58 protein-coding genes and 1 tRNA gene (2 of these 59 only partly in view) are annotated in these 57671 nt (G+C 46.7%); 44 read left to right on the top strand and 15 right to left on the bottom strand.

The genetic code is table 11. The features are described 5' to 3' along the window. The 8 genes from TPET_RS03200 to TPET_RS03165 form a co-directional block, all read left to right on the top strand. Positions 1–602: the final stretch of an alpha-N-arabinofuranosidase gene (locus tag TPET_RS03200; protein WP_011943241.1), read on the top strand. The gene continues 853 nt to the left of window position 1, outside the view; only the last 602 of its 1455 coding nucleotides appear in the window; the start codon falls outside the window, past its left edge; its stop codon occupies positions 600–602. Between the two features lie 28 nt (positions 603–630). Then, on the top strand, positions 631–1701 hold the full coding sequence (locus TPET_RS03195) for an aldose epimerase family protein (RefSeq protein WP_011943240.1): 1071 nt from the start codon (positions 631–633) through the stop codon (positions 1699–1701). Between the two features lie 76 nt (positions 1702–1777). Next, entirely contained in the window at positions 1778–2416 is a 639-nt protein-coding gene (locus TPET_RS03190) for an L-ribulose-5-phosphate 4-epimerase (RefSeq protein WP_011943239.1), read from the top strand. Positions 2417–2428: 12 nt separating this feature from the next. Next, complete coding sequence (locus TPET_RS03185; RefSeq protein WP_011943238.1) at positions 2429–3949, top strand: FGGY-family carbohydrate kinase; 1521 nt, start codon at positions 2429–2431, stop codon at positions 3947–3949. A gap of 3 nt (positions 3950–3952) precedes the next feature. Continuing rightward, positions 3953–5164, top strand: coding sequence for a sn-glycerol-1-phosphate dehydrogenase (locus TPET_RS03180; RefSeq protein ID WP_011943237.1), 1212 nt, complete (start codon positions 3953–3955; stop codon positions 5162–5164). A gap of 67 nt (positions 5165–5231) precedes the next feature. Then, the gene (locus TPET_RS03175; RefSeq protein ID WP_004082997.1) at positions 5232–5684 is read left to right on the top strand and encodes a PadR family transcriptional regulator; all 453 of its coding nucleotides are present in this window, start codon (positions 5232–5234) and stop codon (positions 5682–5684) included. Then, positions 5681–7414, top strand: a complete 1734-nt coding sequence (locus TPET_RS03170) for an ABC transporter ATP-binding protein (RefSeq protein WP_011943236.1) — start codon at positions 5681–5683, stop codon at positions 7412–7414. Before TPET_RS03175 ends, TPET_RS03170 begins: the two co-directional genes overlap by 4 nt. Next, positions 7407–9200: an ABC transporter ATP-binding protein gene (locus TPET_RS03165; RefSeq protein WP_011943235.1), complete on the top strand. Its 1794-nt coding sequence runs from the start codon at positions 7407–7409 to the stop codon at positions 9198–9200. Before TPET_RS03170 ends, TPET_RS03165 begins: the two co-directional genes overlap by 8 nt. Positions 9201–9229: 29 nt before the next feature. Here TPET_RS03165 and pfp read toward each other — a convergent pair whose 3' ends face one another. After that, a complete protein-coding gene (gene pfp / locus TPET_RS03160; protein ID WP_011943234.1) occupies positions 9230–10489 on the bottom strand; it encodes a diphosphate--fructose-6-phosphate 1-phosphotransferase in 1260 nt (419 codons plus the stop codon). A gap of 217 nt (positions 10490–10706) precedes the next feature. Between pfp and TPET_RS03155 the strand changes: the two genes are divergently transcribed. Genes TPET_RS03155 through proB form a run of 5 tightly spaced genes read left to right on the top strand, consistent with a single transcriptional unit; the run spans position 10707 to position 15891 of the window. Next, complete coding sequence (locus tag TPET_RS03155; protein ID WP_011943233.1) at positions 10707–11810, top strand: citrate synthase/methylcitrate synthase; 1104 nt, start codon at positions 10707–10709, stop codon at positions 11808–11810. Then, entirely contained in the window at positions 11803–13059 is a 1257-nt protein-coding gene (locus TPET_RS03150; RefSeq protein ID WP_011943232.1) for a 3-isopropylmalate dehydratase large subunit, read from the top strand. The genes TPET_RS03155 and TPET_RS03150 overlap by 8 nt, the downstream gene beginning before the upstream one ends. Positions 13060–13072: 13 nt before the next feature. Further along, positions 13073–13573, top strand: a complete 501-nt coding sequence (locus TPET_RS03145; protein WP_011943231.1) for a 3-isopropylmalate dehydratase small subunit — start codon at positions 13073–13075, stop codon at positions 13571–13573. 12 nt (positions 13574–13585) lie between these two features. Next, positions 13586–14833: a glutamate-5-semialdehyde dehydrogenase gene (locus TPET_RS03140; protein WP_011943230.1), complete on the top strand. Its 1248-nt coding sequence runs from the start codon at positions 13586–13588 to the stop codon at positions 14831–14833. 2 nt (positions 14834–14835) lie between these two features. Then, on the top strand, positions 14836–15891 hold the full coding sequence (gene proB / locus TPET_RS03135) for a glutamate 5-kinase (RefSeq protein ID WP_011943229.1): 1056 nt from the start codon (positions 14836–14838) through the stop codon (positions 15889–15891). Between the two features lie 25 nt (positions 15892–15916). On the opposite strand, the gene fsa is transcribed toward proB, so the two are convergent. Both fsa and TPET_RS03125 read right to left on the bottom strand, forming a co-directional pair. Beyond that, positions 15917–16573 (bottom strand): fructose-6-phosphate aldolase, encoded by a 657-nt coding sequence (gene fsa, locus TPET_RS03130; protein WP_011943228.1) that lies wholly within the window; start codon positions 16571–16573, stop codon positions 15917–15919. Between the two features lie 98 nt (positions 16574–16671). Then, positions 16672–17619, bottom strand: coding sequence for a carbohydrate kinase family protein (locus TPET_RS03125; protein WP_011943227.1), 948 nt, complete (start codon positions 17617–17619; stop codon positions 16672–16674). Between the two features lie 108 nt (positions 17620–17727). Between TPET_RS03125 and TPET_RS03120 the strand changes: the two genes are divergently transcribed. Genes TPET_RS03120 through TPET_RS03095 form a run of 7 tightly spaced genes read left to right on the top strand, consistent with a single transcriptional unit; the run spans position 17728 to position 24432 of the window. Further along, positions 17728–18501 carry an SDR family NAD(P)-dependent oxidoreductase gene (locus TPET_RS03120; protein WP_011943226.1) on the top strand — a complete coding sequence of 258 codons (774 nt, stop codon included), beginning with the start codon at positions 17728–17730 and terminating at the stop codon, positions 18499–18501. Positions 18502–18513: 12 nt separating this feature from the next. Beyond that, positions 18514–19470: a mannitol dehydrogenase gene (locus tag TPET_RS03115; RefSeq protein WP_011943225.1), complete on the top strand. Its 957-nt coding sequence runs from the start codon at positions 18514–18516 to the stop codon at positions 19468–19470. Positions 19471–19483: 13 nt separating this feature from the next. Beyond that, complete coding sequence (locus TPET_RS03110; protein WP_011943224.1) at positions 19484–20929, top strand: FGGY-family carbohydrate kinase; 1446 nt, start codon at positions 19484–19486, stop codon at positions 20927–20929. A 17-nt stretch (positions 20930–20946) separates the two neighbouring features. After that, complete coding sequence (locus tag TPET_RS09585; RefSeq protein WP_238374315.1) at positions 20947–21186, top strand: beta/alpha barrel domain-containing protein; 240 nt, start codon at positions 20947–20949, stop codon at positions 21184–21186. Then, a complete protein-coding gene (locus TPET_RS03105; RefSeq protein WP_337998346.1) occupies positions 21174–21659 on the top strand; it encodes a class I fructose-bisphosphate aldolase in 486 nt (161 codons plus the stop codon). The genes TPET_RS09585 and TPET_RS03105 overlap by 13 nt, the downstream gene beginning before the upstream one ends. A 14-nt stretch (positions 21660–21673) precedes the next feature. Continuing rightward, positions 21674–23014 (top strand): alpha-L-fucosidase, encoded by a 1341-nt coding sequence (locus TPET_RS03100; RefSeq protein WP_011943223.1) that lies wholly within the window; start codon positions 21674–21676, stop codon positions 23012–23014. Further along, entirely contained in the window at positions 23011–24432 is a 1422-nt protein-coding gene (locus TPET_RS03095; RefSeq protein WP_011943222.1) for an L-fucose/L-arabinose isomerase family protein, read from the top strand. The genes TPET_RS03100 and TPET_RS03095 overlap by 4 nt, the downstream gene beginning before the upstream one ends. 16 nt (positions 24433–24448) lie before the next feature. On the opposite strand, the gene yicI is transcribed toward TPET_RS03095, so the two are convergent. Beyond that, the gene (gene yicI, locus TPET_RS03090; RefSeq protein ID WP_011943221.1) at positions 24449–26743 is read right to left on the bottom strand and encodes an alpha-xylosidase; all 2295 of its coding nucleotides are present in this window, start codon (positions 26741–26743) and stop codon (positions 24449–24451) included. 319 nt (positions 26744–27062) lie between these two features. Here yicI and TPET_RS03085 point away from each other — a divergent pair, with 319 nt between their 5' ends. The 5 genes from TPET_RS03085 (at position 27063) to TPET_RS03065 (ending at position 33695) form a co-directional block, all read left to right on the top strand. Further along, positions 27063–29039: an ABC transporter substrate-binding protein gene (locus tag TPET_RS03085; RefSeq protein WP_011943220.1), complete on the top strand. Its 1977-nt coding sequence runs from the start codon at positions 27063–27065 to the stop codon at positions 29037–29039. Positions 29040–29082: 43 nt separating this feature from the next. Continuing rightward, positions 29083–31101 (top strand): beta-galactosidase, encoded by a 2019-nt coding sequence (locus tag TPET_RS03080; protein WP_011943219.1) that lies wholly within the window; start codon positions 29083–29085, stop codon positions 31099–31101. A gap of 95 nt (positions 31102–31196) precedes the next feature. Further along, on the top strand, positions 31197–31685 hold the full coding sequence (locus TPET_RS03075; RefSeq protein ID WP_011943218.1) for a DUF6512 family protein: 489 nt from the start codon (positions 31197–31199) through the stop codon (positions 31683–31685). A 59-nt stretch (positions 31686–31744) separates the two neighbouring features. Beyond that, entirely contained in the window at positions 31745–32722 is a 978-nt protein-coding gene (locus TPET_RS03070; protein ID WP_011943217.1) for a Gfo/Idh/MocA family protein, read from the top strand. Between the two features lie 13 nt (positions 32723–32735). Continuing rightward, a complete protein-coding gene (locus TPET_RS03065; protein WP_011943216.1) occupies positions 32736–33695 on the top strand; it encodes a potassium channel beta subunit family protein in 960 nt (319 codons plus the stop codon). 25 nt (positions 33696–33720) lie between these two features. Here TPET_RS03065 and TPET_RS03060 read toward each other — a convergent pair whose 3' ends face one another. Next, entirely contained in the window at positions 33721–33900 is a 180-nt protein-coding gene (locus TPET_RS03060) for a YHS domain-containing protein (RefSeq protein WP_004083052.1), read from the bottom strand. A 94-nt stretch (positions 33901–33994) separates the two neighbouring features. On the opposite strand from TPET_RS03060, the gene TPET_RS03055 reads away from it, so the two are divergent. Genes TPET_RS03055 through TPET_RS03040 form a run of 4 tightly spaced genes read left to right on the top strand, consistent with a single transcriptional unit; the run spans position 33995 to position 36930 of the window. Beyond that, positions 33995–34243 carry an SHOCT domain-containing protein gene (locus TPET_RS03055; protein ID WP_011943215.1) on the top strand — a complete coding sequence of 83 codons (249 nt, stop codon included), beginning with the start codon at positions 33995–33997 and terminating at the stop codon, positions 34241–34243. Beyond that, positions 34236–34562, top strand: coding sequence for a carboxymuconolactone decarboxylase family protein (locus TPET_RS03050; protein WP_004083056.1), 327 nt, complete (start codon positions 34236–34238; stop codon positions 34560–34562). Before TPET_RS03055 ends, TPET_RS03050 begins: the two co-directional genes overlap by 8 nt. After that, positions 34519–36699, top strand: a complete 2181-nt coding sequence (locus TPET_RS03045) for a heavy metal translocating P-type ATPase (protein ID WP_048810856.1) — start codon at positions 34519–34521, stop codon at positions 36697–36699. Before TPET_RS03050 ends, TPET_RS03045 begins: the two co-directional genes overlap by 44 nt. 27 nt (positions 36700–36726) lie before the next feature. After that, positions 36727–36930, top strand: a complete 204-nt coding sequence (locus TPET_RS03040) for a heavy-metal-associated domain-containing protein (protein ID WP_011943213.1) — start codon at positions 36727–36729, stop codon at positions 36928–36930. On the opposite strand, the gene TPET_RS03035 is transcribed toward TPET_RS03040, so the two are convergent. Next, entirely contained in the window at positions 36915–37499 is a 585-nt protein-coding gene (locus TPET_RS03035; RefSeq protein WP_011943212.1) for a ThuA domain-containing protein, read from the bottom strand. The two genes, TPET_RS03040 and TPET_RS03035, sit on opposite strands and share 16 nt — an antisense overlap. A 152-nt stretch (positions 37500–37651) precedes the next feature. On the opposite strand from TPET_RS03035, the gene TPET_RS03030 reads away from it, so the two are divergent. The 8 genes from TPET_RS03030 to TPET_RS02995 all read left to right on the top strand — a co-directional run bounded on the left by TPET_RS03030 (position 37652) and on the right by TPET_RS02995 (position 44192). Then, positions 37652–38662: a C4-dicarboxylate TRAP transporter substrate-binding protein gene (locus TPET_RS03030; protein ID WP_011943211.1), complete on the top strand. Its 1011-nt coding sequence runs from the start codon at positions 37652–37654 to the stop codon at positions 38660–38662. A gap of 62 nt (positions 38663–38724) precedes the next feature. Further along, the gene (locus tag TPET_RS03025) at positions 38725–39204 is read left to right on the top strand and encodes a TRAP transporter small permease (RefSeq protein WP_011943210.1); all 480 of its coding nucleotides are present in this window, start codon (positions 38725–38727) and stop codon (positions 39202–39204) included. A 1-nt stretch (position 39205) separates the two neighbouring features. Then, the gene (locus tag TPET_RS03020) at positions 39206–40489 is read left to right on the top strand and encodes a TRAP transporter large permease subunit (RefSeq protein WP_011943209.1); all 1284 of its coding nucleotides are present in this window, start codon (positions 39206–39208) and stop codon (positions 40487–40489) included. 15 nt (positions 40490–40504) lie between these two features. Further along, positions 40505–41260, top strand: a complete 756-nt coding sequence (locus tag TPET_RS03015; protein WP_011943208.1) for an SDR family NAD(P)-dependent oxidoreductase — start codon at positions 40505–40507, stop codon at positions 41258–41260. Positions 41261–41272: 12 nt separating this feature from the next. Next, positions 41273–42115: a MurR/RpiR family transcriptional regulator gene (locus tag TPET_RS03010; protein ID WP_011943207.1), complete on the top strand. Its 843-nt coding sequence runs from the start codon at positions 41273–41275 to the stop codon at positions 42113–42115. Positions 42116–42132: 17 nt separating this feature from the next. After that, complete coding sequence (locus TPET_RS03005; RefSeq protein ID WP_011943206.1) at positions 42133–43116, top strand: phosphoglycerate dehydrogenase; 984 nt, start codon at positions 42133–42135, stop codon at positions 43114–43116. A 39-nt stretch (positions 43117–43155) separates the two neighbouring features. Beyond that, a tRNA-Thr gene (locus tag TPET_RS03000) sits at positions 43156–43232 on the top strand. Positions 43233–43265: 33 nt separating this feature from the next. Then, positions 43266–44192 carry a type II restriction-modification system DNA methyltransferase gene (locus tag TPET_RS02995; RefSeq protein ID WP_008193633.1) on the top strand — a complete coding sequence of 309 codons (927 nt, stop codon included), beginning with the start codon at positions 43266–43268 and terminating at the stop codon, positions 44190–44192. Here TPET_RS02995 and TPET_RS02990 read toward each other — a convergent pair. The 9 genes from TPET_RS02990 to TPET_RS02950 are packed head-to-tail and all read right to left on the bottom strand — an operon-like array spanning position 44183 to position 52806. Continuing rightward, complete coding sequence (locus tag TPET_RS02990) at positions 44183–44857, bottom strand: type II restriction-modification system endonuclease (RefSeq protein WP_004083091.1); 675 nt, start codon at positions 44855–44857, stop codon at positions 44183–44185. The genes TPET_RS02995 and TPET_RS02990 overlap by 10 nt on opposite strands. Next, a complete protein-coding gene (locus tag TPET_RS02985; RefSeq protein WP_011943205.1) occupies positions 44832–46136 on the bottom strand; it encodes an amidohydrolase family protein in 1305 nt (434 codons plus the stop codon). The genes TPET_RS02990 and TPET_RS02985 overlap by 26 nt, the downstream gene beginning before the upstream one ends. Further along, a complete protein-coding gene (gene pyrE, locus TPET_RS02980) occupies positions 46133–46696 on the bottom strand; it encodes an orotate phosphoribosyltransferase (protein WP_011943204.1) in 564 nt (187 codons plus the stop codon). The genes TPET_RS02985 and pyrE overlap by 4 nt, the downstream gene beginning before the upstream one ends. Beyond that, entirely contained in the window at positions 46693–47298 is a 606-nt protein-coding gene (gene pyrF, locus TPET_RS02975; RefSeq protein WP_011943203.1) for an orotidine-5'-phosphate decarboxylase, read from the bottom strand. The genes pyrE and pyrF overlap by 4 nt, the downstream gene beginning before the upstream one ends. After that, entirely contained in the window at positions 47295–48107 is an 813-nt protein-coding gene (locus TPET_RS02970; protein WP_004083101.1) for a dihydroorotate dehydrogenase, read from the bottom strand. Before TPET_RS02970 ends, pyrF begins: the two co-directional genes overlap by 4 nt. Beyond that, positions 48095–48748: an iron-sulfur cluster-binding protein gene (locus TPET_RS02965; RefSeq protein ID WP_010865096.1), complete on the bottom strand. Its 654-nt coding sequence runs from the start codon at positions 48746–48748 to the stop codon at positions 48095–48097. The genes TPET_RS02970 and TPET_RS02965 overlap by 13 nt, the downstream gene beginning before the upstream one ends. Beyond that, complete coding sequence (locus TPET_RS02960; protein WP_011943202.1) at positions 48711–49841, bottom strand: dihydroorotase; 1131 nt, start codon at positions 49839–49841, stop codon at positions 48711–48713. Before TPET_RS02960 ends, TPET_RS02965 begins: the two co-directional genes overlap by 38 nt. Positions 49842–49867: 26 nt before the next feature. After that, on the bottom strand, positions 49868–51106 hold the full coding sequence (estD, locus tag TPET_RS02955) for an esterase EstD (RefSeq protein WP_004083104.1): 1239 nt from the start codon (positions 51104–51106) through the stop codon (positions 49868–49870). Continuing rightward, positions 51103–52806 carry a YgiQ family radical SAM protein gene (locus TPET_RS02950; RefSeq protein ID WP_011943201.1) on the bottom strand — a complete coding sequence of 568 codons (1704 nt, stop codon included), beginning with the start codon at positions 52804–52806 and terminating at the stop codon, positions 51103–51105. The genes estD and TPET_RS02950 overlap by 4 nt, the downstream gene beginning before the upstream one ends. Before the next feature lie 371 nt (positions 52807–53177). On the opposite strand from TPET_RS02950, the gene TPET_RS02945 reads away from it, so the two are divergent. The 7 genes from TPET_RS02945 to aroA all read left to right on the top strand — a co-directional run. Beyond that, positions 53178–53561: a DUF2089 domain-containing protein gene (locus tag TPET_RS02945; protein WP_011943199.1), complete on the top strand. Its 384-nt coding sequence runs from the start codon at positions 53178–53180 to the stop codon at positions 53559–53561. Next, positions 53554–54054 (top strand): SHOCT-like domain-containing protein, encoded by a 501-nt coding sequence (locus TPET_RS02940; RefSeq protein ID WP_011943198.1) that lies wholly within the window; start codon positions 53554–53556, stop codon positions 54052–54054. Before TPET_RS02945 ends, TPET_RS02940 begins: the two co-directional genes overlap by 8 nt. A gap of 6 nt (positions 54055–54060) precedes the next feature. Then, positions 54061–54237 (top strand): hypothetical protein, encoded by a 177-nt coding sequence (locus TPET_RS09525; RefSeq protein WP_164819368.1) that lies wholly within the window; start codon positions 54061–54063, stop codon positions 54235–54237. 12 nt (positions 54238–54249) lie between these two features. After that, on the top strand, positions 54250–55491 hold the full coding sequence (locus TPET_RS02930) for an MFS transporter (protein WP_011943197.1): 1242 nt from the start codon (positions 54250–54252) through the stop codon (positions 55489–55491). 256 nt (positions 55492–55747) lie between these two features. After that, on the top strand, positions 55748–56764 hold the full coding sequence (aroF, locus tag TPET_RS02925) for a 3-deoxy-7-phosphoheptulonate synthase (protein ID WP_004083125.1): 1017 nt from the start codon (positions 55748–55750) through the stop codon (positions 56762–56764). After that, positions 56761–57522 carry a prephenate dehydrogenase gene (locus TPET_RS02920; RefSeq protein ID WP_004083127.1) on the top strand — a complete coding sequence of 254 codons (762 nt, stop codon included), beginning with the start codon at positions 56761–56763 and terminating at the stop codon, positions 57520–57522. The genes aroF and TPET_RS02920 overlap by 4 nt, the downstream gene beginning before the upstream one ends. Beyond that, positions 57519–57671, top strand: partial view of a 3-phosphoshikimate 1-carboxyvinyltransferase gene (gene aroA, locus TPET_RS02915; RefSeq protein ID WP_011943196.1) — the 5' portion only. It continues 1113 nt past the right edge of the window; only the first 153 of its 1266 coding nucleotides appear in the window; its start codon is at positions 57519–57521; the stop codon falls past the right edge of the window. Before TPET_RS02920 ends, aroA begins: the two co-directional genes overlap by 4 nt.

The raw sequence follows: 57671 nt of genomic DNA, 5'->3' as shown, positions 1-57671 counted from the left end.
GGTACAGAGTGTCCGATAACAAGCTCGAAGAACCTTACGATCTCAAAGATGGTATCTTTGCATGTGGAGTGCTTGTACTTCTTCAAAAGATGAGCGACATAGTCCCACTTGCCAATCTCGCACAGCTTGTAAACGCCCTTGGAGCTATACACACCGAGAAAGACGGTCTCATTCTCACACCCGTTTACAAGGCTTTTGAACTCATCGTGAATCATTCCGGAGAAAAGCTTGTCAAGACCCATGTTGAATCGGAGACTTACAACATAGAAGGAGTCATGTTCATCAACAAAATGCCTTTCTCTGTCGAGAACGCACCGTTCCTTGATGCCGCCGCTTCCATCTCAGAAGATGGCAAGAAACTTTTCATCGCTGTTGTAAACTACAGGAAAGAAGACGCTTTGAAGGTTCCAATCAGAGTGGAAGGTCTGGGACAGAAAAAAGCCACCGTTTATACACTCACAGGTCCGGACGTGAACGCGAGAAACACCATGGAAAATCCGAACGTCGTTGATATTACCTCCGAAACCATCACCGTTGACACCGAATTTGAACACACGTTTAAACCATTCTCTTGCAGTGTGATTGAGGTAGAATTGGAGTAAGAAAAACTGTTGCCAGGAGGAGAAAGAAATGGAATATCTGATGAGCCACATTGAAAAGGAGTTCTTCGGAGCAACTTCTGAGGGAATACCTGTATATCAGTACACACTCATAAACAAAAATGGAATGATGGCAAAGATCATCACTTATGGTGCGATAGTGAGAGAATTGTGGGTGCCAGACAGTTCTGGCACCCTTTCTGATGTTGTTTTGGGATTTGACACACTCCAGGAGTACGAAGCAAAGAACTCGAACTTCTTCTTCGGGGCGATAGTGGGAAGATACGCGAACAGAATAGCCGGTGGAAGATTCGAGATCGACGGAGTCACCTATCAGCTTGCCCTGAACGATGGAGATCGTCCAAACGCGCTCCACGGTGGTGTGAAGGGATTCTACACCAGGGTCTTCAAAGCCGTTCCCATAAAAACGCCCACTGGACCTTCCCTTGTTCTGAAGTATTTGAGCCACGATGGCGAAGAAGGCTATCCTGGCAATCTGGATCTCACAGTTATCTACACTCTCACAAACGAAAACGAGCTGAAGGTAGAGTATCGTGCCACAACGGATAAACCCACCGTTGTGAACCTCACACAACATTCCTATTTTAACCTTGCCGGTGATGGTTCAATACTTGATCACGAGCTTATGATAAACGCAGATAACTACACCCCCGTTGATGATAACCTCATACCAACAGGAGAGATTGCACCGGTTGAAGGCACACCGTTCGATTTGAGATCTTTCAAAGTTCTGAGAGACGCCATCGAACCGTTGAAAAGCACTACAACAAAAGGTTTCGATATAAACTACGTTTTAAACGGTGAAGATGGAAAGCTGAAGCTTGCAGCTGTTCTAAGAGACAAGAGATCTCGTCGAAGGATGGAGGTCTACACAACAGAGCCGGGTCTTCAACTCTACACGGGAAACTTCCTCGATGTGAAGGGAAAATGCGGTACATACTACGGACCGTACTCAGGTTTGTGTCTTGAAGCACAGCACTTCCCCGATTCTCCAAATCATGCAAACTTTCCAAGCACCATCTTGAGACCAGGTGAGGAGTACAGACAGGTTACTGTTTATAGATTTTCTGTTGAAGTTTGAAAACAAAAACGGAACTGTGATGCCTTGTTGTGTGGATAATTTTGACTGTACGTTTACCCATAAAGGAGGTAAAAGCATGTACGAAAAAGAAAGGAAAGAGCTATACAATGCCCATCTTCTGTTGGAAAAATACGGTCTTGTCGCTTACACAAGCGGTAACGTGAGTGTGAGAATCGGTGATCATGTTCTGATAAAGCCCTCCGGTGTTCCATACACCGAGCTGAAACCAGAGGACTTCGTCGTGGTGGACCTTGAAGGAAACGTGATCGAGGGAGAGAAGAAACCCTCCGTCGATACAGCCACACATCTGTATCTCTACAAACACCTCGACTGGGCAAAATCCGTGATTCACACTCATTCAACATTCGCCATGGTGTGGGCAATTCTCGAAAAATCAATCCCCGTTCTTTGCACGGCACATGCGGATGTTTTCGGAGAGGAGATTCCTCTTACAGAATACGCTCCTGTAGGATCCGAAGCGATTGGGAAAGCCGTCCTGAAAGTGATTGGAAAATCCGGTGCTGTTCTTCTCAGAAAACACGGTGTTATGATCGTAGGAACCTCCGTGGACGATGCGGTGAAAAAGGCGATTTTCCTTGAGGAGGTAGCAAAGGCAGCGTACTTTGCGACACTTGCAGGAGAGCCCACATCATTACCACCTGACGAGGTGGATCGTCTCTACAATCAGTACCACACCAAGTACGGTCAGAAGTGAGGAGGGGGGAACATGTACCTCATCGGAAGTGATATAGGAACTCAGGGTACGAAATCCGTCATCGTGAACGAAAAAGGAGAAGTACTCGCTGAGGCTTTCAGAGAGTACGAAGTCATAACTCCAAAACCAAACTGGGCAGAGCAGTGGCCTGATGTTTGGGTTAAAGCGGTCTTTGAAACTGTAAAAGAAGTGGTGGAGAAGTCTGGGGTATCAAGGAAAGAGATAGCTGGGATTGCTATTAGCGGGCTCTACGGTGGTTCGGGCATTCCAGTTGACAAAAACATGCAGCCTCTCAGACCCTGTCTCATTTGGATGGACAGAAGAGCGGTGAAAGAGACGGAGTGGGTGAAACAGAATGTTCCCAAAGAAAAACTCTTCGAGATCACGGGAAATTACGTGGATTCGTACTTTGGTTTTACGAAGATCATGTGGATCAGAAACAACGAACCAGAGATCTGGAAAAAGATCTACAAGTTCATCACTCCTAAGGACTACGTGATCTATCAAATGACGAGAGAAGTTGTCATCGACTATTCTTCTGCTGGAAATCTGGGTGGCGTTTTTGACGTCAGAAAGCTCACCTGGTCCAAGGAGATGTGTGATGTTCTCGGAATACCAATTGAGTTTCTCCCCGAAAGAATAGTGAAGTCTTCTGACGTGGTTGGAAGGGTGACAAAAGAAGCTTCGGAATTGTGTGGGCTCCTCGAGGGAACACCCGTTGTAGCCGGGGGAATAGACGCACCAGTTGCCCAGCTTTCTGCCGGTGCACTTGAAGAAGGAGAGCACGTTGCGATGGTGGGTACCTCCACCTGCTGGGGAACGGTCCACGATGGTTCTAAACTGGCTTTCGGTCTTGTGAATTATCCTTACGTGGTTTACGACACTGAAAGGATCTACACATTTGGAGGGTCTGCCACAACAGGGGCTCTCGCCAGGTGGTTTAAAGAACAGTTCGGTGAGAGCGAGACAATCGTTGGCGAAAGAACGGGCATCTCACCATACCAGCTCTTTGACAAAGAGGTAGCAAACATCCCTGCTGGAAGCGAGGGCATCATCGTTCTTCCGTATTTCATGGGTGAGAGATCTCCGATATGGGATCCTACCGCAAGGGGTGTGTTCTTTGGAGTCACTCTCTATCACAAAAGAGCACACCTCTACAGGGCACTGATGGAAGGAGGAGCGTATGCCCTGAGACACAACATGGAAGAAGGCTTGAAAGCCGGTTTGAAACTGAACGACGAGTGCTGGATCGTTGGTGGTGTTTCGAAATCTTCCGTATGGGTTAAAATATTTGCGGATGTCACAGGATTCAAAATGAGACAGGTCGCAAGCCTTGTGGAGGCTCCTTACGGAGATGCGTTCCTTGCAGGACTCGGAACAGGTGTTATAGACAAGCCCGAGAGAATAAAAGAGTGGGTGAAATACAGAGATCCCGTGGAACCAGATCTCGAGAACAAGAAGATTTACGACAGGTACTACGAAGTGTACAGAGAACTCTATGAAAGAACAAAAGACCTGATGGCGAGGTTGTGAAAAATGAAGAATATCCTAGGGAAAACTTTCGAGTGCAGTTGCGGGAAAACTCATGAGGTTCCAGATATAGAAATCCTGGAGGCATCCATAAGAGAAGCACCTGATATTTTTCCAGATGCGTTTTTCATAGCAGACCTGAACACCGCTTCCCTGGTGAATCTACCCGGGAAGCGGTCCTTCGTTTTCAACGAGAGAAGACCCCTTGCGACGATGGAAAACATTGAGAAAGTAATGAAAGCATCTGGAAATTTTCCAGAGATCGTATCGATTGGATCTGGTAGTCTCACAGACATAGCAAGATACGCGGCATATCTTTCAGGAAAGCGTTTCTCGTGTGTTCCCACAGCGCCTTCTGTGGACGCTTACACTTCCACCGTGGCACCTATCTTGGTGAACGGTGTGAAAAAGACATTCAAAGCGATTCCTCCCGGGAAGATTCTTTTAGACATTGAGGTGTTGAGAAATGCACCAATGGATCTTTTGAGGGCTGGTGTAGGAGACATCGTTGCCAAGATTCCCGCGAGAATGGACTGGATTCTCTCACATGTTGTGACGGGTGAGAACATTTGTGATTTCGTCTGGAACGACATGAAAGATCTGTTGAAAGAAATTCTTTTGAAGTCAAAGGACATTCTCAACAGAGAAAGAAGTGCTATCAAAACACTCATAGAGGCCCATCTTGTTTCAGGAATCAACATGGTCATCATGGGAAATTCAAGGCCGGCGTCCGGTGCAGAACACATGGTTTCCCATCTGATAGAGATGTTTCACGAAGAAAAAGGGGAGATGCCTCCTTTCCATGGCTTGACAGTGATGATAGGAGTTTTTGTTTCGATGAAGGCGTACGAGGCACTTGTAGAGAAGAAAGAGATACCTCTAAAAGACTACTCCATTGAGGAAAGAAGGAAAGAACTTCTTGAGCTCTTCGAAGAAAGAAAAGTAGAAGAATTTTTAAAAACATACGCTGAGAAGAAATTCCCAAAAATCGAAGCAGATATAGTCGGAGAACCATTGGAGGATATTTACTGGGAGTTTTTCCCCCATCTCAAAAGAACTCTTGAGACTATAGATGTGAACTCAGTGATCAACAGTTACAGCAAAGACTTTCTGTCAAGAGTTGTACGTCTCGCAAACACCATAAGGGACAGGTTCACCATCTTGGATGTCTTTGATGAGATGAAGATCCTCAAGAATTTTTCCGAAATGGTGTTTTGAGATATTCCAGAAATCCGGTATAATTCTTGTTGAAAATCATAACTCTATAGATATATCTGGTGACAGTATGAGAGATACGAAAGGGCATCTGAAATTTCTGGTTCTTCACATAATTTCTCAACAACCCTCTCATGGGTACTACATAATGAAGAAGATCTCCCAGATAATAGGGGCAGAGCCTCCGAGTCCTGGTGCGCTCTACCCGATACTCTCTTCCCTCAGGAAGCAGAAATACATCGAAACATACAACGAGGGGAAAAGAAAGGTTTACCGTTTGACTGATAAGGGGAGAAAGTACCTGGAAGAACACAAAGAGGAAATCAAGAAGGCACTGGATTTCGCAGAGAGATTCAGAGTCTTTTCTGAAATTTGTGGTCTTTCCTTGAGAAATGTAGTGGATGTGATTTTCAAAAACGCGAAAGATCTCACACCGGAACAAAAGAAGAAATTAAAACACGCCACGGAAGACTTTGAAAGGAACGTATACAACATCATCTACGGAGGGAAAAACTCGAAATGAAAACACTCGCCAGATATTTAAAACCTTACTGGCTATTCGCCGTTCTCGCACCGCTTTTCATGGTTGTAGAAGTGATATGTGATCTTTCACAACCCACTCTTTTGGCACGTATCGTCGACGAAGGAATCGCGCGTGGAGACTTTTCTCTGGTTTTGAAAACAGGGATCCTCATGTTGATAGTGGCACTGATAGGTGCGGTGGGAGGAATAGGCTGCACGGTCTTTGCGAGCTACGCCAGTCAGAACTTTGGAGCCGACTTGAGGCGAGATCTCTTCAGAAAAGTTCTGAGTTTTTCTATTTCCAATGTGAACAGATTCCACACTTCATCTTTGATAACGCGTCTCACCAACGACGTCACGCAGCTTCAAAACTTGGTGATGATGCTTCTCAGGATCGTTGTCAGAGCGCCTCTTCTCTTTGTAGGTGGAATTGTCATGGCGGTGTCTATCAATGCGAAGCTCTCTTCCGTTTTGATCTTTTTGATACCTCCCATCGTTCTTCTCTTTGTGTGGCTCACTAGGAAAGGGAATCCTCTTTTTCGAAAGATTCAAGAGAGCACCGACGAGGTCAACAGAGTCGTGAGAGAAAATCTCCTGGGTGTCAGGGTAGTGAGGGCCTTTCGAAGAGAAGAATACGAGAATGAGAACTTTCGGAAAGCAAACGAGTCTCTGAGAAGATCCATCATCAGTGCCTTTTCACTCATTGTTTTCGCACTGCCCCTTTTCATATTCATCGTGAATATGGGGATGATCGCCGTCCTGTGGTTTGGAGGGGTTCTCGTTAGAAACAACCAGATGGAGATAGGAAGCATCATGGCATACACGAATTACCTCATGCAGATCATGTTCTCTCTCATGATGATCGGAAACATTCTCAATTTCATTGTAAGAGCCAGTGCTTCTGCAAAGAGAGTTCTGGAGGTGCTGAACGAAAAACCTGCAATTGAAGAAGCAGACAATGCCTTAGCACTTCCAAATGTGGAGGGGAGCGTTTCCTTCGAAAATGTCGAATTCAGATACTTCGAAAACACCGATCCTGTCCTCAGCGGAGTGAACTTCTCCGTTGAACCAGGATCACTCATTGCCGTTCTGGGTGAAACAGGGTCCGGAAAGACCACCCTCATGAACCTCATTCCAAGACTCATAGATCCAGAGCGTGGACGTGTGGAAGTCGATGAACTGGACGTTCGGACGGTGAAGCTGAAAGATCTGAGAGGTCGCATATCTGTTGTTCCTCAGGAAACCGTGCTGTTTTCGGGAACCATCAAAGAGAACCTGAAATGGGGAAGAGAAGACGCCACAGATGATGAAATCGTGGAGGCAGCGAAGATCGCTCAGATACACGATTTCATAATCAGTCTGCCCGAAGGATACGATTCTCGCGTTGAAAGAGGAGGAAGGAACTTCTCGGGAGGTCAGAAACAGAGACTTTCCATAGCCCGTGCTCTTGTAAAAAAACCAAAGGTACTGATACTCGACGACTGCACGAGCTCAGTGGATCCCATAACTGAGAAAAGAATACTGGATGGGTTGAAGCAATACACGAAGGGATGTACGACCTTCATCATCACTCAGAAGATCCCAACGGCTCTTCTCGCCGATAAGATCCTGGTCCTTCATGAAGGGAAAGTAGCGGGATTTGGCACCCACAAAGAGTTGCTCGAACACTGCAAACCCTATCGAGAGATATATGAATCCCAGTTTGGAAACGGGGTGATGAACGATGCCTGAGATCAGAAGAAGGCCACACGGACCAATTTTAGAAAAACCCGCACTGAAAAATCCCACGGCCACGTTGAGAAGACTCCTCGGTTATCTGAGACCTCACACTTTCACTTTGATCATGGTCTTTGTTTTCGTCACCGTTTCTTCCATACTTGGTGTTCTCTCACCGTATCTCATAGGAAAAACGATCGATGTTGTCTTCGTTCCAAGAAAATTCGATCTTCTTCCCAGATACATGCTGATTCTCGGAACGATTTACGCGCTTACGTCTCTTCTCTTCTGGCTTCAGGGAAAGATCATGCTAACTCTTTCTCAGGATGTTGTTTTTCGTTTGAGAAAGGAGCTTTTCGAGAAGCTTCAAAGAGTTCCGGTCGGCTTCTTCGACAGAACACCTCACGGAGACATCATAAGCAGAGTCATAAACGATGTGGACAATATAAACAACGTTCTTGGAAACAGTATCATTCAGTTCTTCTCGGGAATTGTGACACTCGCAGGCGCTGTGATCATGATGTTCAGAGTGAATGTGATCCTTTCACTCGTCACACTCTCAATAGTTCCCTTGACCGTTCTCATTACACAGATCGTCTCCAGCCGAACCAGAAAATACTTTTATGAAAATCAAAGAATTCTCGGTCAGCTCAATGGGATCATAGAAGAAGACATCTCCGGCCTCACTGTGATAAAACTCTTCACCCGTGAGGAAAAAGAGATGGAGAAGTTCGACCGGGTGAACGAGAGTCTCAGAAAGGTGGGAACGAAGGCTCAGATCTTTTCAGGTGTTCTCCCCCCTCTGATGAACATGGTCAACAACCTCGGATTTGCCCTGATCAGCGGTTTTGGAGGATGGCTCGCCTTGAAAGACATAATCACAGTGGGTACCATAGCCACCTTCATAGGCTACTCGAGGCAGTTCACAAGACCGTTGAACGAGCTTTCTAACCAGTTCAACATGATCCAGATGGCGCTTGCGAGTGCTGAAAGAATCTTTGAGATTCTCGATCTGGAGGAAGAAAAAGACGATCCTGATGCTGTGGAACTGAGGGAAGTCAGAGGAGAAATCGAGTTCAGGAACGTGTGGTTCTCCTACGACAAGAAAAAGCCCGTTCTCAAAGACATAACCTTTCACATAAAACCGGGTCAGAAGGTTGCACTGGTGGGTCCCACAGGGTCCGGAAAGACGACGATCGTGAATCTGTTGATGAGATTCTACGACGTGGACAGAGGGCAGATCCTCGTGGATGGTATAGATATAAGAAAAATAAAGAGGAGTTCTCTGAGATCCAGCGTAGGCATCGTCCTTCAGGATACTATTTTGTTTTCCACCACCGTGAAAGAAAACCTCAAATACGGAAATCCTGACGCTACCGACGAAGAAATAAAAGAAGCAGCGAAACTGACACATTCCGACCACTTCATAAAACACCTGCCTGAGGGTTACGAAACGGTCCTCACCGACAACGGTGAAGATCTGAGTCAGGGTCAAAGACAGCTTCTTGCCATAACAAGAGCTTTCCTTGCGAATCCAAAGATCCTGATACTGGACGAAGCCACCAGCAACGTTGACACAAAGACGGAGAAAAGCATACAGGCAGCCATGTGGAAACTCATGGAGGGGAAGACCAGCATCATCATAGCTCACAGATTGAACACGATAAAAAACGCAGATCTGATCATCGTTTTAAGAGACGGAGAAATTGTGGAGATGGGAAAACACGATGAGTTGATTCAAAAGCGAGGCTTTTATTACGAGCTCTTCACAAGCCAATACGGTCTCGTTGTAGAAAGATAATGAGCCCCAAGATGGGGCTCATAAAAGTTTTATGGAAGCTCTGTCGTGTGCCAGTATTTCTTTTTGAATTCTTCAGGTTCCATCTTTGCGAGCTTTGCTAGTTTTTCGAGAGTTTCGGGATCTTCGAGATCTTTCTTTTCCAGCCTTATCATGTATTTTCTTGCTACTCTGTAATCTTCCGATCGAACATCCACCACTCTCACCTTTGTCCTTCCGGTCTTTGGATCCATGAAAGCGTCGAAGGGAAGAATCTTGATTCTGCCACCAACCACGCACACCATCCCGCCAGGGAGATCGGAATAGTCTCCAAGGAGAAATCTCACAGCACCGTAACCGAGTGTCCTGGTGTATACTATGTCGAAGGGTATGGGACGTGCGCTTCTGAGTTCGTATCCTATTGTGACATCGACGATGTGGATTCTTTCACCTCTTTCAGCGTATCTCCTCTCGATCGCCCGTTTCAGAATGGTGGCGAGCGGGATTTCTGCAAGTCTCAGGTGTCCGTGTGGGTCTTTTTCGACTATCACACCGGGAGTGTTGGCAAGTTCCTCAGGATCCATCTTTTCTGCGATACCTTCACCTATTATTGCTACTCCATCGTCTCTTCCCATGAGTTTTCTCTTGAGAATCGCCCCATCGAGAACGTCGCACACTTCTTCGAGCGTCACTCCCTCTTTGAACTCTTCAGGAATGATCGTGATCGTTGCACTCGCTGCTTTTCCAACGCCGAGTGCGAGGTGCCCGGCTTCCCTTCCCATCATGGCCACAAAGTACCATCTGTTCGTTGTTCTTGAGTCTTGCATGAGATTGTAGACGAGCTCTGTGGCTACGTGACGAGCTGTTTCGAAACCGAACGTGGGCATGTTCTCCGGAAGAGGGAGATCGTTGTCTATAGTCTTTGGAACGTGGACCACCTTTATTTCGCCCTTCGATCTTTCACACACTTTGCTCGCGGAGAACGCGGTGTCGTCCCCGCCGATAGTAACAAGATACTTTATCCCGAGCTTTTTGAGAGTCTGAACTGTCTTCTCGAGGGTTTCTTCGGATTTGGCAGGATTCACCCTCGAGGTTCTGAGAATGGATCCACCTTCGATGTGGATTCTGGAGACATCTTCGATGGAAAGTTTTTTCACCATATTCGTTTTTCCCTCTACGAGGTGTTTGAATCCATCGTATATTCCGATCACTTCGAGTCCGTTGTTTATAGCTTCGATGGTAACAGAACTTATCACACTGTTGATTCCAGGTGCCGGCCCTCCACCAACGAGTATCCCCAATCTTTCAGCCACTTCAACCCCTCCCCTTGCTTAATGTCTTCAAAACATATTCTACCAATTTTTCTGCGAAAGTGTTAAATCTTTTTCAAAACGAAAAGCATTAAAATGCCAGCCTGTGCCATGCAGTACTGTTTAACTTTACCTTCAAGTTTGTATGGTAAAATTTCCCAAAGCCCTCCTTCATTTTTAATCGTTCCAGTGTATAGTTATACAACACGGAGGTGTTATTTTGATACAAAAGGGACTGGAAGGCGTCAAAATATGTGAAAGTTCGATATGCTATCTGGACGGCATCAACGGAAGACTCTACTACCGAGGAATACCGGTTGAGGAACTCGCGGAAAAATCGACTTTCGAAGAAACGGCCTACTTTCTCTGGTACGGAAAGCTTCCCACAAAGAGTGAGCTTGAAGAATTCAAAAGGAAAATGGCAGATTACAGAGAGCTTCCTGATGAAGCCCTTGAAATTCTTTACCATCTTCCGAAAGACCTTCATTACATTGATGTTTTGAAGATATTCCTTTCCATTCACGGTTCCATGGATGGGAACGATGAGGATCTCAGAGAAAAAGCCATCAGGGTTGCCAGCGTCTTTCCCACAATACTGGCGTATTACTACAGATACTCTAAAGGAAAAGAACTGATAAAGCCAAGAAAAGACTTATCACACGTTGAGAACTTCTACTACATGATGTTCGGAGAGAGAAACGAAAAGATCCGTCTTCTGGAATCTGCGTTCATTCTTCTCATGGAGCAAGATATAAACGCTTCCACCTTTGCCGCGCTTGTGATAGCTTCCACGCTCTCCGATCTTTATTCCTGTATTGTAGGGGCTCTCGGTGCGCTCAAGGGTCCTCTCCACGGTGGTGCGAGTGAAAAGGTTCCGCCCATGCTAGAAGAGATCGGAAGTGAAGACAGGGTGGAAGAGTTCGTTCAAAAGTGTCTGAAAGAGAAAAGAAAGATCATGGGATTCGGGCATCGAGTTTACAAAACTTACGATCCGAGAGCGGTGTTTTTGAAGAGAGTTCTTCAGGAACACTTTCCAGATAGCAAACTGTTCAGAATCGCCAGCAAGCTGGAAGAATACATCGTTTCTAACAAGATCAAAAACATATACCCGAATGTGGATCTGTATTCGAGCGTTCTCTTCGAAGAGCTCGGTTTTCCAAGGAACATGTTCACTGCCCTGTTTGCAACTGCTCGCGTTGTCGGATGGACCGCTCATGTGATCGAATACGTGAGCGACAACAAGCTGATCAGACCAACTAGTGAGTACGTGGGTCCTATGGATGTCGAATACATTCCTATCGAGCGGAGGGATGAGAATGGGTAAGACACTCGCAGAAAAGATCTTTTCTGAACATACTGGAAGAGACGTGAAAGCCGGAGAAATCGTACTCGCGAGAGTGGATATAGCCATGGCCCAGGATGGAACAGGCCCCCTGATGATAAACGAATTCAGAGAACTCGGCTTCAAAGAAGTGAAGGTCCCGAAGGCCTTCCTCTTCATCGATCACGCTTCTCCGAGCCCGAGGAAAGAGCTTTCGAATTCGCAGAAGATGATGAGAGAATTTGGAAAAGAGATGGGAGTCAAGGTTTTCGATGCGGGAGACGGGATATCCCACCAGATCCTCGCGGAAAAATACGTGAAACCCGGCGATCTGGTAGCAGGTGCGGATTCGCACACCTGCACTGCCGGTGGGCTCGGTGCTTTCGGAACGGGAATGGGGTCCACAGATGTTGCGATCATCTTCGGGCTTGGACAGAACTGGTTCAAAGTACCTGAGACGATCAAGGTTGTGGTGAACGGGAAGTTACAGGATGGAGTTTACGCGAAAGACATCATTCTCGAGATCGCGAGAATTCTGGGAAGCGACGGCGCAACTTACAAAGCGTTGGAGTTCCATGGAAGCTGTATCGAAAATATGAATGTGGAGGACAGACTCACCATTTCCAACATGGCGGTGGAAGTGGGAGCGAAAGCAGGTCTCATGCCTTCTGATGAGAAGACCAGAGAGTTCCTGAAAAAGATGGGAAGAGAGGAGGACTTCAGAGAGTTGAAAGCAGATCCAGACGCGGTTTACGAGACAGAGATAGAGATAGATGCCGACACACTCGAACCACTCGTCTCTTTGCCTCACTATGTGGACAACGTGAGAAAGGTGAGCGAGGTTGAAAAGGAAAAGATAAAGATAGATCAAGTGTTCATAGGAACCTGTACGAACGGAAGACTTCAGGATCTTGAGATCGCTTTGAAAATTCTTGAGAAACACGGAAAGCACCCGGATGTGAGGCTGATCGTCGGCCCCGCTTCAAGGAAGGTCTACATGGACGCCCTTGAAAAGGGAATAATCAAGAAATTTGTTGAACTCGGAGCGGCAGTTATACCACCAGGTTGCGGCCCATGTGTTGGAATCCACATGGGTGTTCTTGGAGACGGAGAGAGGGTACTTTCCACGCAGAACAGAAACTTCAAGGGAAGGATGGGGAATCCCAATGCGGAGATATACCTTGCTTCTCCTGCAACGGCGGCAGCCACCGCGGTAACCGGATACATCACAGATCCAAGAAGATTCATTTGAAGGAGGGTGAAGCATGATAAGGGGAAGAGTCTGGAAATTCGGTGACAATATATCGACTGACCATATAGCACCTGGAAGGTATTTTCATCTGAGGAACAATCTTGAGGAGCTCGCAAAACACGTCTTGGAAGATGCCATGGAGGATTTCGCGAAGAAGGTGCAGAAAGGTGACATCATCGTGGCTGGCAAGAACTTCGGACTTGGTTCTTCCAGAGAGCACGCTGCGCGTATCATAAAGATCGCTGGTGTTTCCTGTATCGTGGCGAAGTCTTTCGCAAGGATCTTCTACCGAAACGCCATCAATGTGGGACTTCCAGTCATAGAGCTCAAGGAAGTCGACGAGATCAACCAGGGAGACGAACTTGAGATAGATCTCGAAAACGGTGTTTTGAAGAACCTCACAACAGGAAAAGAATACAGATTCACTCCGATTCCGAAGTTTCTCCTCGAGATACTGAAAGAAGACGGTATAGTGAACTATCTGAAAAAGCACGGTTCCTTCCCAAGAGTTTAGGGGGTGAGGATTGTGGATGAACTCCTCGAGAAGGCGAAGAAAGTACGGGAAGCTTGGGATGTTCTGAGGAACGCAACAACGAGGGAAAAGAACAAGGCGATAAAGAAAATAGCCGAGAAACTCGACGAGAAGAGAAAAGAAATCCTCGAAGCGAACAAAATCGATGTGGAAAAGGCCCGCGAACGGGGTGTGAAGGAGTCCCTCGTTGATAGACTCGCTCTGAACGATAAAAGAATAGATGAGATGATAAAAGCGTGCGAAACGGTAATCGGATTGAAAGATCCGGTTGGAGAAGTGATCGATTCTTGGGTGAGGGAGGATGGACTCAGAATTGCAAGGGTAAGGGTTCCCATCGGTCCGATAGGGATCATTTACGAATCCAGACCGAACGTCACTGTGGAGACCACGATCTTGGCCCTGAAGAGCGGTAACACCATACTTCTCAGGGGCGGATCCGACGCTCTGAACTCGAACAAAGCGATAGTTTTGGCCATAAAGGAGGCGCTCAGAGAAACAGAGGTTCCGGAAAGTTCCGTCGAATTCATCGAAAACACTGACAGATCCCTCGTTCTTGAAATGATACGGCTCAGAGAATATCTCTCCCTCGTCATCCCACGTGGTGGATACGGCCTCATCAGCTTTGTGCGTGACAACGCGACCGTTCCGGTGCTCGAAACAGGTGTTGGAAACTGTCACATCTTCGTTGACGAGAGCGCCGATCTGAAGAAGGCTGTTCCGGTCATAATAAACGCGAAGACACAAAGGCCTGGTACCTGTAACGCTGCAGAGAAACTGCTCGTTCATGAGAAGATAGCGAAGGAGTTTCTTCCTGTGATCGTGGAGGAGCTGAGAAAACACGGCGTCGAAGTGAGAGGCTGTGAAAAGACCAGAGAAATCGTGCCGGACGTGGTACCGGCTACTGAAGAGGACTGGCCCACCGAGTATCTGGATCTCATCATCGCCATCAAAGTGGTCAGAGATGTGGATGAGGCAATTGAGCATATAAAGAAATATTCCACAGGACATTCCGAATCGATTCTGACTGAAAACTATTCGAACGCTAAAAAGTTCGTTTCAGAAATCGATGCCGCAGCCGTTTACGTGAACGCTTCGACCAGGTTCACAGACGGTGGACAGTTCGGATTCGGTGCCGAGATCGGAATCAGCACTCAGAGATTCCACGCAAGAGGTCCTGTGGGACTCAGAGAGCTCACCACGTACAAATTCGTCGTTCTTGGAAATTATCATGTGAGGGAATGATTATGAAAGTCGTTGTAAAGGTTGGAAGCAACCTGCTTGTGGGAAGTTCTGGCTTGAGAAAGTCTTACATCGCAGAACTCTGTCGCGAGGTTGCACGTTTGAAAAGTCAAGGGCACGAAATTTCCATCATCACATCTGGGGCCCGCGCTGCGGGCTTTACTTATCTTGGAAAAGGAAAGAGAACACAGGACCTTCACATAAAACAGGCTCTCTGCGCTGTGGGACAGGTCCAGCTCATGAAGGTGTACGAAAACGCCTTCGATTTCTATGGCATCAAAATCGCCCAGATCCTGCTCACAAGGGACACTTTTTCCAACAGAAAAAGGTACCTGAACCTCAGAAACACGCTGATCGGACTCTCGGAGTTCGACGTTGTTCCCATCGTGAACGAAAACGACACAGTTGCAACAGAAGAAATCACACTCGGTGACAACGACACGCTCGCTGCCATGTTCTCGATAGCCTGGGATGCGGACTTCCTTGTGCTTTTCACAACGGTGGATGGAGTCATCGATGAGAACGGAAACCTTGTCGAAAGATTTGACGAGTCGGTGAAACTGAAAGATATGGGAAAGAGCAGCTGGGGAACTGGTGGTATCAGATCCAAGATAGAATCTGCGTTGATGGCTTCAAGATGCGGTGTGAAAGCGACCATATGCAGCGGAAACGACGTTTCAAACCTCACAAGGTTTGTGAAGGGAGAACCTGTCGGTACTGTTTTTGAACCACAAGGACGCTTGAAAGCAAAAAAAGCCTGGATTGCCTTTCTCTCAGAACCTGCAGGAAAGATATACGTAAACAAAGGAGCTGAAGAGGCACTCAAAAGCGGTAATAGCCTTCTGCCTGTTGGTGTCACAGGTGTGGAAGGAACGTTCGATGTGGGAGATGTGGTGGAGATAGTGAACGAAGAAGGAGAACTCGTCGGTCGAGGAATCGTGAATTACTCGTCTTCGGATCTGGAGAAAATAGCGGGTCACAAATCTTCCGATTTGAGAAAGATCCTCGGATACGAAGGAAACAAGGTGGTCGTTCACATAGACAACATGTGGCTTGCATGAAAAAAGCCCGCAGGAAGCGGGCTTTTTATTTCTTCAGGTTCTCCAGGTACTTCTTCCAGTCGTTCATGAAACGCTCTATACCGAGATCTGTCATCGGGTGTTTGAAGAGCTTTTCAAGCACAGCAAAGGGCATCGTCACGATGTCTACACCCATGAGGGCTGCCTCCACCACGTGCATTGGATGTCTGATGCTTGCGGCGATGATCTCCGTCTCGAATCCGTAGTTGTCGTAGATCTCGACTATTTCGCCGAGCATTCTCATCCCATCGTTCGAGAGGTCGTCCATCCTTCCGATGAAGGGACTCACGTAGGTTGCGCCCGCTTTGGCGGCGAGGATGGCCTGTGCTGGGCTGAACACCAGAGTCACGTTCGTCTTGATGCCTTCGGCAGAGAGTGTCTTCACCGCTCTGATCCCATCGGGTGTCATGGGTATCTTGATCACCACGTATTCACTGAGCTGGGCAAGTTCTCTCGCCTCTCTCACCATGCCTTCGTAGTCGAGAGACACAACCTCCGCAGAAACGGGACCTTTCACCAGATCGCAGATCTCTTTCACTCTCTGTTTGAACTCTGCTCCTTCCTTTGAAATCAGTGTTGGATTCGTCGTTACTCCATCCACGATACCCCATTCAACACCTTTTTTGATCTCTTCTAAGTTTGCTGTGTCCAGAAAGATCTTCATCGTTTCACCTCCCAGAAGCTATTCTCTCTTATTTTCTTTAAGAGCTCGATAGGAGTTTTTGAAAATCTCTGTTAGTCTTTGGTTGATAAGAAGTTAACTCAACGTTCCTGATTTGATAGAAACATTTCAACTTCATCTAACACCGGCATAGCATCTACACCGCCTACTCTTGTGATAACGATAGCGGCGACGGCGTTGGCGAACTTTCCTATCTCGACAGCGTCTTCGATCGTTTCAGGTGTTTTCTCCAGATACTTGTGTATCACAGCGGCTGTGAACGAGTCTCCGCACCCCGTGGCATCCACAGGTTTTACTTTGAAAGAAGGAACCATACGTTTTTCTCCTTTGAACTTCACAAGACATCCCCTTTCTCCCATGGTCACAAAAAGCAGGCCGTTTTCCTTGATCGGAATTTTGTCAACGGCCGTTTCTAAATCTTCCTGGAAGATGTATTCCAGATCCTTGTCGCTGAGTTTTACGATATCTACCTTCGAAGAGATCTCGAGAAAGTCCTTCACGAAGGTGTTTCTGTCTTCTATCAGTGAGGGTCTCACGTTCGGATCGTAAGAGACGGGCTTCCCTTCCTTCAAAAACGCTTCCATCGCTTTCAGATAAGCACTTCTTGATGGTTCAATAGCGAGGGAGTACGAGCCGATGTGAAGGAAAGAAAATTGTGCGGGGTTGATGTTCACTTCTTCCGGTCTCAGATTCGTATCGGCTGGTTTTTCTCTGAAGAAGACGAAATCCGGATTTCCCTGAGCGTCTCTTGCCACAAAAGCGAGGGTAGTCTTACAAGAAGAATCGAAGATGATGTGTGTTGTGTCTATGCCTTCTTTTTTCATCACCTCAAGTAGGAACTCGGAGAACTGGTCTCCTCCAAGTTTTCCGAGAAAGGAAACTTCTCTTCCCAGTCTTTTGAGAGCAACGGCGACGTTCAGAGGAGAACCTCCCGCTTTTTTTCTGAAGAGCTCACTCTGTGAAAGGTTCTTTCCTTTGTCCTCTGAGATGAAATCAATGAGGATTTCACCGGTGCAGAGAACATTCACAAGAATACACCTCCGCCGGAAAACGATTTTCTATTTCATCTTCATTATACTTCAAGGCGAAGTGTGTTAATATTGTGTTGAACTGTTATTTTTCCGGGAGGGATCGTTGTGAATATTCTTGAAAAGCTTTTCTCTTTGAAAAGAAGGGTTGCTATGGTGACAGGTGGGGGGCAAGGAATCGGGAAGGCCCTTGCTCAGGCGCTGGCAGCGGTGGGTGCAGCTGTTTTGATCATGGACATAAACGAAGAAACAGCTAGAAGAACGGTCGAAGAGATAAAAGAAAAAGGTGGTGAAGCAGATTTCTATGTTGGAGATGTAACGAAAGAAGAGGATTGTTTTGGAGCAGTCAAAAAGGCGCTGGACAGATGGGGAAGACTCGACATAGGAGTCAACAACGCGGGGATAGGGGACTGGTGCGAAGCTGAGAACTACCCTGTTGAACGATGGAAAAAGGTAATAGATGTGAATCTGGTTGGGGTGTTTCTTTCCGCAAAAGCGGAGTTCCACGCTATGAAGGAAAGAAAATACGGAAAGATCATAAACATCGCGTCCATGTCCGGACACATCGTGAACAAACCTCAGAAGCAGACAGCTTACAACGCTTCGAAAGCGGGTGTGATCCATCTCACCAGATCTCTGGCCGCCGAGTGGGCCCCGTACGGAATCAGGGTGAACAGCATAAGCCCCGGATACATCAGAACACCTCTCATAGAATCTCCAAACGTGAAAGATCTTGTTCCCCTCTGGCTCGACATGATCCCTCTTGGAAGACTGGGAGAGGTGGACGATCTGATAGGAGCTGCTATCTTCCTTGCAAGTCCCGCCTCAGATTACATGACAGGGCACGATCTTGTGATAGACGGAGGCTACACCGTCTGGTGAGGAGGTTAGAATATGAAAGTACTTTTGATAGAAAAACCCGGTGTTGCGAGTGTTGTGGAGAAAGAGATACCCGTTCCCGGTGAAGATCAGACCCTCGTGAAAGTACTCGCGTGCGGTATCTGTGGAACCGACTACAAGATATTCTCAGGAGGCACCAACGCCAACTATCCAGTTGTTCCAGGGCATGAGATCGTCGGCGTCGTTGAAAGATCGGGTGTTTTCGAAAAGGGGCAGATGGTTGTGATCGATCCCAACAGATCCTGTGGGAAGTGTGACTACTGTAGAAAAGGTATGTCTCAGTTCTGTGAAAACCTTCAGGCAACGGGCGTGACAGAACCAGGAGGATTTGCGGAATACGTGCTCGTGGAGAACTCACAGGTTTATCCTGTGAGAAATGTACCCGCAGAGAGAGCCGTTTTCGCAGAACCGCTTTCCTGTGTTCTCGAAGGAGTGAAGATGGTGAAACATGGATTCTACGACAGAATCCTCGTAGTCGGAGCAGGTAGTATAGGTGTGATTTTTGGTCTGATCTTCAAGAAAATTTTTCCGGGTGCAGAGATAGTCCTTGCAGAGAAGGACGAGAAACGCGCGGAATACGTTGTACAAAATTTTGGATTGAAAGTGGACGAACCGAAAGGTGAGTACGATCTTGTTGTCGAGTGCTCCGGAACGGCAGAGGGATTTAAAACGTGTTTCGATCACGTAGGAAAAGGTGGAACACTCCTTCAGTTCAGTGTCATCTCCAAAGACAAGATGGTTGATATCTCACCGTTCGAAATATATCGAAAGGAGATGAAAATACTCGGATCTTACCTGAATCCCTTCACAATGAAAGAAGCGGTGAAGATCATAGAATCTGGAGAGTTTCCCTTCGAAAAACTTGTCACCGATCGTCTGGATCTTGAAGGGGTGAAGGATTACCTATCGTCTCACAGCAAAGCGTTGATGAAGGGGATTTTTTCTCGGTAAGTGAGGGATTTTTGTGTATTGCGGTATAGATGTGGGGACGACCAACACGAAAGTTCTGGTGTTCAATGATAGTTTCAAAGTAGTGTTTTTGAAAAAATTCAGAACACCGGTGATTTCCAGTGAAGAAGGCGATTTTCTGTCATCAAAGAAACTCTTTGCGGAGATTCTGGGTTCTCTCAAGTCGATTCCAAAGGAGATAAAAAAGAAGATAGAAGCCATTGGTGTTTCTTCCCTCGGAGAGACGGTGTTTCCAGTATCGAATGATGGAGAAGTACTTCGGGGCGGAATGATGTGGTACAACAAAAACGTTCTGGGAGAATACAGAGAGTTTTTGGAAAAAGTACCACCGATTGTGATATTCAAAAAAACAGGGTTATGGCCTTCGTGGATATACTCTGTGTTCAAAATGAAAAAGTTCTACAAAAGAAGTGAAGAATTGAGCCAAAGAGTTTACAAGTGGCTCGATGTGACAAGTTTGATAGCTTTTTTGTTGACAGGAAACGTTGCGATGGACAGGGTACACTCCTCAAGAACGTTGTTGATGAACATACTCACGGGAGAATGGGACGATGAATTAGTAGAGGCATCTGGCATTCCAAAAGAGCACCTTCCCGAAGTTGTAGATAGTGGAGTTCCACGAGGAAAGATAAGGGAGGAAATTTCCAAAGAGATCGGTTTTCCCGAAGAGGTGATTGTAACAACAGCTGGTCAGGACCATATAACGGCTTCCTATGCCGTTGGTGTTCACGATGAAACCAAGTTGATGGATTCCTCTGGCACGACGGAGGCTATGCTCTGGACAGTCAGCAGAGAAACTTTAGAGAGATACCTGAAGAAGGTTCCAAAGGTGTTCCAAGCCGGTTTCCACTGTATCCCTGGTAAGTACTATCTTCTCACAGGTCTTCCCACGGGTGGATTCTGTATAGACTGGCTTCTCAGCAAAATTTTCAAGGAAGATTATTCCATTTTCAGGATGTTTAATTATCAAAAAAATACAGCCTTTTTCTTCCCCTACCTTCGTGGTACATTCGACAGGGAAGAGATCAGTGGAGCGTTTTTCAACTTGAAAGACACGGATGATCGGGATGTTATCATCTCTGCTGCTCTTGAATCGATCGCTTTCGAGATGAAAAACTGTCTTAACGAATTCGAGAAGCTGGGATTGAAAGATTATGAGGTTGTGGCAACAGGTGGAGGGAGTCAGCTAAGAGAGTGGTTGAAGGTAAAAGCGAGTGTCTTTGGCAGAGTCGTGAAAGTCTTCTCTGTTCATGAAAGTGTCGCTCTTGGTGCTGCCATGATAGCTAAAATCGCAAAAACGGGCCAAGAGAATTGGGAAGAGTTTTTCAAAGAAACTTCTCAGAACTTTGAATATGAATATTTCTATCCGGGTGAGAGCGATTACTTCCAAAGGAAATACCTCGAGTATTTAAAGCTTAGAAGCAAAATCTATGGGTTCTAAAATAAGGAGTGAGTTGGATGTATGGTGGAAAGGCAGTGAGGTTTTCGAGGCTTTTGAATCCGAAGTCTAATAGATCTCTTATTGTTGCTTTAGATCATGGCTTGATGTTTGGGAACGTAGAGGGACTGGAGGATCCTATGAAAACTTTAGAGAGAGCAATATCCTGTGGTATGGATGGAGTTCTTTTGAATCCTGGCGTAGCGAGATTGACAGATCATTTGTTCAGAGGGAAAAATACCCCTGCGTGGATGCTGTGAAGATTCTATTCCCATTGGGGTTAGAAAAGAGTACACAGGCCGAAGTTGTTCAAGTGATATCAAAGGCCGTTGAAGAATGTGAGCACTGGGACATGCCATTGGTGGTCGAACCGGTCTTGCAGGGGGAGAATGTTTCAGAGAGAAACGATCTTGATCTCATAGAATCTGCTGTGAGAATAGCTGTGGAGATAGGAGTGGATATTTTGAAGATTCAGTTCTTGGGAGAAGAACGTCTCTCTCGGATAATCCATAGACTTCGTGTTCCCGTTTTTGTGCTTGGAGGACCAAAGTCAGACGATCCAAAGCAGGTTCTGAAGGTAGTTCAGGAATCAGTGAGGTCAGGCGCAAAAGGAGTGATGTTTGGAAAAAACGTATGGCAGAGAGAAAACATGGAAGAAGTCATGGCAGCCCTGAAATCTATCATACACGATGATTTGAGTTATGAGGAAGTTGTTCAGAGGCTCAATTTGTAAGAGGGGGATACACAGTGAATCATCGTTACAAACCTACATGGGAATCTCTGAGGGAACACACAGTACCAAAATGGTTCGACGAAGCGAAGTTTGGGATCTTCATTCACTGGGGGATTTACTCTGTTCCGGGATGGGCGACGCCCACCGGAGAACTCGGCAAAGTACCGATGGATGTGTGGTTTTTTCAGAATCCGTACGCTGAGTGGTACGAAAATTCCCTCAGGATCAAGGAGAGTCCCACCTGGAAATACCACGTGAAGACCTATGAGGAAGATTTCGAGTACGAGAAGTTTGCAGATCTTTTCACCGCAGAGAAGTGGGATCCACACGAGTGGGCAGACCTCTTCAAAAAAGCAGGAGCGAAGTACGTGATACCGACAACGAAACACCACGATGGATTCTGTCTGTGGGGGACGAAATACACAGATTTCAACTCCGTGAAGAGAGGACCGAAGAGAGACCTCATAGGAGAGCTCGCAAAAGCTGTGAGAGAAGCCGGATTGAGATTTGGAGTGTACTACTCAGGAGGTCTGGACTGGCGCTTCACGACCGAGCCGATAAGGTATCCTGAGGATCTCTCCTACATCAGGCCGAACACCTACGAGTACGCGGATTACGCCTACAAACAGGTCATGGAACTTGTGGATCTGTACCTTCCCGACGTTCTCTGGAACGACATGGGCTGGCCGGATAAAGGAAAGGAAGACCTGAAGTATCTCTTCACTTACTACTACAACAAACATTCAGAGGGTGCTGTGAACGACAGGTGGGGACTGCCGCACTGGGATTTCAAAACGGCCGAATACCATGTGAACTATCCGGGGGATCTGCCGGGCTACAAATGGGAGTTCACAAGGGGAATAGGACTCTCCTTCGGATACAACCAGAACGAGGGACCGGAACACATGCTCTCTGTTGAACAGCTCGTCTACACACTCGTGGACGTTGTGAGCAAGGGAGGAAATCTCCTTTTGAACGTTGGCCCAAAGGGCGACGGAACGATTTCGGATCTGCAAAAAGAAAGACTCCTGGGCCTTGGTGAATGGCTGAGAAAGTACGGAGATGCCATCTACGGTACTTCTGTCTGGGAAAGGTGCTGTGCGAAGACTGAGGATGGAACAGAGATCAGGTTCACCAGAAAATGTAACAGAATCTTTGCCATCTTTCTTGGCATCCCGACCGGAGAAAAAATTGTAATTGAGGATCTCAATCTATCAGCAGGGACAGTGAGACATTTCCTGACGGGGGAGAGATTGAGCTTCAAAAATGTGGGGAAGAACCTGGAAATCACAGTACTCAAAAAGCTCCTTGAAACAGACAGTATAACGCTCGTGCTGGAGGCGGTGGAAGAATGAAGCAAAAATACAGGGTGGGACTCATCAGTTTTTCCGATGGAAGAGAGTACGTGCACAAGGAACTTGAGGGAATTGTGAAAAAGTTCGAAGATGAGATAGCGAAAACTCTGGAAGAAACAGGAGAAGTGGAGGTAATCAGGGCAAAAGAAATCGTGTGGAAGCCCTCAATAGCGAAAAAAGAGGCAAAAAGACTTGCAGAAGAGGGAGCGGAAGTTACCATCTTCAACTACGCAGTTTGGGCGTTTCCTCATTTCACAGTCCTTGCGAGTAAATTTGCACCGGGACCGTTTTTGCTCTTTTCCAACATAAACCCGCAGTATCCTGGTATGGTTGCGATGCTTTCTGCGGCGGGGGCTCTGGAACAGGACGGAACGAAGCACTACAGGATGTGGGGCAGCATAAAAGACGAGAAAGTTCTCAGGAAAGTGATGGCATTCATCAGAGCGGGAAGCACATACAAAAAACTCAGGGGTCAGAGATACGGTGTGTTCGGTGGAAGATCGATGGGTATGTACACCGCCGTTCCTAACGTGGATCTGTGGAACAAGATTTTCGGTGTCGATGTGGAGCATATAGACCAGTTCGAAATCGTTCGAAGAAGCCAGCTGATACCGGACGAGCGCGCAAGGAAAGGAAGGCTCTGGATTGAAGAGAAAGCAAAAGCGTTTCACTACGATGGGAAGTACCTCACACCCGAAAAGCTTGAACTCCAGATAAAGAGCTACCACGCGGTGAGAGAGATCGTGGAGGAGATGGAGCTGGACTTTGTGGGAATAAAAGGCCAGCTTGAACTCACAGAACACTTCGTGACGATGGATGTGACAGAGGCGTTCCTGAATGATCCTTACGACTGGGAAGGAGAACACGAACCGATCGTGTGTGCAACAGAGGCAGATTCCGATGGAGCGCTCACGATGCAGATATTCAAGTTGATCGCAAAGACACCCGTGCTCTTTGCGGACGTGAGACACTACGTGGAGGAGTACGATGTACTGGATCTGTGCAACTCAGGAAACCACGCAACGTACTTTGCAGCCAGATCGTTCGATCCCGACGAGAACATGAAGAAAGTGGAGTTCTATCCACAGACGTTCTACTTCCCCGCAGGTGGTGCAGCGGTAAAACACATAGCAGCACCCGGAAAAGTGACACTTGGAAGACTCACGAGGGAAGATGGAAGGTACAGATTCACAGTCGTTCCTGGAGAGTTCGTGGACTTTGGGGAGGAGAAAAACTACGAGATAGCAGACAGCATACAGAACAACTGGCCGCACGCGTTTTTGAAGATGGAGACACCTATAGACGAATTCCTGACCAAATATTCCTCCAACCACATCCACGGCGTCTACGGAGACTACGTGGAGGAGATCAAAACCTTCTGTGAAATAGCCGGTATCGATTTTGTGCTTATGAAATGAGGGCGCAGAAGCGCCCTCATTTTGTCTTTAAAATCGCTCTCTGGAAGCTGAGAACCACCTCTGTTCCTTTTTCTAGTTCTCTTGTCTCAGCGCCTTCCACAGCTTCAAGCCTTTCGTTCCAGAACAGCAGCTTCCATGGTTTTCCGGAGTCCTTCAGGACCTCAACGTGTATCTCGTTTTCTCTTCTCTCTACTTTCACACTCAATTCCACCTCGTCCCGTGTGTTGTAAACATGCGCTGTTTTGTTTGAAATTTCAAAAACGTTCAATGTGACACCGTCTGCGTAATCGTAATCCGGCCTGTCATCGACGGACCCTGCTGGAATTACGGAGTTTGGTCTCACAAAGAGTGGAAGCCCGAAGTAGTCGTATTTTTCTGTTCTCCATCTTCCTCCTTCTATCCTCTCACCGGTGAGAAAGTGAGTCCAGACTCCCTCTGGAAGGTAGTAGGTTACCTCTCCCGTCTCGCTGAAGATCGGAGCGACAAGGAGTGATTCTCCCAGCATGTACTGTCTGTCCAGATAGAGACAGGTGGGATCGTCTGGAAACTCAAAAATCATGGGTCTCGTGACAGGGATTCCCCTCTCATGTACTTCGACTGCGCTGGCGAATATATAGGGCATGAGCTTGCACTTCAGTTTCGTGAAAAATCTGAGCACCTCCACCGCTTCTTCATCGAAGTTCCAGGGAACCTTGTACATCGAATTTCCGTGGAGCCTGCTGTGAGATGACAGAAGACCGAATGCCACCCATCTCTTGTACAGATCCGGTGTTGTGATGTCCTCGAATCCTCCGATGTCGTGACTCCAGAAACCGAAACCGCACAGTGCGAGAGAAAGACCCCCTCTCAGGGTTTCCGCCATGGACTCATAGGAAGCCAGACAATCTCCTCCCCAGTGGACCGGGAATTTCTGACTCCCTGCCGTTGCAGACCGCGCGAAGACGACAGCGTTTCTCTTTCCGAGTTTTCTCTCCAGAGTTTCAAAGACGGTTTTGTTGTACAGATAGGTGTAGTAGTTGTGCATTTTCTCAGGATCGGATCCGTCGTAATAGACCACATCTGTGGGGATTCTCTCTCCAAAGTCCGTCTTGAAACAGTCAACCCCCATATCTATCAATCTTTCCAGTTTTGAAGCGAACCACTTTCTGGCTTCTGGATTCGTGAAATCGATGATCGCCATTCCTGGTTGCCAGTCGTCCGTCTGCCAGACATCTCCGTCTGGTTTTTTCAGGAAATAGCCCTTTTCTTTTCCCTCGTCAAAGAGACTCGAAAACTGAGAGACATAGGGGTTTATCCAGACGCACACCTTCAGTCCCTTCTCTTTGAGGCGTTTCAACAACCCTTCAGGGTCGGGGAAGTTCTCCCTGTTCCACTCAAGATCCACCCAGTGAAACTCCTTCATCCAGAAGCAGTCGAAGTGAAAGACATGAAGGGGTATGTCACGTTCTCTCATGCCATCCACGAACTCCATCACAGTTCTCTCATCGTACTGTGTGGTGAAGGATGTGGTGAGCCAGAGTCCAAAGCTCCAGCCAGGAGGAAGTTCTGGCCGTCCTGTGAGAAGTGTGTAGCGTTCCAGAACTTCTTTCAGATCTTTTCCAGCGATGATGAAATAGTCCAGAGTCTCTCCTTTCACACTGAACTGCACCTTTTCCACATGTTCTGTTGCAATTTCGAAGTCCACCTTTCCAGGATCGTTCACGAAGACACCGTACTTTCTGCTGCTCACATAGAACGGGATGTTCTTGTAGGTCATATCGGAGATCGTTCCGGCGTCCTCGTTCCACATGACAACTCTCTGACCGTTTTTGACGAAAGGTGAGAATCTTTCTCCGAGACCGTAGATCATCTCTCCCACACTCAGATGAAGTCTTTCAAGACAGAACCTCCCTTCTGGTGCCACGGCGTATCCCAGATCCGATTTCGTGAGGAAACGATCTTCGTAGAAGAATTCCATCTTGAGAGGATTCTTCCTTATGATCGCTTTTACCTTTCCTGAGGTGAAGATAAAACTTCCTTCTGTTTCTTTGATATCCGGTGTGAAGCTTTCATCCTGGTGGATTTCGTAGTACGGTGACTTTTCGAGTACTCCCTTGAAATGTCTGAACCGAATTCTTATTACGTTTTCAAACGGAGAGGAGATCTCGATCTCGAAGACCGGACCCTGAAGCGTCTGTCCCCGGTGCTCCACCCTCTGAAACGGCGATCGAAGGATCAATCTTTTTCCATCGCAGGAGTATTCGTACACCTGTTCTGGTTTGAACAGCTGTACCCCTTCTCTCAATCTCCACAGCCCTTCTGTGAAACGCATCTTGGCCCACCTCCTTTTGAACTAAGATTATCATGAAACTGTTTTCACGCAGAGTTTGAATAATTCCTCTGAAACCAGATACCAGCGAATTATAGAAGATTAACGTCGAGAGTCTTTCCTGAATGCTTTTTCAAATTAGGAAATACAGTTTCAGGTGAGAAAATTGACGCTAAAAATCGATATTTATCGATAGTTGTGAATAATTCCAGAAAATCGGATTTTTTCGTGTTTGGTTCTCTTTGTACAGTGGTGGTAGTATAATAACGAAGAAAGTTCTTTAGAGGAAAAAATAAAAACATTCATCAAAGGGGGTGTGTTCATGAGGAAAGTCTTTGTTTTTCTGCTGGTCTCATTGTTCATTGTGATTGGTCTTTCCTGGAGTGTCTACGCAACACCTGAAGACTACTACAAAGCCACGGGTAAAAAGATTGAAAAGTTCAACGAGGCACCCATGCTTGCCGAACTTGTGAAACAAGGAAAGCTCCCACCGGTCGAGCAGAGGCTTCCAAAGGAACCTCTTGTTGTAGTTCCTGAGGAAAGTGTAGGACAGTACGGTGGCACCTGGAGGAGAGTCTGGAAAGGGCCTTCTGACAGGTGGGGTATTCCCAGGATCAACCAAGCGAGTCTTGTGTTCTGGGACAAGAACGGAGAGAAGTTTGTACCGGGAGTAGCGAAAAGCTGGGACATACTTGAAAATGGAAAAGTATATGTCTTTCATCTCAGAGAAGGCATGAAGTGGTCCGATGGTCATCCCTACACTTCCGAAGATATCCTTTTCTGGGTCGACGATATACTGGGGAACGATGAACTCACCCCTGCGAAACCCGCCTGGTACAGACTTCTCGACAGGGTGGAAGCTCCTGATCCCTACACGGTGAAATTCGTGTTCAAACAACCGTACGCTCTGTTTCTGCTTCAGGTGGCGAACAGAGGATTCACAGGCTCTCCCAAACATTTCTTGAAGCAATTCCACCCAAATTACACCCCTATGGAAGAGATCGAAAAGAAAATGGTTGAGGGTGTTCACAACACATGGGTAGATCTTTTCAATGACAAAAGTGATTTTCTCGAAAGTCTTGATCTGCCCGTTTTGACACCCTGGAAACCCATCACAGATCCAACAGAACAGTTCTACATACTCGAGAGAAATCCATACTTCTGGGCGGTTGACATCGAAGGGAATCAACTGCCTTACATCGATAGGATCAGACACGAATACGTTCAAAGTAGTGAGGTTATCATGTTGAAAGCAATCTCCGGAGAAATCGATATGCAGTGGAGGCACATTGGTCTTCTGGGACCCGGCCCGGGTGTTTTGCCGCTTCTTCTCGAAAACGCCAAGAGCGGTGGTTACAAGGTTTTGAGATGGAAAACCGACAATGGATCCGTGAGCATGGTGATGCTGAACATCTCCGATCCACCAGATCCTGTACTCGGAGAAGTTTTCAGGGATGTGAGATTCAGACAGGCGCTTTCACTTGCTATCAACAGAGAGGAGATCAACGAGATTCTCTTCAACGGACTCGCAGAACCAAGGCAAGCCTCGTTCGTGAGTGGATCTCCGTACTACGATCCCGAATGGGAGAAGGCGTATGTGGAGTATGATCCAGACAGAGCAAACAAACTCCTCGACGAAATGGGACTGAAGTGGAACAGCAAGCACGAGTACAGACTTCTTCCCAATGGAAAACCTCTGAGATTCACCGTACAGGTCACTGGTCAGACCCACGTTGATGTCTGGACGATGGTGAAAGAATACTGGAAACAGATAGGTGTGTGGGTCGAAATCGAAAACCTCGAAAGGTCACTCTATGATTCGAGGCTCAGTGCACACGATTTCGATGCACAGGCTTGGGTGATGGACAGGGCAAGTCAGCCCCTTGTGGATCCCCTGTGGATCATTCCTGGAAGCACGGAGTACGCTTCCGCGTGGTACATTGGCTGGGCTGATTGGGCTGGTTCTTACCTTGAAGGAGAAGAATCTCTGAAGGAATATCTACAGCAGGAAGATGCGATCGTTCCACCCGAGGGTATAAAGGAGACTCTCGAAAAGCTACTCGACGTATGGAAGGAGATTCAAAACACTTCCGATCCTGAAAAGATCAAGGAACTCATGAAAGAAGTAACGAAGATCCACAGGGAAAATCTCTGGATGATAGGAACAGTGGGCGAAGATATATCTCCTGCCATCGTTAAGAACAACTTCAAGAACGTACCGGAGGAACTGGTGACGGCAACGCCGTTCTTCAGTCCATGGAACGCCATGCCGATACAATTCTACATAGAACAGAAATGAGAAAGCCCCGGCGATCGCCGGGGTTTTTTGGAGGTGAACGTGGGTGGTAAATCCGAAACTTCCTGTGATCTGGTACGGAGGAGACTACTACCCGGAACAGTGGGACGAGGAAACGTTCGAAAGAGATATCAGGATGTTCAAAGAAGCAGGTATCAACGTGGTCACCCTCGGGGTTTTCTCATGGAGTCTTATCCAACCAGACGAGAACACTTACGATTTTTCGTTCTTCGAAAAAGTGATGGATCGTCTGTACAAAGAAGGTATCTATGTCTGTCTTGCAACTCCCACATCCGCTCCCCCTCACTGGATGACGCAGAAATACCCTGAAATCCTTCTCACAGACGTGAACGGTGTAAAGCGAGAGAAGGGAGGCAGACAGAACTTTTGTCCCAACAGTGAGAAGTACAGATATTTTGCAAGAAACATCGCAGAGAAACTCGCAGAACATTTCAAGGATCACCCTGCTCTCGTTCTTTGGCACGTGAACAACGAATATTTGAACTACTGCTACTGTGATATCTGCAGGGGGAAGTTTCAGAATTGGTTGAAGGAAAAGTACGGCACACTCGATGAATTGAACAGAAGATGGAACACGCGTTTCTGGTCCCAGACCTTCACCGCCTGGGAAGAGATTCCTGTTCCAACAACGAGAAGTGTTCTCTTCTGGAGAAAGGACAGGTATCAATCTGTTCTTCCGGAACTTTATCTGGATTACAGACGCTTCATGACACAGAGTATGCTCGAGTGTTTCCTGGAGGAATACAGGGCAATAAAGAAACACACTCCAGACATACCCGTCACCACGAATCTGATTGCGGCAACTTTCAAGGAGTGGAACTATTTCGAATGGGCGAATCATATGGACGTTGCAGCATGGGACAACTATCCCGGTTACAAAGAAGATTTCTCCGTGATTTCTTTGAGACACTCTCTGATACGCGGTTTGAAAGAAGGAAAACCCTTCGTCCTAATGGAACAGTCTCCTTCGCAGGCGTGCTGGAGATGGTACAATCCCCAGAAAAGACCAGGAGAGATGAGGCTCTGGAGTTATCACGCTCTCGCTCACGGTGCAGAGACTCTCATGTTCTTTCAGCTGAGACAATCAAAGGGAGGAGTAGAAAAATTCCACGGGGCTGTTATCACGCATGTCGACAGTCCGAACACAAGGGTCTTTCAAGAAGTGAAAAGAGTGGGAGAAGAGATAAAGTCCTTATCGGATATTCTCGACACAAGGGTTGTCTCACAGACTGCTCTTCTTTTCGACTGGGAAAGCTGGTGGGCGATGGAAGACACTCTGACACCGAACATAGACTTCAAGTACCTGAACGAAGCAGAAAAGTATTTCAAGGCACTTGTGAAAACCGGCCTTGGAGTCGATGTTGTTGGTAAAGATCAGAATTTTGAGGGATACAGGATCATCGTTGCTCCGGCGCTTTACATGGTGGACGAAGAACTTGCACGGAAGCTGAAAGATTACGTCTCGAACGGAGGAATCTTGATCCTCACAACAATGAGCGGTATTGTCGATGAAGACGATCAGGTTGTTCTGGGAGGTTATCCAGGTTATCTTCGCGATCTTATGGGGGGCTATGTGGAAGAAATAGATGCTTTGCCACCTGAGGAGAAAAACGAAATCTTGATGTTTGGCAAAAGGTACGAGTGTAGTTTGGTGTTTGACTACATAAAAACCACCACAGCGGAAGTGCTCGGAAGATTTGGAAGGGACTATTACATGAACGAACCTGCCGTGTTGAGAAACAGATACGGTGGTGGATGGGTTTACTACGTAGGTTCTTCCGCGTCTTTCGATCTTGTATGGGATCTTGTGAAGTTCATAGAGAGAGAACACAATCTCAGAGCAGAGATCACACCGCCAGATGGTGTAGAGGTGATAAAGAAAGTCAAAGGAGAGAAGACCTTCTACTTTCTCTTCAATCACTCTCATGAACCGCAGATCGTTGACTTGCCGGAAGGAACGTTCAGGGATCTGATCAAAGGAAATTTGTATGAAAAAAAGGCAAGACTGCAACCGCTCGATGTCTTGATCCTTCTGAAAGAGTGAGAGTTTTACCAACAGTAGTGTGTTCAAGGGCGGATTTCCGCCCTTTTTTGTTCTGGTGTTAGAATTTGTACAAGCTTCGTATAGGGGGTGTGATGATGCTCTGGAAGGCTTTGATCTTTCTGGGTATCTACGCTGTTCTTCACTTTGGCTACGAACTCTCCGGCTGGGAATTCTTAAAGCCCATCTGTGGAGTTGACGAGTCTGTCTTTGAACATCTCAAGATCGGCTTCTGGGCGTACTTTTTCACGAATATCATCGAGTATTTCTTCGCAAAGAAAAAACACGGGTTCTGGTATCCTCGTATCCTATCAACAGTTCTTCTTCCCTGGTTCATAGTGCTCATCTGGTACATGCTTCCTGTGTTCTTTGGACACATCGAATCGCTTGCTGTGGATCTTTCCTGGGCTTTTGTGGTAACCTTCCTTGCTGCGATCCTGTCGGAAATTTTCGAGAGAAATCTGGAAAGAAATTCTCTCGGAACAGATTTCAAAACAGTGATAGTTGTACTTTTCATCATCTCCATAATCTTCTACACCGCTTTTTCATTTGAAAAACCCTGGATCGACGTCTTCACTGAACATTGAAATGAAAACATTTTCAAACTATAATGTATTCGGAAACCACATGAAAGAAGGTGAAGCCTTTGAGAAAGATCAGATTGGGTGTTGTGGGGTGTGGAATCGCCGCTCGAGAGCTGCACCTTCCTGCTCTGAAGAACCTTTCCCATCTCTTTGAGATCACGGCTGTCACGAGTAGAACGAAGTCTCACGCTGAAGAGTTCGCGAAAATGGTCGGAAATCCTGTTGTTTTCGATAGATACGAGGAACTTTTGGATTCTGGTCTTGTTGACGCGGTCGACCTCACACTTCCCGTTGAATTGAACCTCTCGTTCATTGAAAAGGCCCTTCAAAAAGGAGTCCATGTGATCTGTGAAAAACCCATTTCAACGGACGTAGAAACGGGAAAGAAAGTTGTCGAGTTGTCAAAAAAGTCTGAAAAAACAGTCTACATCGCGGAAAATTTCAGACACGTTCCAGCGTTCTGGAAGGCAAAAGAACTGGTTGAGAGCGGGTCGATAGGTGATCCTGTTTTCATGAGCTGGCAGATCTGGGTGGGAATGGACGAAAACAACAAATACGTTCACACCGACTGGAGAAAGAACCCAAAACACATCGGGGGTTTTCTCTCGGACGGAGGCGTACATCATGTGGCGGCGATGAGACTGATCTTTGGTGAGATAGCGTGGGTTTCTGCCATCGCAAAGGATATCTCCCCACTCCTTGGCGGAATGGATTTTCTTTCTTCGATTTTTGAGTTTGAAAGCGGTGTTGTTGGAAATTACACGGTTTCCTATTCTCTGAGAGGAGACGACAGGTTCGAGATCGTTGGAACGAAAGGAAGAATGGAAATATTCTGGGACAGAATAGTCCTGAACGGAGAAGAGATAGAAGTTCCCCATCAGGATAGTTATCAGAGAGAATTCGAGGATTTCTACCGTGTGATCATGGGAGAAAAGAGAAACGATCTGGGAGATCCTCTCGAGGCGCTGAAGGATCTTGCCTTCATAGAAGCATGTGTGAGATCTCAGGGAAACAGGGTGTCTGTTTCCAGTCTGCTGTGAGGAGGTGCTGTTTATGGAGTACAGGAAGGTTGGAAAATGGGGTATCAAGATCAGCGAACTTTCACTCGGATCGTGGCTCACTTTTGGAAAACAACTCGATCTGGACATGGCCACCGAGGTTGTGAAAAAAGCGTTCAACAGTGGGATAAACTTCTTCGACACGGCAGAGGCGTATGCGGGTGGAATAGCGGAGGCGATGCTTGGGAAAATACTCAAGAACTTCAGAAGAGAAGACCTCGTCGTTTCCACGAAGATCTTCTGGGGTGGAAGTGGCCCGAACGATCTGGGGCTTTCGAAGAAGCATCTTCTCGAGGGGACCTGGAACTCTTTGAAGAGGCTTCAGATGGACTATGTGGATATCCTCTACTGTCACAGACCCGATCCGAACGTTCCCATGGAAGAAGTTGTCTTCGCGATGGACTACATTTTGAGAGAAGGGCTTGCACTCTACTGGGGAACCTCTGAGTGGAGTGCAAAGGAGATAGAGGAAGCGCACAGGGTTTGTAAGGAACTAGGCGTCATGCCTCCCATCGTGGAGCAACCGCAGTACAACATGTTCGTGAGAGAAAGGGTGGAAAAGGAGTACGCACCTCTCTACGAAAAGTACGGCATGGGGCTGACTACTTATTCACCTCTCGCGTCTGGCCTTCTTTCTGGAAAATACAACAACGGAATTCCAGAGAATTCAAGACTTGCCACGTTCCCGCAGGTGAGGAAGTGGCTTGAAGAGGGAGGTCTTCTCAACGAAAAAACCTTCGAAAAGCTCAGAAAACTCCAGAATATAGCGGACCAGCTCGGAGCGAGCCTTCCACAGCTTGCCATCGCGTGGATCTTGAAAAACAAAAACGTCAGCAGTGTCATTCTCGGAGTGAGCAGACCAGAACAGCTCGAAGAGAACCTGAAAGCAGTCGAGATCAAAGAAAAACTCACAGATGAAGTAATGGAAGAGATAGAAAAGATCCTGAATGAATAAAAGGCGCCGGACGGCGCCTTTTTGATCAATGACAGCATCCATGGCCGTGTGAGTTTTTCTGGTGTGCATACTGCTCCGGGTTATCTTTGAACTTTTCAGCACACTCTTGAGAACAGAAGTAGTACTCTTTCCCCATGTACTCTATCTTTTCTGCCGCTTCTTCTTTTTCGATCTTCATTCCGCAGACGGGATCCTTCACTTTCATAAAATCCACCTCCTTGCTAGAAAATTTCGACTTGAATTAGGCTTTCATAATATGCTACAATTAGTATAGCATAATTTGAAAGGAGGAATCAACGATGTGTCCATTCTGTTTTTGGAGCTGGGGCTTCTGGCCCTGGAACTGGGGAGGAGTTATCATGATGATTTTCTGGGCAGTTATTCTGGTGTTTCTTTTTGTCTTTCTCTTCAGGTGGCTTGGAGGAGAAAGACATGAAAGAGTGGAAAGAACTGATAGAGCTCTTGAGATACTGAAGGAAAGGTTTGCCCGTGGCGAAATCACGGAAGAAGAGTATGAGAGAATGAAGAGGAAGATCCAAAATGAATGAATTCGAAAGGTGGAGAAGAGAATTCCCTGAGGTGAGCGGTGCGGTTGTGAGGATGAGAAATAAGGCCTTTTCTGATGGATCGATACCTGCAAAGTACAAGGTGCTGGCAGCCTTAGCCATAGCGGTTGTGGAAAAGTGCAAGCCCTGTGCTCAGGGGTACTATCAAAAAGCAATTGAAATGGGTGCCACAAAGGATGAAATAAAAGAGATCCTCGAAGTTGCTGTCACCATGGGAGCCTGCATCGCAGAAACCTGGGCGAGGGAGGTGTGGCAGTATGAGCGATCAGAAAACGATGGAGGATCGTGCTGCGAAGAATGAGGAGATAAAGAAGACCTTCACTGTGACAGGAATGACGTGCGCCACCTGTGCGAAAACCGTTGAAAAGACCCTGAAAAAACTCGACGGGGTGAAGTTCGCGGCTGTGAATCTTGCCACTTCAACGGGGTTCATAGTGGCAGAGAAAGAGATATCCTTCGAGGAAATCAAAAAAGCTGTGGAGGAAGTAGGATACGGAGTAACAACAGAATCTCCGGAAGATGTGGAAAGAAAGCGATACGAAGAGTCGAAGAGAAATCTGATTCTTGCCTGGCTTGTCACGGCCCCTCTTGCCCTCCTCATGATCTATCACATGTTTGTTTCTGAGGTACCTTATTTCACCTGGATAGAGGTTTTCGCGGGTGCGTTCGTTACGTTCTACGTGGGCAGAGGAACGATCAGAGGAGCATGGATAGCCCTCACACACAAACACACAAACATGGACACGCTCATCTTCTTCGGTGCGGTGACTTCTTGGGTGACCGCTCTTCTTGACAGTGTGGGACTTCCTGTAATGTCCTTTGGTGCCATCGGTGCGATGATCGTTGCGTTCCACATCACGGGACGTTTCATAGAATCTTACCTGCGCGACAGGGCCAGCAAAGAAATCAAAGCCCTTCTGAAACTTCAAGCAAAAGAAGCCCGCGTCATCACCGACGAAGGAGAAGTGATGATGCCGATAGAGGCAGTGAAAGAGGGTTTCATCGTGCTGGTAAAACCCGGTGAAAGAATCCCCGTGGATGGGGTGATCGTGGAAGGGCAGTCTTCGATCGACGAATCTGTGGTCACGGGTGAATCCATACCGGTTTTGAAGAGAGAAAACGATGAAGTGATCGGTGGTTCTTTGAATGTATCGAGTCCTATCAAAATAAAAGTCACAAAGGTAGGAGAAGACACCTTTTTGTCTCAAATGGTCAAATTGATTCAGGAAGCGCAAGGTTCGAAGGTACCGATTCAGGCTCTGGCCGACAGGATCACCATGTGGTTTGTTCCCACGATCATCGTCCTCGCTATAACCAGCGCTCTGGTGTGGTACTTCAATTACGAACGGTTCCTTCCTTTTGTAGAAAAGGCAAGAGAAATCTTTCCCTGGATCATACAAACCAGTGACCCGCTGACCTTCTCTGTCTTCGTCTTCGTTGCAACGATCGTCATAGCGTGTCCGTGCGCTCTTGGTCTTGCAACTCCCATGGCGCTCGTCACGGGAACGGGGCTTGCTGCAAAGAAGGGCCTTCTCATAAGAAACGCCGAGGCGATTCAGACATCGAAGGATGTAGGAGTGGTGCTCACAGACAAGACAGGAACGCTCACCGAGGGTAGTCCAAAGGTGGTGGATCACAATCTCTCCGCTGAACTGATCAAAATTGTTACGAGTATAGAGAGAAACTCGAACCATCCTCTTGCAAAGGCAATTTCTGAACTTTCTCAGAATGTAGTTGAGGTAGAAAGCGTGGAGGAAGTCCCAGGAGAAGGAGTGAGGGCACGTTACAAGGGAGAAGAGTATTTTGTCGGGAAGCCTCTGGATTATTCAAAGTACGAGTCTCTCCTGGAGGAAGGAAAGACCGTAGTTGAGGTGAGAAGAAACGGTGAAGTTGTAGGATTTCTCGCAATAGAAGATCCAATCAGAGAAGACAGTTCCGAGGCTGTGAGAAAACTCAAAGAGATGGGAATAGAACCTGTCATGATAACGGGAGACAATGAAAAGACTGCAAAAGCGGTTGCAAGACGCCTTGGAATAGAAAGGTTCCACGCTGGTGTGAAGCCTTCTGAAAAACTGGACCTTGTGAGGTCTTACCAGGCTCAGGGAAAGAAAGTTGCGATGGTGGGAGACGGTATGAACGACGCCGCCGCTTTGAAAGGGGCAGATGTTGGAATAGCGATAGGTTCGGGAACAGACCTTGCCATCGACAGCGCAGACATCATCATAACAAAGGGCGGTATATCGAAAGTCGTCGATGCGATAGAAATATCAAGAAAGACTTTCAAAATCATAAAACAGAACCTGTTCTGGGCCTTCTTCTACAACGTGGTGGCCATTCCCATGGCGATGATGGGACTGCTTCATCCGGTGATCGCAGAACTCGCCATGGCTTTCAGTTCCATCACTGTGACTCTCAACTCTATGAGGGTGAGAGAGTGAACGATCAAAATCTGAGGAGGTGCTGCCATGAGGTACGTACTCAACGTTCCGGATATTTCCTGCAATCACTGCAAAATGAGAATTTCGAAGGCGCTGGAAGAACTGGGCGTTAAAAACTACGAAGTGAGCGTGGAAGAGAAGAAAGTGGTTGTTGAAACGGAAGATCTGGACAGTGTTTTGAAGAAACTCGAGGAGATCGACTATCCGGTGGAGAGTTACCATGAAGCCTGATTAACAAAGGTGTTGAGAACTTTCTTCAAAAAATCTCTAAAGACCTGATCCTTCAGGCCCTCACTGTGAGCGGGTGTGAGGGCCAGTATTTTTCCGTTGTAATATCTTTTCATCCAGCCCGCGATGGAGGTACCGTCTTCTGATTCACTCCAGAGGAATATCTCCACATCGGAATACAGATCCACGAAATAGTGTTCATCTACGAGTTCAAATTCAACGTCCTTGCCGTAGTATCTCACTTTCTTCTGAGGTGGATGGTGGATGAACCTTCCTCCAACAAGCCTGTTGTAGCTCTCTGGAAAACGTGCAAGGCCGGAGTGCCAGACAAAGAGCATTCCTCCGGATCTCACGTAGTCTTCCAGAATCTTTGTTTCTTCCTCTTTGAACCACGGTGTTTCATCGTCGAGGAGGTTCCAGCGTCCTATGACAACAAGATCTGGGAATTTTCTGATCTCTGGGAAATCCTCAGGACGAAGATCATTGATCTCACAGTTTAAGGCATATTTCAAGGTTTCCAGAAAGAGATCGTGATCGTGGTATTTGTCGCCAAGAAAAGAAAAAACTCCCATCTCATCCCTCCTAATCAGTATACTATCACCACATTATGTAACAGAAATGTTAACCATTGACTTTCTATCCGATTGAGACATAAAATTTTTTTGCAAAGATATGGTTATAGTACCATAAGAAAAAAATATTTTTACCGAGGAGGTGTGGGTTAATGGGTAAAAAGCTTCTTTTGATGCTGATTTTAGGCGTGTTTTTAGTGTCGGCTGTGTTCGGTGCAAAGTACACACTGAGATTTGGACACGTTCTTGCTCCAGGTGAACCGTACCATCAGGCGTTTCTGAAATGGGCCAAGGCAGTTGAGGAGAGAACGAACGGCGATGTTAGAATTGAAGTCTTCCCGAGTTCACAGCTTGGTGTGGAAGAGGACATCATCGAGCAGATCAGAATGGGAGCGCCTGTGGGATGGAACACGGACTCTGCAAGGCTTGGAATGTACGTTAAAGACATCGGCGTCATGAACCTTGCATACTTCATCGATTTCATGGGCGCAAAAACTCCTGAAGAGGCGATGGAGGTTCTGAAGAAGATCAAGCAATCTCCAACAATGCAGAAGTGGTTGAAAGAGTTGGAACAGAAATTCGGTATAAAGGTTCTCTCCTTCTACTGGGTGCAGGGTTACAGACACTTTGTGACAAACAAACCCATCAGGGAACCGGAAGACCTGAATGGTTTGAGAATCAGAACTCCCGGTGCGCCTGCATGGCAGGAATCCATAAGAGCTCTTGGTGCCATCCCTGTTGCCGTCAACTTCGGAGAGATCTACACAGCGGTCCAGACGAAAGCGGTCGATGGAGCAGAACTCACTTACGCGAATGTTTACAACGGTGGTCTATACGAAGTTTTGAAGTACATGTCTGAAACGGGACACTTCCTTCTCATCAACTTCGAAATCGTCAGCGCAGACTGGTTCAACAGCCTGCCCAAGGAATATCAGAAGATTATTGAGGAAGAGATTGACAAAGCGGGAATCGAAGTTTCTCTCAAAATCATGAAAGAACTCGAAGAAGAATACAAACAGAAGTGTATTGAAAAGGGTATGACAGTGATACCAGCTTCTGAAATCGACAAGGAAGCCTTTATGGAAAGGGCAAAACAGGCTTACAAGAATCTCGGTCTTGAGGATGCTCTCAACCAGTTGATCAAGGAAGTGAAGGGAGAGTAATCATCAATTGCCCGGCCCTTTCTGGGTCGGGCTTTCACTCTGTTCAGACAGAGGTGAGAGACGTGAAAAAAGTGGACCAGATTCTTTTGAAGTTTGAAAAACACGCCGCCAAGATTCTCCTTATGGTTATGATTGTTCTCGTTTTTGCTTCAGGAGTTGCCAGATTTCTAAAGCATCCAATAAACTGGGCTGTTGATATGAGTAGCTTTTTCTTTGCCTGGGCCTGTTTCTTTGCGGTGGATGTGGCCTGGCGTGAAAACAAGATGATGTCTGTGGACATCCTTGTGAAGAAATTTTCCGAAAGGACTCAAAAGATCATCAGGGTAGTGAATTACATCATTATCCTTGCTTTCATTGTTTATCTTATCGTGTGGGGCTTTTATCTTTCCTATAAAACAAGATACAGAACCTTCGTGGGGATACCAAACTTCAGCTACACGTGGGTCACACTGAGTGTTCCTGTTGGTGCAATTTTGCTATTCAGAACAACTGTACTGAAGCTGATAGAAGAGTTCAGAGGCAACAAGAAGGAGGAAAGATGACATGATCATAGTGCTCATTGCCTTCGCTGTTTTTCTGATGCTTGGCATGCCTGTTGCCTTCGCTATAGGAATATCCGGATTCCTCTGGTTTCTTCAGCATCCAGAACTTCCCATCACTATTCCGATACAGAGACTGCTTTCTCAAACAGTGAATTTCACGCTGCTTGCTATTCCCATGTTCATTGTGGCTGGTAATGTGATGAATTCTGCCGGTGTGACGAGAAGACTCCTTGATTTTGCCTCTACCCTCGTTGGTCACATGAGAGGAGGACTCGGTCAGGTTTCAGCTGTTCTTTCCACGTTGATGGGAGGAGTTTCCGGATCCAGTATTGCGGACGCGGCGATGGAAACAAGGATGCTCGGTCCAGAGATGCTCAGACGAGGCTATCCAAGAGGATTCGCTGTTGCCGTGAACGTCTGGACGTCCCTGATCACTCCTATTATCCCTCCCGGTATCGCTTTCATCATTTACGGTACAATCGGTCAGGTCTCCATAGGAAGGCTCTTTGCGGCGGGAATAGGACCTGGTCTTCTTTTGATGGTGGTTTACATGATCACCATATGGTTTGTTGCTAAAAGATTGAACCTTGCACCTGAACGAGAGAAACGAGCACCGATAAACGAAGTTTTCAGATCTCTTGGAAAGAGTATCTGGGCTCTTATGTTTCCGGTTTTGCTGATTGTGGGTTTGAGAGGCGGTATCTTCACCCCTTCGGAGGTTGGTTCTTTCGCAGTTTTGTACGGAATGCTGGTGGGATTCATAATACACAGGGAGATGTCTTTCAAAACCTTTTATTGGGAAACCCTGGAGAATTCTCTTGGTGATATCGGTAGTGTGATGTTCATACTTTCAATGTCTACAATCTTTGGTTACGGTATGATATGGGAAAGGATACCGGAAAAGCTCGCGGAATTTCTCCTTGGAATATCTTCCAATCCAAACGTTCTGATGATAATGATCTCCTTGTTCCTGGTCTTCGCTGGTTTGTTTGTGGACGCAACGGCTTTGATTCTCATGCTTACAGCAATCCTGCTTCCTGTGGCAAGACAGGTGGGAATAGATCCCGTTCACTTCGGTTTGGTGTTCATTCTATCTGCTGCTATGGGTAATCAGACACCGCCTGTAGGTGCTTCCATGTATGCCGGTTGCTCTGTGCTCGGTGCAACCATAGAAGAATACATACAGGCATCCTGGCCTTTTCTGTTTGTGGCGATACTGGCAATATTTCTGGTTATTTTCTTTCCGCAGATCGTACTGTTCATTCCGAATCTCATCTTTGGATAAGGAGGGAGCAAAGCTATGAATTTCCAAGGAAAAGTGGTTTTGATAACAGGAGCAGGTTCCGGCATCGGAAAGAAGGCAGCCATTATGTTCGCAGAAAGAGGAGCGAAGGTAGCAATTAACGATATCTCTGAGGAAAAAGGAAAAGAAACAGTGGAGCTGATAAAGGGTCGGGGAGGAGAAGCTGCGTTTATCTTCGGAGATGTGGCGAAAGATGCAGAACAGATAGTGAAGAAAACAGTGGAAACGTTCGGAAGGCTTGACATCCTGGTGAACAACGCTGGTATTGTGCCTTATGGGAACATAGAAGAGACTTCGGAGGAAGACTTTGACAAAACGATAGCCGTGAACGTCAAAGGGCCTTTCCTTCTTTCAAAATATGCTGTCGAGCAGATGAAAAAACAGGGCGGAGGAGTCATTGTGAACGTTTCCTCCGAAGCAGGACTCATAGGGATTCCAAGAAGGTGTGTCTACAGTGTTTCAAAAGCAGCACTCCTGGGACTCACACGATCTCTTGCCGTTGACTACGTCGATTACGGAATCAGGGTCAACGCGGTGTGTCCAGGCACCACTCAGTCTGAGGGGCTCATGGCGAGGGTGAAGGCTTCTCCGAATCCAGAAGAACTCCTGAAAAAGATGACCTCCAGGATCCCCATGAAGAGACTGGGGAAAGAAGAGGAAATTGCCTTCGCAATCCTCTTTGCGGCGTGTGACGAAGCCGGATTTATGACGGGCAGTATCATAAACATAGATGGAGGTTCTACCGCTGTGTAAGGAGGTCTTAGTGTGGATGTTATTCAGAGGATCAAGGAAAAATACGATGAGTTCACGAATGCAGAGAAAAAAATAGCTGATACCATCCTTTCTGATCCGAAGGGAATTATAGAGAGTTCCATCAGCGATCTCAGCGAAAAAGCAGGTGTGAAGAGTGAAGCTTCCGTCGTGAAGTTTTACAAAAAACTGGGATTGAACAGCTTTCAACAGTTCAAGGTGCTTTTGGCTCAGAGCATCTCCAGGGCACCGCTCGAGATCGTCTACGAAGATGTCTCGAGTGAGGACGATACGAAAACCATCACGGAGAAGATATTCAAAGCAACAGTGAGGGCCATCCTGGATACACTGAATTGGATGGATGTCGATTCCATCGAAAAGGCCGTCGATCTGTTTAAAAACGCTCAGAGGATCATATTCATCGGTTTCGCGGCCTCGGCAGCTGTTGCGTTTGATGCGTTTCACAAATTCACAAGAATAGGAAAGAACTGTCTGTTTTCTAACGATGAGCACATCATAGCAACCATTCTTGCTACAGCTTCACCAAACGATCTGCTGGTTGCCATTTCGCACACCGGAGAAACGATCTCTGTGGTGAACTTCGCTAAAAAAGCGAAAGAGATGAAAATGCCGGTTGTTGCTATCACAGGGAATAGAAAATCCACGCTTGCGAAGTACTCGAATGTTGTCCTTGCCACCAACACAAAAGAGACGAAAATAAGAACCGATGCGATGACTTCGAGAATAGTCCAGCTTGTGATTCTCGATACGATATACACGCTTTTAGCAGCAAGAGATCCAAGGGCAATAGAAATTCTCAACAGGAGTAGACTCGCGGTTTCAGAATTGAAGTACTGAATCTGGAGGGGGAAGATATGAAAAAAGTATTGATCGTGACACGAACCTTCGGAAAGTACTCCCAGGAACCTGTTGAATTCCTCAAAAAAGAAGGCTTCGAAATAATAAGATCCGACACTATAGATCCTGACATCCTGAAGGAAGTAGATGCTTTGATTGTGGGAACACACCCAGTAACAGCAGAAATGATAGAAAATTCCAGTCTTAAAGTCATAGCAAAGCACGGTGTGGGGGTGGACAACATAGATTTGGAAGCTGCCACGAAAAAAGGTATTCCCGTTACCATCACAGCCGGTGCAAATTCCCTTTCCGTCGCAGAGCTCACAATCGCTTTCATCTTCGCACTGATTAGAGGTCTTGTATGGGCTCACAACAAACTGTTTCTCGAAAGAAAATGGGAAGGAACGGTGGGACAGGAAGTTTCTGGAAAAACACTGGGTGTGGTGGGGTTTGGCTCGATAGGAAGAGAAGTGGTTAAAAAGGCTGTCTGCCTTGGAATGAACGTGCTGGTCTACGATCCTTATGTGAGTAAAGATAATGTTAGATTACTGGAGGCTACCCCTGTTGATGATCTGGATCAACTTCTAAAAGAGAGTGATTTCGTCTCACTCCATGTTCCGCTGAACGAAAGTACAAAGAACATGATAGGAGAAAGAGAACTCTCACTCATGAAGAAATCTGCTTTTTTGATCAACACCTCCCGCGGAGGACTGGTAGATGAAGAAGCACTCGTGAAAGCTTTGAAAGAGGGAAGAATAGCAGGTGCTGCCTTGGATGTCTTCTCTGAGGAACCTCCGAATCCCAATTCACCTCTTTTCAAATGTCCCAATCTCATCACCACAGCCCATATAGGTGCGCATACAAAGGAATCCATCCTCAGAATGAATATGATGGCTGCTCAATCTGTGGTGGACTTTTTCAAGGGTAATATTCCGAAATACGTGGTGAATAAAGAAGTAGCCCAGATTTTGAAAGAGAAGGGTTATCAAGAAGTATCTTGAACGGAAAAGGTTCGTGTGTTAAAATAACCACAGAAGCGAGCAGGCGTAGCTTCAAGCGGTGGAGCGCCGCCTTGGTAAGGCGGAGGGTGTGGGTTCGAGTCCCACCGCCTGCTCCATTTTCTATTTTCCTATCCCCAGGGGATGACATTGTGAAGAGAAGAAAATCAACAAGAACCAGTTCTTTTGGAGTAAAAGGCCGGGAAAGCCATGATTCATCTCCATTTTATAGTAGAGCGATCTATTCCAACTTTTCCCTTCCAAAACCTTCAGAGGAAGATCTCATCGAGAACCCACTTCCTGAAAATCTCTTAGACAAGGTCATTGAGGGGGATGCCAGAGAAGTTCTGAAAAAAATACCTGACTGTTCGATACATCTCATGGTGACTTCACCTCCGTACAATGTAGGGAAAGAATACGATGAAGATATGACTCTTGATGAATACCTTGAATTCATAGAAGAAATCATGAAAGAAGTGTACAGGGTTCTCGTCTGGGGTGGAAGAGCCTGTTTTAATGTAGCAAATCTTGGAAGAAAACCGTACATTCCTCTTCATGCGTATCTCATCCATTTGTTTGAAAAGATAGGCTTTTTGATACGTGGAGAGATCATTTGGGACAAAGGGGAAGCGGTGAGTGGTTCTTCGACTGCGTGGGGTTCGTGGATGTCTCCTGTAAATCCCGTGCTAAGAGATCAACACGAATATATAATTGTAATGAGTAAAGGAGATCTAAAGCGAAGAAAACCCAGTGATAGAGAAGCAAAATCAACAATAACAAGGGAAGAATTTTTAGAATTCACAAGGAGTGTGTGGAAATTTCCACCAGAGTCAGCTAAGAGAGTAGGACATCCTGCCCCCTTTCCTGAGGAACTTCCTTACCGTTGTATACAGCTCTACACCTTTAAAGGAGATGTCGTTCTCGATCCTTTTGCTGGTGTAGGAACAACTTGTGTGGCTGCCGTTAAAACAGGACGGCATTTTGTTGGAATAGAGATAAATCCCGAATACGTAAAAAAGGCCGAAGAAAGGGTAAAGGATATTCTCAGCAAACCTACTCTTTTTGAAGATCACTGTTGATATTTTTCTATCAACTCTTTTATGAGATCGTACCATCCTTTGAAATATTCTTCTTTTGCTTTGAGTATCAATTCAACGGGAAAAGGTTTGTAATCGATCTCTAAATAGTTTTCCTCTTTTTTTGAAAGCTCGATCAATCTTTTTACAGTAGAACTCTTCAATCCAAAACCACGCGGGTTTGTGTTGCTGCTCGGGAGTGAGTAGTACTCCTCCAACTTTGATTCATTTTTTTCTACTTCTCTCTGTAGGTCTCTCAATTTTTCTAAATCAATAACGCATAGTATTATTTTGTCTTTGTTTCTTGCAATGTAGAATATATCTGCCTGGAAGTTGAAAGTTAAAATTCTATCTTTGGTTGGGAATCCATCCCATGCTATTTTAACGTCGGAAAATCCTTCAGTTGTTTTTATACTGTACCTCTTTGTTGAGTCGTCTTGAAAAGTTATTTCAATATCCCAGTTTCTTTCTGTGTCTGGGGCTTGATTAACGGATTTTATGAAGTGTGAAAGTTCTTTTCTTATCATCTCAACTATGAAATTCTCACGCCTTTTACCTACATCGGGAGCTCTTCCTTCAAAATAAAAGATATCCCATGCTTTTCCAAGGATATCGATTCTCTCTTTGTTCTTTTTGAAAATATCAATGAGAGGATCCGTTTTTCTCATAAATCTTCTCCCCCTCCACAAACACCGCAATGGGATCATCCTCGAAAAGAAGTGGATTTCTCTCGTAGAGACAAAAGTCTGCTCTGTACCCTGCTTCTATCTTTCCTGTTTTTATTCCCACCTGACTTGCCCCCGCTTCCGTCATCAGGTAGAACGTTTCTTCTCTGGAGAAACCCATTTTGAGTGCGTGTTCTGCGATATATTTTGGGTCACACGGTGAAACGGGAGAATCCGAAGAGAAAGAGATAGAAACACCCGCTTTGAACATTCTGTAGAACGGATAGTGAAGAGCGTTCACCTTGACTTTCTTCAAAAGGGGCTGATCTTCGAAGAAGAAATGTGGCTGAACGGAAAAAGTGGTGTTTTTCACCCGTTGTAGATCCTTTTCCTGGACGAACTGAGCGTGGATGATTCTGTGACCGCGGTGTCTTTCGAGAACATCGAGAACAAGGCTCACCGCACTGTCTCCTATGGCATGAACGTTCAAAATGAGATCGTGTTCGTCGCAGAAGCGAGCCAGTTCTTCGAGTTTTTCTTCTGTGAGAAGTTGCACACCCTGCGTTCCGTCGTCGTATTCACCGGAGATGAGAGCCGTTTTTGCTCCAAGGGAACCGTCCATGAAGACTTTGACTCCTTTAACGTGCACTCTCTTGTTGAGATCTCCGAAGTGTTCGGGTTTTAGATCCTTTGGTTTCAGCTTCTCGAAGAGTCTGATTCTGGAGTGTTTTATAATGGAAAGAAGCCTTTCCACGCTCACACCGTAAAGGTCATCGCTCTGAACGAATGTTACACCGTGTTTGAGAAATTCCTCTTCTCCTACTCTGTAGAATTCTGCTATTTTCTCTTTGAAGACGTATTCGTAGATCTTTTCCAAGTTCTCTACGAGATACCTTTCTTCGACTCCCAGAACCTCCATCGCTTTTTTGTTGAGAAACGCTTTGTGACCGCACCTTCTTATGAGAAAGACAGGCGCTTCGATTCTGTCCAACCTCTCAACAACCGATCCATCTGGTTCTTCGAACCAACCCCTTCCCACCACAACTTCACTGGTGAGATCTCTTTCGAAAAGCTCGTCCCAATCGTTGAACTGGACACTGAGTTTCGAAAAGCCCGTTCCCACAACGTGTGCGTGTGAATCGACAAAGCCCGGAACGAGGAAGTATCCTTTCGCATCAATGACAGGTTCATTTGCTTTTTCGACGAATTCTCCGTTTTCCACGAACAGATCTTTTTGAACAAACTCCCTTCCATTCCACACCAGGGCACCTTTTATTATCATTTCAACCCCCTGCTTCCCGGTTTTTCTGCCGGGATTCCCTGTTTGCAGAGTGGACAGTCTTCAGGATCGTAGACCGGAAGGTCGAGCTTCAGAAGACTTTCGAACGGAACTCCAAAGTCCACTTTTCCGCCGGAGCGATCGATGATGGAACCCACACACACCACGTTTGCTCCATACTCTTTCAAGAGCTCTATCACTTCCTTCACAGAACCACCCGTGGTCACCACGTCTTCAACTACCGCTGCTTTCTCACCAGGTCTTACGAAAAAGCCCCTTCTGAGTTTCATCACTCCGTTTTCTCTTTCCGCGAACAACGACCTCGCTTTCAGGTACCTTGCGACGACGTACGAGAGTATCACTCCTCCCATCGCAGGACCCACTACTGTTTCCACATCGTACTTCCTCAGAAGCTTTGCTAATTCTTCTCCCACGATGTCGCCGTACTCTGGGAACTCGAAAAGACGTGCGCACTGCACGTATCTTGAGGAGTGTTTCCCGGAAGAGAGAATGAAGTGCCCCTCCATCAAAGCACCGGTTTTCTCGAGGATTTCCTTTATCACAGTCTCATCTCCTTTATTCTTTTGATCTTTTCTCCGGGATTTTCGCTCAGGTAGATCTCTCTTCCGAGCACAGCAAAATCCGCTATTCCCTTCATTTCTTCGAGCGTTACGACGTCCTTTTGATCGTCTGCTTTCACTTCCATTCTGATGCCGGGAACGAGAATTTTGCCTTTTATCTTCTCTCTCAGAGCCTTTGCCCATGGACCAGGAAGCACGAAATCACACCCAAGCTTGTTCAGTTTTTCTATCCTGTCCATGTAATCCTCGAGAGATCCTTCCATGGAAGTGAGTTTCACCACAACGAACACATGTTTGTCTGTTGTCCTGAGGGCTCTCTCCACGCTTTCGTATCCAGCGCAGGAGTGAACTGTGAAACCTATGATCGCCGGATGATCCCAGCTCTTTATGGAACGTTCCACCGTTGAAGGGATATCACAGAACTTCAGGTCAAGGATTATCTTCAAATTCCTCTTTGCGAGTTCGTCGAAGATCTTTTTTCCGTGTACGGCGAGGTTGTGCCCCACCTTCACCACTTCGAAACTGCCGTTTTCGTCGATGAATCTGATAGGATCTTCCATGTCCAGACTGAGAACAGGTGTCATCTTTTCACCTCCAGCAGATATTTTCCAATTTCTTCCACAACACCGGGATCTTTGAAGAGAGCGCTTCCGACTCCTATCACGTCCGCTCCCACTTTCAGGAATTCTTCTGCGTCTTTCACGGAGTACACACCACCGCTTGCTATCACAAAGAGTTCTGGGAATCTTTTCTTCACTTCGTACACTGCCCTGAGGGCGATCGGTTTCAGCACGGGACCAGAAAGTCCTCCTAAGATCATCGTGTCTTTTTCAAAATGCAGTCCCCTCACCGTGTTCACGAGCGTGATTCCGTCCCACCCTGTTTTCATCACAAATTCCGCGGCATCTTCCACAAAGATACCCTCTACTCCCACTTTCGCTATCAAGAAGGAGTCGGGAAGTTCTTTTCTAAGTGTGTTCAGGAGTTTCTTCCACTCTTCCGCGTTTTTGACTATGGAGAGTCCTCCTTCTTTCACGTTCGGACAGGAGAAATTGAACTCCACCGCATAGAATCTGTCCGCTACCTTTTTGAACACACGGGCCACTTCCAGATACTCCTCGAAAGAATCACCGCCGAGACTTGCGATCATGGGAACGGGAAGTTCCGGAATGTTTTCAACGAACGCGTGTATTCCGGGGTTTTCCAGTCCGATCCTGTTTATCACGTAGAAATCGCTGTCTGCCATTCTGGGAGTGGGGTTTCCTTCTTTCGGATGGAGCGTGACGGTTTTCAGCAAAACACCGCCCACGTATCTGTGATCCATGAGCTTCAGATACTCTCCAAAGCCGGCAGGACCGGAGAGAAGAACAAGGGGAGGTTTCAGCTCCAGCACAGTTCATCACCTCTGAATATAGGACCATCGGTGCAGACGTGTTTCACACCCTCTTTTGTGAAGACGGCACAGGACTTACACGCTCCTATTCCGCATCCCATGTATTCTTCGAGCGAGAAGTAAACTTCTTTTCCTTTCAGGTGTTCCCAGCAGACTTTTTCCATTCCCCGAGAACCGGAGACGAGGTACCAGTCGTACTCTCCCGTGGAGGAGAGTTTACTCAAAAACTCCTCATCACCAACGGCCGTTTCGTGATCAAGTGGTATCTGGAAGGGAGTTCTGCTTCCCACGAGTACATCCACGTTCATCTTCTTTCGGAACGCTTCGGCCATCGTGAGGCATGTGGGAGAGATGATGAGAAGGCCTTTTCCAGGCTTTTCGAAGCCGTTTCCAAGAGGACCGTGACCTTTTATCTTCTCTGCTTCTTCGACGATCCACTTCGTTCCCTTTCCCTTCACCTGAACGGAGATCGCTGTGTGATCTTCCCAGTATCCGAGAACGAAAGGCTTTCTGACGAGTTTCGGTGTCTCCAACATGACGAACTGTCCTGGAGAGAAATCGATCCGCTCCTCGAAGAGAACGATCCAGGTATCCTCGTTCACTCTAATCGTTTTCTTTTTGGTCAGCAATAACCTCTCCATCTATCATCACCCATCTTCCTTTGAGTTTAAGAGCGACCACTTTTCCCTTCAGTCTGACACCGTCGAACATGGAATTCTTCCCTTTGCTTTTGAATTTTTTTGCGTCCACGATGAACTCTGCCTCCGGATCGATGAACACAAGAGTATCTTCTGTGAGACGAGCTTCAACACCGAGTACTTCGAGGGGCTTTTTCGTGAGTTTTTTTACGACGAGTTCGAGATCACCCAGGGCTGTGTAATAGGCAGGAAAGGCGATTTCTATGGATGTTGAGCCGTAGGGAGCGGTGAGAAAATCGTCCGGTTTTTCGTGGTGTGGCGCGTGATCCGTCGCTAGAACATCGATCACATCTTTTTTCACGGCCTCAATGAGAGCTCTTCTATCCTCCGGAGATCCGAGAGGAGGGTTGATCTTGAAGTTCGTGTTTTTGATGTCTTCGTAGCAGAAAAACAGGTGGTGCGGTGTTACTTCACAGCTGACCTTTGCCAGGTTCTTCAAAAACGATATCACTTCTACGGAGTACTTCGTTGTTACATGCTGGATGTGGAATCTTTCGAATCCGTACTCAAGGCCCGTCAGAACGGTTCGTGCTATGGCTATCGCTTCGTTCGATCTCGGTCTTTTCTGAAACGGTAGAGGAGCTCCCTCGTAGAAGATTCCATCCACCTCGTACATCTGGCTGTGGTCGAACCAGAGGGCTTTCTTTTTCTTTTTCATCGTTTCAACGAGTGTAGGGTAGTCGTACTCTATGCCGTCCGTTGAAAAGCCCACCACTCTTTCTCCTTCAGCTTCGATCGATCCGAAGGGAGAAACGGCAAAGAGAAACTCGACCGCTCTGTTTTTGGGGAGATCCAGGTGTCTTTCCAGAACTTCTTTGCTGTCTATGAGTGGCTTTGTATTGGGCTGTACCACCACTTTAAAAAAGCCTCCCACAAGGGAGGCTTCTTCTAAGGAGCTGTAATCTTCTCCACCATTGAGGCGAACATGAACGTGAAGATCGACAAAGGGAAACGTGGCAACCAATCCTTTCGAGGGAAAGGGTGTTTCTATTTCTTCTTCTATCCATTTCTTTCTAAACGGATCGTAGATCCTCACACTTTTCCCTCCGAATTCCTTTCCTGTTATTTTACCATCCACCTGGCGATCTCATCTATTACTCTTTTGTCAACGTGACCTTTCTTCATGTATTCAACCGGCGTTGATTTTCCTTCTCCTGAAATCATCAAGTGATTGAGATCGTCGAAGACGAGTATTTTCACATTTTCCCTGCCTGAAAGTTCCTTCAACCAGATCTCCTGGTCCTTTTCAGTCACCTGGTAGTCTCTGCCGCCGAAGATCAAAAGCATGGGGATGGTTAGTCTCTTCGCAATTGAAGCAGGATCTCTTTCTCTCAGATCGTAAAAGTACTTCGCGGGAGCTCCAAGGACGAATTCATCTGGAGGAATCTCTTTTCTTTTGAGTTTTTCCAGAATGTTCAGAGTTTCTTCTACGTTGCTTGCAAGACCCAGAGACTGAAGATATTTCAACTGATCTTCCATGACTTCTTCGAGCGGTCTTGCGGGCGGTGCTATCATGACAACACCGTCTGCCTTCGATCTTTCCGCTATCTCCGGTGTGAGCATCGCACCGAGGCTGTGTCCCAGCACATAAACTCGGGAGACGTCTTTTCTCTCTTTGAGTATCTTCACCGCTTCCAGTGCGTCTTCTATGACTTCTTTTTCGACGGTCAGGGTGGTAGGGTCTACTTTCTCGACGAACGTTCTTTTGTGGTATCTGAGAACGATGATACCCTTCGAAGACAGACCGTACGCGATGTCCTTGAATATCTTGTTTGGACCGATGGTTTCGTCCATGTCGTTCGGTCCAGAGCCGTGCACGAGGACAACAGCCGGGAACGGTCCGCTTCCTTTTGGGATCGTGATCTTCCCGGGAAGGCCGTTCACGGTGATATCCTTCTCCTCAAAGCTCTCCGGGTCCACGTAGTCTGGAAGTTCGTACTCTGTCTTTGTAGCCTGTTTGAAGAAGAGTCCGGCGACTTTTCCTTCTCTGTCCATGGTGACAAGTGCTGAGATTTCTCCTCTGTCGAACTTCAGAGTGAAGTTGTAGATCTCGTATTCAGCCTGGATGATTTTCTCGTATCCAGCGATTTCTCTGAAGTCACTGAGCTGTGCTTTCAGAGAGTTCCAGATGTTTGAAAGACTCTGGACACTGAGCTGTGCTTTTACCTGATTGGAACACATATTCAAAGCCGATTCGAAGTTTTCAGAGGTGAGATGTTGAACGAAGAGAAACGCTTCCTGATCGAAGGCACCAAACACCATCACACCGAGAAAGAGCGAAAGGAAGACAGTGAGTCTCATCTCTTTTCCCTCCCCTTCTTTTTGAACAGCACGTTCTCCTTCATCTTGTTTCTTACCTTCAGCGATCTTTCGACGTGAACCTTTTCACCTGTGAAGGGATCCAAACCAGAGTAGTACATCGCGGTGCTCACCGTTCCGGGAGTAGGTGTGAATATCTGGATCTGCTGAGGAAAGTACCCGAGGTGTTTGAGTATGAAGTCTCTCAAGTAATTGTTCTCCCTCCAGCCTTCTCCCGGATGTCCCACTATGAAGTAGCCGATCACGTACTTTCTCTTTCCTATCTTCTTTGCGAGTGTTTCAAAGCGCCTTTTGAACTCGAGGAACAGTTCTACAGGCGGTTTTCTCATCAGAGATAGCACCTTTGGATGAGCGTGTTCGGGGGCGAGTTTCAGCTGTCCCGGGGTGTACTTCACGAGTTCCCTTATGAAGACGTCTGGATCTTTTTCGGCAAGGACGAAGTCGTGCCTGATCCCGGAAGAGACAAAGACGTTTCTGACACCTGGTATTTTCCTGATCGACTCGAGAAGAGAGATGAATTCGTCATGGTTCGGTCGGACAATCTTGCACACGCTGGGATACAAACAGAACTTCTGGCACTGTCCTTTCGTTTCTCTGATGGAACAGCTCGAACCGTAGAGGTTCGCAGTCGGCCCTCCAACATCCGTGATGGTACCTTTGAAATCCTTTTTCTTTGTGAGGATCCTCACTTCTTCGAGAATGGAATCTTTGCTGCGGTAGGAAACGTGGGTCGTCTGGTGCTGTGTGAGGGCGCAGAAAGAACAGCTTCCGAAACAACCTCTCACGGCCGTTATCGAGAACTTCACCGTTTCTATCGCCTTCACTCTTCCCATCTTTGCGTAGAAGGGATGAACTTCTCTTTCGAAAGGAAGAAGGTAGAGCCGGTCGAGTTCCTCCTGGGAAAGTGGAAGTTGCGGGGGATTCTGAACAACATATCTTGTGTCCTGTTTCTGGTAGATCAGAATGTTCTTGTATGGATCAGTATACCAGGTCTGAAGTTTCAACGCTTCGGCGTATTTTTCGGGATTCTCTGAGATTTCATCGTAGGAGGGTAGTTCGATGCCTCCTTCAGGTTTTTGAGAGGACCACCAGACAACTCCACGAACACTTTTGCACTTTTCTATATCACCTGTTCTGGAAAGAATCTGTGCAATCTCAAGAACTGCCTTCTCACCCATTCCATAGACGAGGAGATCCACCTTTGAATCGATGAGGATGGATTTTCTCACCTTTTCGCTCCACCAGTCGTAATGTGCGAACCTTCTGAGGCTCGCTTCCAATCCACCAAGGACAACGGGAACTTCCGGGAAGAATCTCTTGATGAGATTCGTATAGACGATGGTTGCTCTGTCAGGTCTTTTTCCACCAGATCCACCCGGTGTGTAGTCGTCCGTTTTTCTCTTTTTCTTTGAGGCCGTGTAATTCGCCACCATCGAGTCAACGTTTCCAGCGGTGACACCGAAGAAAAGACGAGGCCTTCCAAGACGTGTGATGTCTTTTTCTGTTCTCCAGTCCGGCTGAGCTATGATTCCCACTTTGAAGCCGTGAGAGACGAGATAATGACCGATGAGGGCAACACCGAAGGAGGGATGATCCACATAAGCGTCACCTGTGACAAGAATGACATCGAGCTCTCTCCAGCCTAATTTTTTCATTTCCTCACGTGTTGTGGGAAGAAACACAGTATCACCCTATGTATTTTAAAACAAAAAAAGCCTCGTTTCGAGGCCTGGTTAAAAAACAGGGACGCAGGGGCACGACACTTATTTCTTTTGAGGTTGCTTTATCTTTTCATTGTGGATCGAAATCAACACATCTACCGGTATCAACACTAACATTTTCCTCACCTCCTTTTTGAGAATTACTCTCATTTTTCATGTGTAAGTGTATCATCGGGAGATTAAGAGTCAAATAAGGTAACGCTAATTATATGTAAAGAAAGACTCATTTCACGGTGAAGAAGGGAGCAATAAGAATCCTCACAGAAAAATTTTTGGGGACTTGACAAAATATTTGGTGATAGTCTAAAATATTTTGCAGGAGGTGACAAAATATGTTGCCCAAGTGTCCGGTCTGCGGAAAAGAAATGATAGTTACAGAGCTTCACTGCAAAAGAGACGATGTCACTGTGCGGGGACATTTCAAAGCGAGCCCGTTCGATTTTCTCGACAAAGATGAACTCGAGTTCGTGATTCTATTCTTCAAGGCGCGTGGGAATTTGAAGGAGATAGAGCGTTACACAGGACAGGGCTATTTCGCCTTGAGGGGGAAGCTGGAGAGAATCCTGGAGAAGATGAATCTCCAACCCCTTGGAGAAGTGGAGGAAGAAGCTGCAGAAGAGGATCTCTTCAAGCAGGTGAAAGAAGGGAAGATCAGCGTTGAGGAAGCTTTGGAAATTCTGAAGAAGAGGAAAAAAGGAGGAGAGAGCGATGTCTGAGGAGATCAGAAAGATCCTGGAAGCTGTGGCAAGGGGAGAAATCAGTCCAGAAGAAGGGGAGATGCTGATAAAGGCGGTACAGGAAAAGGAAAGAGAAGAAATCGGGCCAAAAGGTGATTTTTCTGAACGGGAGGGCGACTACATCCTCGGCGAAAACGAGATAGTGGAAGAAGATCTCGTCCTTTCTAAAAAGAAAGCGATCATAAGGGGAAAAATCAAAGGAGATCTTGCGCTCATCAACTGTGAAACGTTCTTTTCCGGAGAGGTGGAAGGTGATCTTGCCGTCATCGGCGGAAAGATCGAATTCGATGGAGGAACGGTGAAGGGAGATCTCGCTCTCATCGGCGTCAAAGAATCAGGGAAAACACCGGTGGTGGAAGGTGATATCGCGAGGATATCGAACTTCTTCGTCAGCGGTATTTTGAAAATGGTCTCTCCTTTCATCAGTAACATCTCTGTTTCTTCCAAGAAGAAGGTCGAAGGAAAAGAATGATCTTCCATGAAGGTGTATCTGATGGTTTCGACGATTCTTGTGGTGATGTTGTTTTCTTTGATATGGCTGTATGTGCTGTTTTTTTCTACTGTAGAGACAGCTCCATCTTCACCGGCGGTTTGGGAACTGGGTGTCACAGAAACATCCAGTGCAATGGTACCTGGAAGTCTTCAGGATCGATGAGGAGGGAGTACTGTGAATGAGCTCTTACACTGGAAGAGGAACTTCTTCCTTCTTGCCCTCGGAAGGTTCGTATCGATTCTTGGAAGTTCCATTCAGGCGGTTGCGATTCCTCTTTTTGTACTGGATCTGACACACTCTGGATCTGCTGTTGCCCTGATGACCGTAGCCTACATGGTTCCGAGGATCCTTTTCACACCCATAGCCGGGATCGTGGGAGACAGGGGAGATAGAAAGTTTCTCATGGTCTCGATGGATTTTCTGAGGGGATTTCTCATCTGTTTTCTGGCCCTTCTTGCGTTCAGAAACTCCGTCACCCTTCCCGTTCTCTACGTTTCTCAGATAGCGATGGCTGTCATGGACAATCTCTTCGACATACCGACAGGTGCGATGTTTCCCGATATCGTTCCTCAGGATTTTCTCATGAGAGCCAACTCCATCATGGGTATGGTGAGGATCTTTCCACAGATCCTGGGCCCCGCACTGGGAGGAGTGATCTACGGATTCTACGGTATAGCGATCGTTTTTCTTGTGAATGGGGTGTCTTTTGTCCTCTCTGCTATCAGTGAGATCTTCATCGTTTACAGCCGAAAGGTGGAGAAAAAGCCAGCAAAATTCTCTCAGATCCTTGAAGATCTCAAAGAAGGATTTCTCTTCATCTGGAACCACGAGCTCATACGAACCATTCTGATCTTCGCACTTTTTCTGAATCTGCTCATCTCTCCGCTGTTCATGGTGGTGTATCCTTACACGATCAGGGAAGTGATGAAATTTTCGGCTCAGGAATTTGGTTTCCTGGAGACTTCCTTCACCTTAGGGGCGCTTCTTGGGAACTTTCTGATCGCATCGTACCTGTCAAAGAAGAACATGTGGAAGGCCATGAAGATTTCTATCTTTCTTTTTGAACTTCCCATCGTCTTCCTTGGCTTTCTCGTCATGCCTGATTTTTCCTTGAACAGACTGGTTCTTTTCTCGCTGTTTTTCATCACGTTCCTGATAATGGGTTTTTTGAATCCCATCATCAACGTTCCTCTGGACACGGCGTTTCAAAAGATGACACCTTCTCACATCAGAGCGAGGGCCTTTTCTTTCCTCATTCTCGTAGCAAACGGAGTCACTCCGCTCGGATCGGTTCTCTACGGATACCTCGTTGATAGAGTGCCGGTCCATTTTCTTTACTATATTGTCGGAGCGCTTTCTTTTCTGGTCGCTGTGCTGCTTCTGGTAGCTTTGAGGGGAAAAGAGCTTCCCACTTGATTTTTCCAGCGTTGTTTGTTAGAATAGTAACCAAACAGGGGTGAAAGGTTATGCGATGTGGAAGAATAATATGTCTCAAATCGATTGAACACAATTATTATTACTTTTGGTTTAACAGGGGCACCTGTCCGTGAGTGCGACCGCTCCGGGCAGGTGCCTCTTTCGGTATCTGCCCGGAGCGATAGAAAACACTGAAGGGCTCCGGGCAGCGGAGCCCTTTTTTTATTACCAAAATCCCGTAGGAGGTGGTAGATCTATGATAGTCGTTTTGAAACCCGGTTCCACAGAAGAAGATATAAGGAAGGTGGTGAAGTTGGCTGAGAGTTACAACTTGAAGTGTCACATTTCCAAAGGTCAGGAAAGAACGGTTATTGGGATCATCGGGGACGATAGGTACGTGGTGGCGGACAAGTTCGAATCTTTGGACTGTGTGGAAAGCGTTGTGAGGGTGCTCAAGCCTTACAAACTCGTCTCTCGTGAGTTCCATCCGGAGGACACGGTGATCGACCTCGGAGATGTGAAGATAGGAAACGGCTACTTCACCATCATAGCGGGACCGTGCTCAGTTGAGGGCAGGGAAATGCTCATGGAAACCGCGCACTTTTTGAGCGAACTCGGTGTCAAGGTTTTGAGGGGAGGGGCTTACAAGCCTCGAACATCTCCTTACTCTTTCCAAGGACTCGGAGAGAAAGGGTTGGAGTACCTGAGAGAAGCTGCCGACAAGTACGGTATGTACGTGGTGACGGAGGCTCTCGGAGAAGACGATCTTCCAAAAGTGGCCGAGTACGCTGATATCATTCAGATAGGAGCGAGAAACGCTCAGAACTTCAGATTGCTCTCTAAAGCGGGAAGCTACAACAAACCCGTTCTTCTGAAAAGGGGTTTCATGAACACCATCGAAGAGTTCCTTCTCTCCGCTGAATACATCGCAAACTCTGGAAACACGAAGATCATACTGTGTGAAAGGGGAATCAGAACGTTCGAAAAGGCCACGAGGAACACACTCGATATATCCGCTGTTCCTATAATCAGAAAGGAATCCCATCTTCCCATTCTGGTGGATCCGAGCCACTCTGGGGGAAGAAGAGACCTCGTTATTCCACTCTCCCGGGCCGCTATAGCGGTTGGAGCTCATGGAATCATTGTGGAGGTTCATCCGGAGCCGGAGAAGGCACTTTCGGATGGAAAACAGAGTCTTGACTTCGAGCTCTTCAAGGAACTGGTTCAGGAAATGAAGAAACTCGCTGATGCCCTGGGGGTGAAGGTGAATTGAAAATTTCTGTGCTCGGAGCGGGATGCATCGGTGGATCGATCGCACTTAAATTGAAAGAAAAGCATCATGTCACAGCCTTCGACAGAGATGAAGAAACGATGAAAGCATTGGAAGAAAACGGAATAGAAACTGTTTCAAAGGAAAGCGATCTCTACGATACAGACCTTCTCGTTCTTGCGCTTCCCATGAGCGTCGAGGAGAGATTCCTGAAAGAAACGGACTTTTCAGGGAAGATTCTCGATGTGGCGAGCGTGAAGACACCTTTCATGGAAATAGCCAGAGAGAGGGGATTGAACTTCACAGGAGGACATCCCATGGCCGGAAACGAACGAAAGGGAAAATCAGGTTGGGATCGAGAAATGTTCGACGGAAAGATCTTCTTTCTCTGCTCTCTCGACGGAAAAGAGGATGGGATGATTGAAAACATCGTGAAAGATCTTGGTGCCAGACCTTTGTGGATAGACTACAGGATCCACGACGAGATCGTCGCTGCGGTGAGCCACGTTCAGTACTTGATCTCACTGAGCGCACGGTACGTAGGGAAACCCTTTGAAGAATACGCGGGACCTGGTTATCTTTCCAACACGAGACTTTCGAAACAGAACATGGAGATGGCGCTGGATATGATCAGATATAATAAAGAAAACATCCTCAAATACCTGGAGAACGCAAGAAACTTTCTGAATGTTTTATATCATCTCACAGAGAAAGAGGATTTCGAAAACCTGAAAAAAGTGATAAGGGAAGTGATATCTTGAAGGTACTTCCGGCGAAGAAGGTTGAAGGAGTGCTGAGCGTTCCTCCGGACAAATCCATAACTCACAGGGCTCTCATTCTGTCCGCTTTGGCGGAAACGGAAAGCACCCTGTACAACCTCTTGAGGTGTCTCGACACAGAGAGAACCCAC

Source organism: Thermotoga petrophila RKU-1, from assembly GCF_000016785.1.
In the GTDB taxonomy this organism is placed as follows: Bacteria; Thermotogota; Thermotogae; order Thermotogales; family Thermotogaceae; genus Thermotoga; species Thermotoga petrophila.
This window is presented reverse-complemented; position numbering and strand designations above follow the sequence as displayed.

Excerpts from the sequence above, each read along its gene's own strand:
- TPET_RS03115 (WP_011943225.1), top strand. The coding sequence starts at position 18,514 with ATGAAAGTACTTTTGATAGAAAAACCCGGTGTTGCGAGTGTTGTGGAG.
- TPET_RS03165 (WP_011943235.1), top strand. The coding sequence starts at position 7,407 with ATGCCTGAGATCAGAAGAAGGCCACACGGACCAATTTTAGAAAAACCC.
- TPET_RS03075 (WP_011943218.1), top strand. The coding sequence starts at position 31,197 with ATGCTCTGGAAGGCTTTGATCTTTCTGGGTATCTACGCTGTTCTTCAC.
- TPET_RS03005 (WP_011943206.1), top strand. The coding sequence starts at position 42,133 with ATGAAAAAAGTATTGATCGTGACACGAACCTTCGGAAAGTACTCCCAG.
- TPET_RS03095 (WP_011943222.1), top strand. The coding sequence starts at position 23,011 with ATGAAGCAAAAATACAGGGTGGGACTCATCAGTTTTTCCGATGGAAGA.
- TPET_RS09585 (WP_238374315.1), top strand. The coding sequence starts at position 20,947 with ATGTATGGTGGAAAGGCAGTGAGGTTTTCGAGGCTTTTGAATCCGAAG.
- TPET_RS03195 (WP_011943240.1), top strand. The coding sequence starts at position 631 with ATGGAATATCTGATGAGCCACATTGAAAAGGAGTTCTTCGGAGCAACT.
- TPET_RS03040 (WP_011943213.1), top strand. The coding sequence starts at position 36,727 with ATGAGGTACGTACTCAACGTTCCGGATATTTCCTGCAATCACTGCAAA.
- TPET_RS03065 (WP_011943216.1), top strand. The coding sequence starts at position 32,736 with ATGGAGTACAGGAAGGTTGGAAAATGGGGTATCAAGATCAGCGAACTT.
- TPET_RS03145 (WP_011943231.1), top strand. The coding sequence starts at position 13,073 with ATGATAAGGGGAAGAGTCTGGAAATTCGGTGACAATATATCGACTGAC.
- TPET_RS02945 (WP_011943199.1), top strand. The coding sequence starts at position 53,178 with ATGTTGCCCAAGTGTCCGGTCTGCGGAAAAGAAATGATAGTTACAGAG.
- TPET_RS03085 (WP_011943220.1), top strand. The coding sequence starts at position 27,063 with ATGAGGAAAGTCTTTGTTTTTCTGCTGGTCTCATTGTTCATTGTGATT.
- TPET_RS03150 (WP_011943232.1), top strand. The coding sequence starts at position 11,803 with ATGGGTAAGACACTCGCAGAAAAGATCTTTTCTGAACATACTGGAAGA.
- fsa (WP_011943228.1), bottom strand. The coding sequence starts at position 16,573 with ATGAAGATCTTTCTGGACACAGCAAACTTAGAAGAGATCAAAAAAGGT.
- estD (WP_004083104.1), bottom strand. The coding sequence starts at position 51,106 with ATGAGACTCACTGTCTTCCTTTCGCTCTTTCTCGGTGTGATGGTGTTT.
- TPET_RS03170 (WP_011943236.1), top strand. The coding sequence starts at position 5,681 with ATGAAAACACTCGCCAGATATTTAAAACCTTACTGGCTATTCGCCGTT.
- TPET_RS03020 (WP_011943209.1), top strand. The coding sequence starts at position 39,206 with ATGATCATAGTGCTCATTGCCTTCGCTGTTTTTCTGATGCTTGGCATG.
- TPET_RS03035 (WP_011943212.1), bottom strand. The coding sequence starts at position 37,499 with ATGGGAGTTTTTTCTTTTCTTGGCGACAAATACCACGATCACGATCTC.
- TPET_RS02985 (WP_011943205.1), bottom strand. The coding sequence starts at position 46,136 with ATGATAATAAAAGGTGCCCTGGTGTGGAATGGAAGGGAGTTTGTTCAA.
- TPET_RS02990 (WP_004083091.1), bottom strand. The coding sequence starts at position 44,857 with ATGAGAAAAACGGATCCTCTCATTGATATTTTCAAAAAGAACAAAGAG.
- TPET_RS02940 (WP_011943198.1), top strand. The coding sequence starts at position 53,554 with ATGTCTGAGGAGATCAGAAAGATCCTGGAAGCTGTGGCAAGGGGAGAA.
- TPET_RS02965 (WP_010865096.1), bottom strand. The coding sequence starts at position 48,748 with ATGGAGAGGTTATTGCTGACCAAAAAGAAAACGATTAGAGTGAACGAG.
- yicI (WP_011943221.1), bottom strand. The coding sequence starts at position 26,743 with ATGCGTTTCACAGAAGGGCTGTGGAGATTGAGAGAAGGGGTACAGCTG.
- aroF (WP_004083125.1), top strand. The coding sequence starts at position 55,748 with ATGATAGTCGTTTTGAAACCCGGTTCCACAGAAGAAGATATAAGGAAG.
- TPET_RS03030 (WP_011943211.1), top strand. The coding sequence starts at position 37,652 with ATGGGTAAAAAGCTTCTTTTGATGCTGATTTTAGGCGTGTTTTTAGTG.
- TPET_RS03060 (WP_004083052.1), bottom strand. The coding sequence starts at position 33,900 with ATGAAAGTGAAGGATCCCGTCTGCGGAATGAAGATCGAAAAAGAAGAA.
- TPET_RS03055 (WP_011943215.1), top strand. The coding sequence starts at position 33,995 with ATGTGTCCATTCTGTTTTTGGAGCTGGGGCTTCTGGCCCTGGAACTGG.
- TPET_RS03015 (WP_011943208.1), top strand. The coding sequence starts at position 40,505 with ATGAATTTCCAAGGAAAAGTGGTTTTGATAACAGGAGCAGGTTCCGGC.
- TPET_RS03190 (WP_011943239.1), top strand. The coding sequence starts at position 1,778 with ATGTACGAAAAAGAAAGGAAAGAGCTATACAATGCCCATCTTCTGTTG.
- proB (WP_011943229.1), top strand. The coding sequence starts at position 14,836 with ATGAAAGTCGTTGTAAAGGTTGGAAGCAACCTGCTTGTGGGAAGTTCT.
- TPET_RS09525 (WP_164819368.1), top strand. The coding sequence starts at position 54,061 with ATGAAGGTGTATCTGATGGTTTCGACGATTCTTGTGGTGATGTTGTTT.
- TPET_RS03175 (WP_004082997.1), top strand. The coding sequence starts at position 5,232 with ATGAGAGATACGAAAGGGCATCTGAAATTTCTGGTTCTTCACATAATT.
- TPET_RS03185 (WP_011943238.1), top strand. The coding sequence starts at position 2,429 with ATGTACCTCATCGGAAGTGATATAGGAACTCAGGGTACGAAATCCGTC.
- TPET_RS03180 (WP_011943237.1), top strand. The coding sequence starts at position 3,953 with ATGAAGAATATCCTAGGGAAAACTTTCGAGTGCAGTTGCGGGAAAACT.
- pyrF (WP_011943203.1), bottom strand. The coding sequence starts at position 47,298 with ATGACACCTGTTCTCAGTCTGGACATGGAAGATCCTATCAGATTCATC.
- TPET_RS03050 (WP_004083056.1), top strand. The coding sequence starts at position 34,236 with ATGAATGAATTCGAAAGGTGGAGAAGAGAATTCCCTGAGGTGAGCGGT.
- TPET_RS03045 (WP_048810856.1), top strand. The coding sequence starts at position 34,519 with ATGAGCGATCAGAAAACGATGGAGGATCGTGCTGCGAAGAATGAGGAG.